Below are 57044 nucleotides of genomic sequence, written 5' to 3'. Positions count from 1 at the left end.
CGCTGTCTGTTTCAGGAGGTCCTGAATGTCCGGTTGATTATGGCTGTCTTTCTTCACATGAATATCCCGCAGATCAGCCAGAGAAGACCTGTCCACCTGCCGGATGTCCACATCTCTCATTTCCTCTAAGCTCATATCAACACCCCGATTTTTTCTTTATTCATAATTACTGTTAATTCCTTCAGAATATGCATGACAATCTCACGGTGCTTCCACATCTTCAGAAATATAAATCCCCAAGCTGATCTTAAGAGCCTCATCCACGCCCTTCATTTCTTCCTTTGACACCTTCCCGAGATAGCTTATAATCCTCGACTTATCAATGGTCTTGATCTGCTCCAACAGTGCAACCGAATCTTCCGGAAGTCCGCGGACTCCTGAAAGCAGATAATGTGTCGGCTGATCCTTTTTCTTATTGACCTGCGTAGTCAGCGGCGCAACAATCAGTGTCGGACAAAACAAATTGCCTGTATTATTCTGAAGCACAAGCACCGGGCGGGTGCCTCCCTGCTCTGAACCCTTAAATGGATTCAGATTTGCCATATAAATATCCCCTCTGCGGTAAACCCAGTTTTCTTTCATCATCTATCTTCCTCCTTATGTGTGCGGGATGTAATGAAAAGCCGCTGAAAATGAAATCTCCGGCGACTTTTCCACAAAAGTTATGATCTTTCTCACATTTGTCCACGACACCCCTGAGAATACGGAGGATAACTCCAGTGGGAAATCATCAGGCGGCGGCTTGCGAACCGCTCCATAGGAATCTAACCTCCCCGCCTTCCTTACGGCCGGGCTGCGAGTTACAGAAGTATCATTATCCCCTGCCCGGATCATCGCCCTTCCGGATGCAAAACCGGAATCCACAGCTCGTAAAAACCGCTCCCTCCTGACAGAGATCATGGCGCACGGCTGCATGGCTTTCGCAGAAGCGACGGGCAGGAACGTACCTGATGAATGTATATGAAGTTTTCAATGTACAATGAGAAAACTCCATCTCCATCCATCCCTTCGGATTTCCCCGAGAAGTTGTCCTCTCAGGGGATAGGCAGCGGGAAGCCTCAATCCGCAACCTGATTCTGAAAATTTTTCAAAATATTTTTTAACCGCCGGATTTTCTTACTGATATTCTGATGAGTACTGCCTTCCATCTTTGCGATATCCGTCACCGTATAGCCCTCGATCACGTAAAGCGTCAACAGCTCTTTGTCTTTTTCCGGCATCTTTTGTAAAATTTCACTCAGAACAGGATTTTCGATTTCATCAATCCATCCATATCTTCGGTCCGAATCATATTCTTCAGCCTGTATGCTAAATCTGGAGGAAAATTTCTTCATAAAAGAAGAACGGTCATCTGCGACCTCTTCCCCGTCCGGCATCACAGTTGAAAAATAAGTATTATGGATACCATAAGTACGATTCTTCCGGAATACTTCGCAGTCGAACTCATACATAGCGGCGATTGCAGATTCCTCCATCCCTGCTTCGCGATATTCCACACGCAGCTTTGTCCACATTGCATCAAACTTCCTCTTTTCACTTGCATAGTTAAAACTCATTCGGCTTCCTTTCCGAGCCACGAAAACGGAAGCCTGTTTTCAGCAAGCCAAAAAAGAGCCTGACAAAATGAACACAATCATTTCAAAAACGATTGCTTCCGTTTTGTCAGGCTCTTAATGATTATTTCGTCAAGTTCAGTCCATTCACAAACTCTTGATCTCCGGCGCTGCCTCTGAGGATTCTGCTGTCCAATCTGGCAGTTCCTCCGGAGATCTCACCCTATTCAGTTTTTGTATCAATTCAGCCCTGTTCCAGACACTGCTTATAACTCTTTACACGCCGTGCCATTCCCTCTATTGATCCACCACAACGATCTGCTGTCTCCGTAACGGTAATGCGGCTGCCTTCAACTTCTATCGTCAGATCACTATGACATTTATGGCACTGTATCTCCGCATTACTCGCTGTACAGCGAAATAAAATCTTCCCGCACACCGGGCACGTAACAATATACTTTTTTGAGCTTTCCATCCCTGTAGTCCTCCCTTCAATGGCAACACTCCACTTAAAAATCCTTTCTAAGCATCCCCGTCCGTCAAAGGGAAAGTAAACCGGACGGTTCCGCAATATCATAACGCCGGCAAGTTCCGACGCGGAAAAGTTCCGCTGCCTGCGATATAACTAAACTGATGATTTGGCTTCTACAAACCACTTAAAATTGTCTTCATAATACAGATGATGTCTTTTCCCGCCTATCATCACCGTATAGCGCAGACCGACGCCGCCCGCTTTCCTGCTCGCCGCCCGTTCAACCTGAACCACACGGTCGATATCGAAACGCCGCCCGTCCTTCCATATAATCCACAGCGGACGCAAAAAACCATCTGCGGAAAATTCCGCCGCCGTGCTGACGTATACTTTGCATGAACTTTCATCTCCCATGCTGCTCTGCCTCCATCACTTCATCACCGCACTCCGGTTAAATTTCCTCTCTGCATATAACCGCAGGGATGAACGATATTATCCTCTTTCGCATTCAGTGCAGAAAGTTTTCTGTCCTGATACATGATTCCTCTCTGAATCGAATAAAACCCGAAGCGCTTTCGTATTATATCAACTGTCTGATCCATTCTGTGATACCGCTCGCGCCGTTCCTGATCGCTGAATAGTGAAAGCTGCACAGGTGCAGTATCTATCTGCAGATCTGAAACACGAACGCCAACACTGCGGATCGGCTTCTGCCAATTATAATTTGCCCGGAACAGCTCCATTGCATATGTGGCTATTTCACTGGTAATATTAGTGGAAAGCGACACTTTCTTCTGCCGGGTAAAGCTGAACAGATCCTTGTCCCGGACAGATATCTCTACTACATTTCCAACAAAATGATGTTCACGCAGTCTGGCGGAAACACTCTCTGCCAACAGCCAGACAATAATAGACACATCTGTTTCTGTTGTCAAATCCCGGGGCGTTGTCGTGCTGTTCCCGATGCTTTTAATCGGCGCATTTTCATCCTGATAACAAACCGGCGTATTATCGTTTCCATTTGCAAAATAGGAAAGGATCATCCCTACTTTTCCTAGATGGATTTTTAATATATCCGAATCAGTTTCCGCAAGAGCGCCGATCGTATAGATGCCGAGTTTGTTCAATTTCTTCTTAGTTGCACGCCCCACAAAAAGCAGATCTTCAACCGGCAGCGGCCAGACGATATTTTTATAATTTTCCTGATTAATCACTGTGATCGCGTCCGGCTTCTTATAATCAGACCCGAGCTTTGCAAAAATCTTATTCCAACTCACTCCTATACTGACCGTAATTCCCAGTTCTTTCTTGATCCGGCGGCTGATTTCCTCCGCTATCTTTTCCCCCGAACCTTTCAGAGAACAGCTCTCTGTTACATCAAGCCATGATTCGTCAATACCGAATGCCTCCTGACGGTCCGTATAATCACTGTATATTTCATGTGCCAGACGAGAAAACCTTAAATACAAATCCATCCGCGGCGGTACAAACACTATATCGGGACAGACCTGCTTCGCCTGCCACAGAGCCATCCCGGTTTTCACGCCCGCCTTCTTCGCAAGCTGATCTTTGGCAAGTACAATACCATGCCGCGCCTCCGGATCACCTCCCACTGCTAATGGTTTGCCCCGCAGTTCCGGACGATGCAGCAGCTCAATACTTGCGTAACAGTTATTCATATCTGAATGAAGAATAGTCCTTTTCATACTCACACCTCCGCTTGACAAATAGGCAATTAAATGATATTTTATAGGCAAGTAATTTCCTCTTGTTGGCTTTGATTATAGGCAATCCGATTGCCGATGTCAAGAGGCAATTCGCGAGATAAAGGAAATATATTTCCTATTTGGAGGTGTAAAAGATGAAATTCGGTGAGAAAATCAAAGAACTGCGCACACAGAAAAAAATGTCTCAGACAGAGTTAGGGAAAGCAGTCGGAGTATCTCTCCGCACAGTCCGCGGATGGGAAGTAGAAGGACGTTACCCCAGACATAAAGATCTGTATTATAAACTGGCTGAAATTTTAGGCTGTGATATTTCTTATCTGATGAGTGAAGAAGAAAACTTTATTACAGAAGCTTCTGAACAGTACGGAAGCCGTGGTGCAAAACAGGCTCAGATGATATTAGAACAGACCGCTGCAATGTTTGCAGGAGGGGATTTAAGCGATGAAGATCAGATCGAATTCCTGAACGAAATCCAGACCCTCTACCTTGACTCGAAAAAACGTGCCAAGAAATTTACTCCAAAAAAATACCGCTCTGCTGACAGCGAATAAACTGACTGTCCGTTTTTTTGGACATCCTATATGTTAAGGTTTATCTATCCTGAAATTATTCGCCGTTGGAGGTGATACTTTACGAGCAACTATATTTATGATCGGGTACAGAAATTAATCAAAAAGCATCATACCCGTGATCCATTTAAGATTTTAGAAAATATGAATGTGATTGTCATAGAATCGGATCGGTTTAAATCCCTAAAAGGATTCTGCTTTATAAGCTGCCAGACAACCTATGTTGTCGTCAATACGTTTCTTGCAGATGCAGTGAAACAGATCGTTGCAGCGCACGAACTGGCACATATTATTCTGCACCGAAACCAGTTGAAAATAGCTCCTATGAAAGATACGGTTCTTTACGATATGGCGTCTCAGACAGAGTATGAAGCAAATCTTTTTGCCGCGGATCTGCTGCTTGATGATGAAGAAATACATAAATTGTCGCAGGATGAAGACATGGACTATTTCAATATGTGCAAGGCACTCTATGTCACGCCGGATTTTATGAGCTTCAAGTTATTCAGCCTGATCCGGCGCGGTCATGCCTATAATCTGCCGCAGGGAATAAACAGCAGATTTCTGGCAAAATAATGAATATTGCCACCATCCAGGACACAGGAAGGGACATGGAAAAACTTACATACTTCCATGTTCCTTCAAAATACTATTTTCTCAGTAAACTTACCGCATCCAGAAATCCCTGCTGATAAGCCACCCTTCCATATTCTGCACTTCTCGCATTTACTGCAGACAAGGCAGTATCAATAATCTCCCATTCTTCTTTGGTAAGCTCTATCTGGTCTATATCTTTAATCTTCTGCTTTGTTTCCTCGTTTACTCTACAGTACTTTTCGTCTTTTTCCAGTACCTCTTTCAGCGCCCGCTCTACGCGCACCTTATACATTCCCTCTAAAATCGTTGTATTCGTGTTAAATGCAGATGATTCCAGGGTGATTCTCTCAAGGGTATCCTGTGTATCTTCGCTGACATTTTTTATTACATCCTTCATCAGCACCATTGCGATCTGCAGACCGATTTCAGTATATACACTTGCCGTCTCGCTTGTAAGTTCATTCGATAAATCCAGTAATTTAGAACTGGGACTCGGATCATGTTTTGCTACCTCTTTTTCAAATCGTGCATAAGGTTCTTCCAACCGTTCCTCATAACTTCTGTGATCCGCATTCGGTCCGATACCAAACAGAAGATAATCTACGATTCCTCTAATTGTGGCTCTCTCAAAGATCTGATCTATACTTTGCATTTTCTTACTCCTATATGTGAATTTCCTTGTATTCACGATTAAATATCTCTTATGGGAACATAAACAATATCAATCTGTATTCTTCGCCCTTCCTCAGTTTCCGGCTCAATATCATATCTGATTCTATAATCCCGAATGAAATACCCACGGTACGGATCTGAGAGTGTATATAACTGTTTTTCCTCAAAATCTACCAGACAATATCCGGTGGAGCTTATATTCTCTTCGTCGCCGCTGTTTACCTCGTCTTCATAGAATCCACAGACTTCATCCAGACAATCCTGACACAGTACATCTGACAGTTGATCCAGATCTGCCTCGTCATCCTCACCGGCATATACAGAAACTGAACTGAAGCCCCTTTCCGGCGTTCCGCGAATAGTAATACTACCGCCACTGTCTCCAAATGAATTATGTCGCGTACTTGATCCGTCAGTGTCAAATAATTCGTTTCCATCATCATTGTACAGCCTGACTTCCGTATCAAAGACCGATTGATTATTCCAGTGAATAATTCCTATGGAGTCACGCCCCGAATAATATGACATCAAACTTCTGGTCATATCTCCACAAACAAAACATTGATCTGGAGAAATTGTAGATTCTTTCTGTATACTCCCCTCTTCTATGCTGATATCATCTTCAGATATTCCCACATTAGCGCAGCCTCCTATCAAAAGGCATACCGAAATCACTGCAAGAGAAATTGTCTTTTGTTTCATTATTTCCTCCAAAAACAAGGGCAGCCCTGTAACCTATCAATTACAGACTGCCCTTATTTACTGATTATGCCCTCTATATACGCACTGACTAATTCTTTCTGATGCCGGTCCATTTTGTTCCATTTCACCAACAACTCTTTCTGCTCCTCCGTCAGATTTGGAAATTCATCATCTTCAGAAAAGAACTGCGCCAGTGAAATGTCAAATCCCTCACAAATTTTTTCCAACGTCTGAAAAGTAGGTACACTCTTTCTGTTAAGTAACGTTGATAAAGACGATTGAGCAATTCCTGACCGCTGTGCAAGTCGGTATCTGCTTATATGCTTTTGCTCACAAAGCTGCTCGATCCGCTCAATAATATAGTTCTCAGTAAGCAAGTATTATACACCTCATTTCTGAACCTGATATGTATATTTTACTTTGAAAAATATTTCATTATCAGATTCTATATAACGATATATAATACTTAATTATTGCGTCATACTTGGACAAAAAAATAAGAGCTACTGCTTAGTATATCACACCAGTCCAGATTCAATCATAAATACTTTCTAGCTCTGGGATGATATTTACAGTTTAACATAACGGTATTTTCAGTACAAGCATTTTGTATATTATCACTCAATCAAACGGTAAAATAATTACAAAAAGGTGGGTGATATCATGGATGTACACAAAAGACTTCGGCAATTACTGAATGAACGCGGATGGACAGAATACCGGCTCTCTAAAAAATGCGGTCTGTCTGAGTCCACATTGGCTAACATTTTCCGCCGGAATACAATGCCATCCATCACAACACTGGAAGCAATCTGCAATGGTTTCGGTATTACTTTGTCTCAGTTTTTCGCTGAAGACGAAATGGTTGAGCTTACACCTGAGTTAAAAAACTTATTTGACAAATGGATATCATTAACACCGGAACAGAAAGACGCTGTTTACCGCATGGTAGATGCTTTCGACAATTCATAATTGTCTCTTAGTATTTTCTTGACCGCTTTTGCCACTTCATATATAATCCGTTTTTCATAGCTACTGCAGTCTGCTAAGAGCAAGTCCATGTCTGTCTGATATTCTGTCGGATTATACATTTGATTCCCGTTCAGCAGCTCGTCCACTGTTACTCCTAAGATATTTGTAATACGGATCAGTGCATCCAGACTTACTCTTCGTCTTCCATTTTCAATCATATTGACATAGGATACGGACAGCCCTGCCTTTTCCGCTAAATCCATCTGTGAGAGTTCGCTATCTTGACGGATCTCGTGAATCCTCCTTCCGATCAATCGAAAATTTACTTCCATTACATTTCCACCTCCTTCCCCCGCTAATCATAGCAGGTGGAAATGTCTTTTGCTTTATATGGGAAATTTGCAATTTATCTCCACTGTTTTTCACAGAGTGTGAAGTCTTTCACTTACAGTTTCTTTTTATATTTTCCGGGAATTATATAATAGTTATATCCGAACGCAAATACAAAGGAGCAGGTTATGAAAGAAAGCGAAGAAAGGATTCACGATGCGCATCTCCAAAAAGCAAAAATACGGGAGCGCTATAAAGGCATTAATCCTGATGAACTAGATGTGATTCCCGCGAAACCACAGGAAAGCCTCTATGACGATACCCGTGAAAAGAGAGTCGGTGCCTATGTCCGTGTATCCACAGACGATCCCCGGCAGACCACATCCTATGAACTGCAAAAAAATCATTATGAAGATCTTGTCACACACCGCCCCGGGTGGAAATTAGTTGAAATCTATGCTGATGAAGGTATATCAGGCACCTCTTTAAAACACAGGGACGCCTTTATCCGCATGATCGCAGACTGCAAACGGGGGAAACTTGATCTAATCGTAACAAAGAGCGTCTCGCGCTTTGCACGGAATGTCGTTGATTGCATTAAATATGTCCGGGAACTGAAAGCACTTCCTTCTCCTGTAGGCGTATTTTTTGAAGCAGAAAGTATCTACACACTGGACCGCAACAGCGAAATGAGCCTTTCATTTATTTCTACATTTGCGCAAGAGGAAAGCCACAATAAAAGTGAGATTATGAATGCATCTATCGAAATGCGTTTTAAACGTGGGATCTTTCTTACCCCACCACTTCTCGGATACGATCAGGACGAAGATGGGAATCTGGTGATTAACGAAGAAGAAGCAAAAACTGTCCGTCTCGCATTTTTTATGTATTTGTACGGATACAGTTCACAGCAGATCGCGGATACGTTCACGAAGCTTAAGCGCAGGACCAAAAAAGGGAATACCGTCTGGTCGTCAAATTCGATTATTCAAATTCTGCAAAATGAGCGGCATTGCGGTGATGTTCTTGCGCATAAGACATGGACTCCCAGTTACCTCGACCATAAATCAAAGAAAAACCGCTTCAACCGGACACAGTACCGTCAAAAGGATCATCACGAGGCAATCATCTCCCGGGATGATTTTATCGCTGTACAACGGATGATCAGTAATGCAAAATATGGGAACAAAGGCTTTCTTCCTGAATTACAGGTAATCTCAAGCGGAATTCTGAAAGGATATGTCTCTATCAACCCACGATGGGCAGGATTTACGGCTGACGACTATCGTGCTGCCTCGGCAAGTGTCTGTGGTGAGAAAGACGTCTCGGCAGAATCCCAAAAAATCGAAGTAACGGACGGCACTTTTGATCTGAGAGGGTTTGAGGTCGCTCGGGCTGAATTTTTCAGCGTACCTGATAAACCAGCAGTCACATTTGCAGGCAACTATATCCGATTCAGTTCGTATTCATTGAAAAAATTTCCAAAGCAGAAATACGTTGAGTTGCTTGTCCATCCGGGAAAACTTCTGCTCGCTGTCCGTCCCTGCACAAAAGATACTCGGAATGCAGTTCAGTGGACAACAGCAAATGATCAGCCTGCAAATATTTGGTGTATGGCATATATCTCAACACTTTTTTCCCTTTTTAACTGGAAAAAAGAGCTGAGATACCGCATAATCGGGCAACTTTTTCAAAAAGAAAATGAGTCGTTTCTTTTATTTGATCTGCACGACACACAGGTAAACATCTCTTCTGGAGATAAACAGGAGAAAACAAATAAAACTCCTGTTCCAGAAAATGTGTCAGATAAAACGCATAAAAACATTATTGGATATCCTGTCAGTTGGAGTAATAATTTCGGCAAAAACTATTATTCTAAACAACTTGAGAATGATCAAATACGTCTTTCAGAGGGTGACTGGAACAGTAGCCTTCCCAGTGTGCCATATAAAGAATCTGATCTGAAGGTAACTCATCCGGATGAGGTGAAAAAGGCGATTTCATCCATTATACATGATATGAAACAGGAGATCACAAATGACACCAGACAACTATATCCAGACATTTACTCCACCTGAACATAACTCTATGGAGATTGTTGAGGATAATTCATTCAGCTATGACGGCTATCAAGTAGTTCGCGGAGAATTTTTTGCCCATATCCATGAGCCATCCTTTACTTTTAACAACAACAAGGTATATCTGAACATGGCTTGTATACGGAAGCTGCCCCAAACAGAATATGTACAGATCTTAGTTCACCCAGAAGAAAAAAGACTTGCCGTCCGCCCCTGCAAAGAGGAAGAAAAAGATTCATTCCGTTGGTGTACTAAAAACGCTAAAAAACGCGGGCCGAAACAGATCACCTGCCGCGTATTCTATGCAAAAATCTTCTCACTCATGGGATGGAATCCGCAATACCGGTATAAACTGCTCGGTAAATTGATCCAGAGCAACGGAGAACTGCTTTTTATCTTTGACCTGAAGACACCTGAAATCTATCCCCGCACGGTAAAAACCGGAGATGCAAAGAGCTCTCAGCTACCAAACTACCCCGAGAGTTGGAAAAATCAGTTTGGCATCTCTATGGAAGAACATCAAAAGACTTTGCAGGTAAATATATTCGATGGATACGCCATTTTTGATATTCAGAGCACAGCCGCCGAATCTGCGCCTACGCACCCAAAATATGCTGATTCACAGGAGAAAACAAACAATGTCACATAAACCTGAAAGCAGACCGACCATTTTTATTGATATGAAAAAAAGCCGGATCAGGATTCACAGGCGCACCTTACAAATGCTTGGAAATCCAACCCATATTCAGCTTCTTGTAAACCCAGATTCGCGGACAATTGCTGTAAAGCGCACATCCGAATATGATCATCTTTCCCACCGGATACCAGAAAATGAATTACTACACCATAAATGTTGCGAATTATACAGCCGTGATTTTCTAAAAGCGCTCCGCGCCACAAGTTCCGGATGGACAGACAAGGCGACATATCTCATATATGGAACGCTGATAGAATCCTGCAATCTCGTCCAGTTTTCTATGAAGGATTCCATTCCTGTAAACAATACGCAGAAGGGAGGGCAGGACAAATGATTAAAATTGCCTTACGTGACCTGAATATTGATTTTGAATTTGGCAATCTTTCCCCAGATATGCCGCAGGAACAATATGACAGTCTGGAAGAAAACCTTGTTGACCACGGCTGCAGAGATCCTCTTCTGATATGGAACGATTATATTATTGACGGGCATTACAGATACAATCTTTGCCATAAATGGGATATCCCGTTTCCTGTTGAAAAAATCAATTTCCCATCCCGGGAAGACGCTATTATATGGATCTGCAGGCGACATCTTAAAAAGCAGTACCTTACAGCAACCAATCAGCGATATCTGATCGGCAAATATTTCAATGCCGGGAGAGCCGTCATTTCCCGGGAACACGGAGAAATTAATATAAATGGAAAATTTCTTAGCGCTCGATATCTGGCAGCGGCAAAAATTGCAGAAGGGTACAGTTTTTCTCACCATGCCGTGTATAAATATGGAACGATGGCGGATGCCATAGATGTAATCTTTACCAAAGAGCCGGAACTGGCGCACAGGATTCTTTCTGAACAGATCAAAGGGTCTTATGCAAATATCAGAGCGGTTTCCAAACTTCCAAAAGACAAGCTGCGAAGCCTCAACCGCTATCTTTCTGACAACCGACAGGATCATATCCTGTATTCACACATTGAGCATGAATTACAGACTCGGAGCTCCGGAAGCCAACATCCAGAAGCTAGGATTCCTCAAAAACAGTCAGAGACAATCCGGGCTGAAATCAAAGAAATGCCACGCTATGATCCTGATGCTGAAATCGCCAGTCTTGCTCTGACTATTCCCTCATGGATCAGCTCTATCGAACGTGCACAATCTATGACAAACTTGCAGCTAATCTCAGCCGGTGCCCGTGAGCGAATTAAAGTACAGTTGTATCAGCTTAGTAGCACGACCGCTACGCTTCTAAATGCAGTGAAGGAGAATGAATAAATGGATGATTTATCACAGTTTGTTCCAAAAGTACATTTTGAACAAATCCCGATCAAAAATCTTGTTTCCAATCAGGAATATCAGCGTAACATTTCCATCAAACACGTGCAGAGGGCTGCCGCTCATTTTGATCCATATCAGATCAATCCCGTAAAAGTCAGTCGCCGGGATGGTGTGAACTATGTATTCAACGGACAGCATACCATCGAGATTGTAGCCCTCGTATCAAACTCCCGGGAGACACCGGTATGGTGCATGATTTATGATGATCTGGAATACGAACACGAAGCAGATATCTTTGCCAATCAGCAAAAATATGTAAAGCCTCTTCTTCCCTATGAAATATTCATGGCAAATATTGAAGCCGGAAGTGATAAACAGCTAATTATACGTGATCTGGTAGAATCCTATGGATTGAAGATTTCTTCTAAATCCGCTCCCGGTCACATCTGTGCTGTCGCCACTTTGGAATCCATCTATGACCGGTATGGGTATCACGTCCTCGACCGGGTTCTCCGCCTTATGGTCGGTACATGGGAAGGAGTTACTCAGTCACTCAGCGCAAATATGCTGAATGGGCTCGCCCGTCTGGTCTATGCTTATGGCGATAGTCTGAAAGAAGATATGTTCAAAGAAAAACTGAGCAGAGTCTCTATCAAAGAACTTGTCCGGGCCGCAAATGAACGCAGAGCCGGATCACTAGGATTTGCAGAAGCGATGCTGATCTTTTACAACAAAAAAACTCATGCAACTGCGTTGGAGTGGAATGTTCTTTATACTACTAAGGTGGGAAAAGGACGGATTGATCAGGAGGGGATACAAGCAGACCGTGATGAAATGGTGGAAGAGCCGGAGATGGATGCAGGCGAGCAGATGAATATGTTTACCGAAGAGGATATCTAACCTTGGATTTCTCATAACCTTTATATAATACTCCATAAGAAGAGCAGTGAAAATATTTTATTTTGTCTATTTCCACTGCTCTTTAATATAAATTTTACTTTAAAAACCAAAGTTCCGACTATTTTTTACCCTTTAATCATACTTCAGCTTTCCAAATAAAGTTCTATGGAAATGTGATAATTCTTTTTTTGAATCTTCATATCCCAATTCAGCTGCCTTAGAAAAATGTTGATATGCATTTTCCAAATTATCCTTTGAATTTGTCTGCGCCAAAAAAATTCCTCCCATATTGTGTAGACAGTTTGCATACATTTCATTATCTAACCATTTATCATACTCCAATGCTTTTGCCGTATACTGAGCAAACCCGAATGTATCATCTTTAAATAAAGACACTACCGCCATTCCATGTAGAGCATCTGAACATAGATAATTTTTACATACATCTTCAAAATAACTGTACGCTTTCGATAAATTAGCGGCATCCTTTAAATCAGAATAACAAATAACCCAACCCATTTCCCACTCATTCTGATAATAAATCTCGTTAATTTCATCAATATTACATTCTCCAGAATCTTTTAATTGCAACAGCATTTCATTTGATTTTTGTAAGTCGCTAAGAACATCGCTGTCATAAATTCGATTCTTTCTCCGTACTTTTGCCCATCTGGATAAACATTCGGCATAGTATAAATCACCTTTTGACGTATGTAGACTTAAGCATCTATTTGTCCAGAATTTCATTTTTTCAAAATTATAGAAATCCGGTCCAAATGATGAATCCCCCATATAAATTACTGCCAAGCACATACAAGATTTTTCATTTCCTCTTATTGCATCTTTTACCAGATCAGGGATCTCATTCTCAATTATGTCGATATCTTCTCCTGTAAATAGCTCCAACATCTGCTTAGCATTATCATTGCCGCCATCTGCTGCTCGCCTCAAACATTCAACAGCTTGATCATCATTTTGTTCTAAGTATATCAATCCTTTTATATACCATGCAGTCGGTTCTTGTGATACATCAACTTGAGATAAACATTTCATTGCCTTGTTCAAGTCTTTTTCTACATAATCAGGTACACCCCTTCTATACAAATCTCCTAAAAATAAATTTGCTCTCTCATCATTTTGGTCCGATGCCTCCTTTAATAATTGGAATGCTTTAGCTTCGTTTTCCTCAGTTCCTTTCCCTAGATAATACATTGTTCCCAAGAAAAAAGCACTATTTGGATCAGGATCTTCATCAGAGTGCGCTAAGCTGTATAGCTCAAAAGCTTTTTCTGCATTTTCTTCAACACCGATTCCTTGTTCATAAAATGTGCCTAATGGTAATGCCGCCTGCAAAGCACCTGCATTAATGGCTTTTTCATAACTCTCTATTGCCTGTGCCCACATCCCTTTATGTCTATAAATTTCTCCAATATTATAATAAACATCTGAACGTCCATGTTCTACAGAAAATTCGTACAGTTTAAGTGCTTTTTCATAATCCTGTTCGATTAAGTCACCAAACTCATACATAATTCCTAACTGAACCGCCGCATCTGCATCGCCCAATTCTACTGCTGCTTCATAATACCCTATACCTTCTTCACGCTGATCTTCTCCGAATTCTTCATCTAAATATGCATATGCCAGCCTATACATTGCACAAGTATTTCGTTGGTATTGAAGAATTTTTTTATATAACTCCATAGCTTTACTCGTATTTTTTTCTGCTCCTGACTCTCCGAATTGATACCTTCTAGCCAGTTCATACATTGCCGTAGGATTATTTTTGTTAACTTCGGCTATTACATCGTCTAAATTCGCTGTTTCGTATACTTTATCGTATTCTGTTACTATCGGTAAGTCATTATTTAATAAAATATCTTTATTCATCGTACATTCCCCTTAAAATAGTCAATTATATTACTTAATTCAAACCAAGATTTTATAATAAATATTCAATCTATGAATAACTTATTGCTATTTGCAGATACTAAATCTGCCTGATACATCATAAATAAATACCTACTACCTGCTTCATTCAGATTTCCATTTTCATAATCATGTATCACTTTCCGAATTTCATTATATATCCATGTACATATTTCTTCCCTTTTATCAGATCCTTTTATTTGCTGCACTATACGAGGGGCTTCATTATAATAGAATTTGATAATCTTTTCACCCAAAACCGTTTTTTTCAATATCTCATCTCTATACTTTCGCATCATTGTCAACTCATAACAATCGTCTGGAAGGCCTTTTTCTTCACAACAAACTGTTGTGAGAAAACATCCCCCACTACCACTGCCACGTTGTTTATAATATCTACATTCTTTTACTTCATCTGGATCTTCATATGTTTTTCGATAGGTACAATACCACTTATATCCATATTTCTCAGTCGGATCAATATATTCACAATCCTTACATTTACAATAATAATCCGTCGACATTTTCATTTCCTCCTTCACAATATTACTTTGTGGCACTCATCATTTCCCGTTCTCTAGGCGCATTATTCTTACTTACTTTTTTGCTAATTTTTTCAATTTCTAGCGCACATAATACAACCATATGGTAGCATATCCACTTTTGAAAAGCAACTATATGATAGCATTTCGAAGAGGTGATATAATGCAATTTCATCGTTTAGAAGACTTAAGAATTGATAATGATCAAACTCAAGCCGAGATTGCTGAATATCTAGGTTGTCAGCGTGAAGTATATAGAAGATATGAAAAAGGAACACGACAAATTCCTGTCGATATGTTAATACAACTTTCGCTGTTATATAATGTCAGTATAGATTATATAGTTGGACTTACAAACGAAAAGAAACCCTATCCGAGAAAGATATGAAAGTACTATTCCTTAGATACCCAAATTCTTGATGTTCAGATTTTCACAACTTAGCAAGCAGGGCAGAGTGGTACCACTCTGCTCATTCCGTTCACCGCCCTCCGGCGTCTTTCCGTCATTCTGCTTGTTGGTGAAGTCTCCCCAAGCCCCTCATATTCATCATCTCCGATGATGGCTGCGCGTTCGTTCCGAACGCTTTTCCGCCGCAGGCACAAAGAAAAAGACCGGAGCAGACGTCATACATTTCCATGACATCTGCTCCGGTTCATCTTACCTGCCGGTATCCCTTTTCGTATCTTTTTCTTTTTCCTGCTCCTGCCTTTTCCGAACTTTGGCTTCGAGGTCGATCTCCAGTATTGTCGCTGCAGTCTTTCTTGCGATCACATAATCCTGCATTTCCTTTCTCACAGAGCGATACTCTGTATATGCGGCTTTCTTCTGCTCCATCACTTCTGCATACTCCATATTCAGCTCTTTCACCCGAGGAATCTTTTTCACATTCAGTTGATTGAATGCCTCTTTCGCAGCTTTATGAAGCATGATCTCTTCCCGGTGCGCCTCATAAAACTTTCTGCTGTACCCTGCTTTCCGATATGCTACATAAACATTTCTCGTCTTAGAATAATTTATGATATGTGTCCTTAACACAGCAATCTCTGCAAGACGTTTTTCTGATATTTTAATCATCTCCGAAAGCTGATTGAAACGTGCCGTCATTTCATCTGTCTTCTTTGACAGTTCTTCATAGCTCGTCAGTCCGTTCTCCTGCAGAAAGCACATGACCTGCGCCATCTGTTTCAGATTAAAGACTTTTGCCCACCTCTCATATCCTGCACCTTTCCCCTGCTTCAACTTCTCCTGAATATCAATCAAAAGATTCAGCCCCGGCTTAATTCGGCATTGCGGCTTTTTCTCTTTTCTTCTTGATTCGGCTTTTCCGGAAATAACTGCCCGAAGCTCTTCTTCGCTGTATCCATCCCCCAATGACCGCAGACGCAGAAAACGCTTTTGTCCTGTTCCGCGGAATGCTGGATGTTTCCCATCTTTAAATTCATAACCGTCTGCTTCAAGAAGTTTTATCAGTTCATCAAAGTCTTTCGGCTTCTTTTCCAGTGCAGCATCTATGGCAGCGCGAAGACCGTCTCTGAGCGATGGCCGCTTCGGACGATCGATCTGTTTCTTAGTTTTTCTGCGCTTCGGTTCTACGATGGATAATCCATGCTCCAGACAAATACGGTCGCTGATCCGGCTGAGCGCTTTCCATGAAAAACGGAAATCCCGGAACTTTCTCTTACAGTCCAGAGATGTAGAATTGAAATAAATATGATTGTGGATATGCGCCCGGTCCGTATGGGTTGCTACGATAAATGCATGACGCTCTTTTGTAAAACGCTTTGCCAGTTCATAGCCGATCTCATTCGCTTTCTCGGGCGAGATTTCTCCCGGCTTGAAAGACTGTCTGATCTGATAGGCGATCACATCCTTCTCCTGCTTTCTCCCGGTAATATGAAGATACTGTCGTTTTGCAAGAAGGAATTCTTCATCTGCAGTCCGAGGATCGCACTCATAGGAGCTGATATATTTTCCGTCTTCTGTTTTTCTACCGTTCTTTCCATACTCCAATCGGTCTGTAAGACACTGCGCTATCGTCTTTCCTTTGTTAATATGCAGTGGAATCAAACGTGTCACTGCCATTCTTGTTTACGTCTCCCTTCTCCAACAAATGCTACTCCGGCAAGCATGACTGCCGGTTGCCGTTACAAGAAAAAAGAGCCGCCGGTTGGCAGCTCATGCATCTATTCTTTATATTTGTTTTTTAGTAACGAATAAAATCCCCGATTGCGGTGCAGATCCGTTCCATCGTCATCTCAATGATTGTGGCGCAAAACATCGCAGCCAGAACCAAAACTCCGACCAAGACTGACAGGAAGAGGTTCGTCCACTGCATTTTATAAATATAGAAAATGATTCCTCCTGCCACGATCAATATCACCAGACCGCCCGCCAGATTCCCGAGATAGGACAGCAGTTTTATTACAATCAGAAACAGCCATGCTGTCAGAAATACCGGAATCGCCAAAAGCCGAAACGGAAATTTTATCAGCCACATCATCTCTATGCACCTCCTGTCCTCTATGTTTTGATTCTACTATACCCAAACTGTTTCCACAAGGATGTCAAGCCCAGTATTTAACATTCTTTCACTATTGTATATAACATTTTTCTGCTGTGAATCTGTTATGTAGCAGACACAGCATCGCACTGCATCTGCTCCCTCTTACGAAATCCCTGCAAGCCGTTCAAGGATTTCTTTCACACCATCCCATATTTCATCCAGACGCACTCTCAGATCTTTGATATCAGCCTCATAAATGCTCCCGTTTTCATTTGCCTTTTTTGCATACTGATTCAAATTGTTGCTGCATCGCCGGAGCAGGCTGACCAGTTCTTTCACGTCCTGCAGATCGAGTTTTACGCAGTACCCGTCCAGAGCCATTTTTCTCAGATATGCGCAGAGACTTTTGATACCGAGTTCTTTCATTTTCGCTTCCACACGTTCCATCTCGCTTGCAGTCAGACGGAAATGCATCTGCCGGTTTCTCTTCTCCATTACAATACTTCCTCCCGTTCTATCCTGCGGCTCTGAGGCTGTACCGTCTCCGCTTTTTCTTTCAGCTGTGCCAACACGGAAGTCCTTTTCCCGCATCTTTCGGTATCCACGCTTTCACATTTCTGTTCGCCTGCGCGTTCTTCCATGTTCAGCAGAGAATCCAGTTCTGCCAGACGTACGCTTTTCTCTGTGAGCTCCTTTTCCTGCGGGAACGGCTTCCCAAGTTCAGCTTTTGCCGATTCCTGCTGTGATACTAAATCCGTCAGCTTCTCTTCCGCCCGTTCCATTCGGGCAGAAATATTAGACAGAACGTTATCCATTCTCGTAATATTTCCTCTCGCATCTGTTCCCAACACAGCCTTATGGCTCACCGCGCCTTTCAGCACAGCAGAAAAATCTTTACTAAAACTGTCAAACGTAAGCTCTACAGAAAATCCACGGTACGAACCGATCTGCAGAGAGTCTGTGCTTTTCATCCCTTTACAGGCAGCAAGAATTGCTTCTCCTGCCGCTTCTTTTTCCGCATAACTTTTTCCCATTATCTCTATCCCGCAGAATCCGTCTTTCACCTGCGGATGGGATGCTGCTGTACGCATATCTGCTTCCATCCCCCGGATCAGGCTCTCCTGACTTTTGATCTCGGCGGGAAAATATTTGAGAAGCTGATCTTCCAGACGGTACTGCTGACTCATATGGTCAGCTCTCAGAACTTTCAGTCTTGCCACGTCTACGTCCAGATCCATTTTTTCTTTAATCAACGGGTTCCCCGCACAGAGCGCTTTGATCTCAGCATAGGAAAGAGCCTGTTCATCCACATCCTCACAGGAACGAACCGGACTTTTACTTGTCATAATCTGGCTGATGAACCGCTGTTTATTCTCCAGTGTCTGAAACAAATAAGCATCAAATGTTCCCTCTGTCACGTAATTATAGACCTGTACTTCTTTGTTCCGGTTTCCCTGCCGGATGATACGACCGTTCCTCTGTGTCATATCGGACGGACGCCACCCCACATCAAGATGATGAACTGCAACTAATCGGTCCTGTACGTTCGTCCCCGCACCCATTTTCTGTGTGCTTCCCATAAGCACCCGCACCTGTCCTATCCGGACTTTCGCGAACAGTTCTTTCTTCTTTGTCTCCGTATTCGCATCATGGACATAAGCGATCTCTTCCGTGGGCACTCCTGCTTTTTCCAGTTTGTCCCGGATATCATCATAGACATTGAAGCTGCCGTCATTCTTCGGCGTAGACAGATCACAGAAAAGAAGCTGCGTCAGACGGTCGGCTTTTCTTTCCTCCCATATTCGCAGTACATTTTCTACACAGGCATTCAGCTTGCTTCCCGGATCATCCGGAAGAAGCGGATTCATCAGTCTCTGGTCAAGCCCGATCTTGCGTCCGTCAGAAGTGATACGCAGCATATTGTCGATGCTCGGATCAACCGAACCGCTGTGAACATCCGCCGCTCTCTGTGACAGCTCTGCCACCATTTCCTTCTGAATCTCTGACGGCTGCACCACAATTGTCTCAAACTTTGCCTCCGGCACAGGAAGGTTGAGCTGATCTGCCGTCTTAATATCCGCAACCTCTTTGAACAGATTCATCAGCTCCGGAAGATTGAAGAACTTTGCAAACCTCGTCCTCGCCCTGTATCCGGTTCCCTCCGGTGCAAGCTCGATGGCTGTCGTCGTCTCCCCAAAAGTAGACGCCCAACAGTCAAAATGTGTCAGTCCCATTTTCTGGAGTGTACCGTATTGAAGATAACGCATCACCGTATAAAGCTCTGACATGGAATTGCTCACCGGCGTTCCCGTGGCAAAAACGATCCCCCGCCCTCCGGTGATCTCATCCATATATCTGCACTTCATAAACATATCGGAAGACTTCTGTGCTTCTGAGGTGGAAAGCCCTGCTACGTTTCTCATTTTTGTATAAAGGAACAAATTTTTGAACGCATGGCTCTCATCCACAAAGAGCCTGTCTACGCCTAACTGCTCGAATGTCACCACATCGTCTTTCTTCTCTTCTGCCATCAGTTTATCCAACCGGGTCTGCAGCGTTTTTCTCGTCTTTTCCATCTGTTTAATGGTAAATGTCTCGCCCTTACTGTATTTTAATTCAGCGATCGCGTCCTCAATATCGTCGATCTGCTCCTGTAAGAGCCGCTCCTGACGTTCTGCGGAAATCGGGATTTTCTCAAACTGTGAGTGCCCGATAATGACTGCATCATAATCCCCTGTGGCGATCCGGGCGCAGAACTTTTTCCTTCTGGCAGTCTCGAAATCCTTTTTCGTCGCGACAAGCAGCTTTGCACCCGGATACAGCCGCAGAAATTCATTTGCCCACTGGAGCGTCAGATGATTCGGCACGACAAACATACTCTTCTGGCACAGCCCCAACCGCTTCGATTCCATTGCGGAAGCCGCCATCTCAAATGTCTTCCCTGCACCCACTTCATGGGCAAGCAGCGTATTTCCGCCGTAAAGCACATGGGCAATAGCATTTAACTGATGAAGGCGGAGCTTAATGTCCGGATTCATCCCTCCGAAGCGGATATGGCTGCCGTCATATTCTCTCGGACGGGTGGAGTTGAAAAGCTCGTTGTAGCGCGTTACAAGTTCTTCCCTTCTCTGCGGATCGCGCCAGATCCAGTTGGCAAAGGCGTCTTTGATTGCCTGCTGTTTCTGCTGTGCAAGGGTCGTCTCCTTTTTGTTCAGGACTCTTTTCTTTTTCCCATCGGCGTCTTCATACGTGTCATAAATACGGATATCTTTCAGATTGAGTGTTTCCTCCAGAATCTTATACGCATTCGCCCGGTTTGTGCCGTAAGTGACATATGCGTTGACGTCATGGGTACTGGGTGCGCTTTTTCCGGTAATCCGCCACTCTGCTGTAGCAGAAGAGAAATTGACTTGAATATTCCTCTGCAGGTAAAAAGGCGTATCGAATGTCTCTTCCATAAACTGCTGAATATAGTCCCGGTCAATCCATGTGGCGCCGAGCTGCACATCTATTTCCGATGCATCCAGATCTTTCGGCTGCGCCTTTCTGAGCGCTTCCACATTCACAGAAAAATCCGGATTTTTCTCTGCCGCCATCTGTGCGATCCTCAGCTTGCTCCGCACATCGCCGGAAAGGTATTCATCCGTCGTCTGCCATCCTGTCTCCGGCTCTTCTGGTGCAAGGGGATCTTTAAAGATTACGCCACTCAGTTCCCCTGTGATCCGGTCATACTCGCCAGGTGTCCCTAGAAGCTCCGACATATACGACAGATCCACTTTTCCATGCTCTCCGATAGAAATGGCAAGGGCTTCTTCCGGCGTATCTACGGAAGTTACTTTCCGTTCCGGCCGGATCGTCCGTTTCGTAAACATATCCGCCTTGCTTTCCATCTTGCCGTCTTCATCAATGTTTTCCAAAGAGCAGAGCAGATAGTAAGAGGAATCATCTGAAAACGCCTGTGCATTTCCCCGAGAGTTGATAATCCCGTATTTCCCGGTAAATTCATCATAAGCCCGGTTCAGTTCTTCCTGCTTTTCCCGGATCATTTCATCCGGATAGTCCTCCAACTGATACTCCATCAGTTCCCCGACAATCTCACGGAGCTGTACCATCCCTTTGACACGCTCTTTTGCCGTATCATTCAGCTCCATCCGGCGCATTGCCGAATTCTCTCTGTAATACACCTCGCCGTCAACTACCGTATAGGAATAGTTTTTTACATCCGGGTCCGCGGGTATTACATCCTGCAAAATTTCATCTGCTTCACTGTTCGCAAGCTCTGGCTCCAGATATCTTCCATACAGACGCCCGACCGCCTCCCGAAGCTGCTCTGAAAGTTCCCTTCCCGGAATCGGGACAACCGTACATTCCTCTTTTCCGTACTGCGTGCTTTCCGATGTCAGTTCTCCCAACATCATCTCCGGATGCTCTGTAAAATAACTGTTGATGGGAAATCCATCCGGCGTCATGCCAAGATGCACCCAGTCCGGCTCGATGTCCACTGGATGATTTCTTTTCTGTAAAAAGAGAATATCTGACACAACATCAGTTCCCGCATTTGCCCGGAATGCATTGTTCGGAAGCCGGATTGCGCCTAACAGCTCCGCTCTCTGCGCCAGATACTTTCTTGCAGACGGATCTTTTGCGTCCATCGTATAACGGCTTGTCACAAAGGCAATGATTCCGCCGGGACGTACCTGATCCAGAGTCTTTGCAAAAAAGTAATTGTGAATAGAAAAATTCAGCCTGTCGTAGCCTTTATCTCTCACTTTATAATTGCCGAACGGCACATTTCCCACTGCCAGATCAAAGAAATCCCTGCGGTCTGTTGTCTCGAATCCCGCCACGGTAATATCAGCCAGAGGATAAAGCTGCTTCGCAATCCGTCCGGTAATAGAATCCAGCTCTACTCCGTAAAGCCTGCTCTCATGCATCGACTCCGGAAGCATTCCGAAGAAATTTCCGATCCCCATAGACGGCTCTAAAATATTTCCGTGGTTAAATCCCATCCGCTCCACGGCTTCATAGATCGCCCCTATGACCGCAGGACTCGTATAGTGCGCATTGAGTGTCGATGCTCTGGCAGAAGCGTATTCCTCTTCAGACAGTAGGTTTCTTAACTCTTGATATTCTGACGCCCAATTGTCCTTTCTGCTGTCAAACGCATCCGCAAGCCCGCCCCATCCCACGTACCGGGAAAGGATCTGTTGCTCTCCCGGTGTTGCATACCTGTCACTTGCTTCAATCTGTTGCAGAACGCGGATTGCTTCCACATTTCTACGGTACTTTGTCTTTGCTCCACCCTCACCGAGATGTTCATCCGTAATGTGAAAGTTTTCAGGTATCGTGCTGTCTCCTGAAAATACAGGTTCCTTTGATTCTTCCTTCCGTGGTTCTTCCTGTTGATCACCCGATCTATCCTCCGGTTCGGAATCAGAAGACTGTACTTTACCCACAGAAAAAGCAGCGGGCTCTTCACTCGCTGCTTCCTCTGTTCTCACTGTAATATTCTCAGTTTCCGGCGATAGGGTCAGATCAAGGCTTAACTGTTGATAAGGTCGTTCAGGATCACTTCCTCCGCCTGCGCTTTCAGGGCGTTCATATGCTGCACCCATTCCATCTGATGCGTCTTCTTGTCGGGAGCCGGATTCTTCTCTAACAGTTCTTTCATCATCTGCTCCATTCTCCGGTTCGCTGTCTCTTCTATCTCCCGCAGATGGTCGAACAGCTTCCCTTTCAGGATCAGGTCGTTGTAAATAATCGGCTTGTTCTCCTGCAGGAAGCTCCTGCGCATCATCCCGTATTTGCCCAGAGGCTGCTCTCTCGTTTCTCCCAATGTCAGATTCGGAAGATAATACTCTCCCTGTTTCGTGTATGTCAGTTCTTTCATCATGGCGGCTGCTCCTTTCTTCCTGCCTGCTCTTTTCATAGTTTCGGACGGCGATCTCAATCTCCCGGAATACTTCTGCGGAAATCTCGCTGACAGCCGTTCCCAGTGCATTTACTGTACCTGCAGTATTAAAATCGAAAATCTCTCGGAAATCTTCCTTGTCAATATAATCGTCGGGATGATCCATACAACGACTGTATAGTGCATAAGATGCACTGACTGATGCCGTCATTCGGAATTCATTTTCGATCTTTCTCTCATCATACCCTTCAAGATAACTGTCTGCAATGATGTCGAGCACCTGTTTTCCGCAGTTTGACCAGTAATCCAACGCAAGCCTGTCCGTGATCATGCTGATCTGTTGTGCAAGTCCAAGCTCTGCATCTGTTCCGAACCGGTACTCCAGTGCCGCCTCTATCGGCTTCCTGTGCGCTTCCTCCATCTTCCACAACTGCACAGGTCTGGAATCCGCGCGTTCTCCTGTATCTGCCACGTCGAATACATAATGAAGCCGCGGTTTCATTCCCGACACATCTATGAGGCCGATTCCATGAGAACCACGTTTCACATAACGGTTCATCCGATTCCGCCAGAAGTCATATTCTGCACAGGCTGTCGCCTGCGGCCGCTGTGCATGGATCAAAAGCTGATCGTAATAGGGGTACTTATAAAGCCGGGCAACAGTGGTAAGAAAGGCAGTCCACTGTTCCCGGCTTTTTGTGAGCTGCTCTGCCGAATGTTCCGCCAGAGCTGAAAAATACAGAAGTTTTGACATTTATGCCTCCATTTGGTTTACTCTTCTACATCAGGGTACAAATCAATCCGGTCAAACTCTTCATCCGTTATTTTCCGGAGCTTACCGATCACGGTATCTGTCAAACGCAGAAGCCGTCTCTCTTCGGGGCGAAGCTGCCCCTTCATTGTTTCCAGTTCTACCACTAATTTCTCCCGACTTCCGGGATTATAAATCATCATCAGCATACGTTCCTCCTGTGTGAAATCCATTATTCCAGTTCCCTTTCCTCTGTTCTTCCAAAATGAACCGGCAGACCATGCTCTGTATCGGAAGCTGCTTTCAGCTTTTCCAGTACAGACGGGCGCTCTCTTTCTGCCCCTGCCTTACCATTGTTGATAATGCCGTCGATCATTCCGTAATCATCTTCCAGTGTCATTTCTGCATTTTTCAGATGGTTTCCTTCTCGTAAGAAATCCTTCAGCTCCGTAAATCCCACGGAATCCACATAATGACAGGATACCACGCCGCCCGTCTTCAATGCCACGATGTCGCTGACAGACAGGCTGTGCCCGGTAAAATCCGCCGGATGATCAATGTTAAACTTTGTATAAAGAGACTCAAGCATAGTATCCCTGTCTGTAAATGTCGGAAGATCAGCCGTATACATGATCTCATAATGGTCAATGTGAGGTTCTTTCCCCTGCCTGTGCAGATAATCCAACGAAGCGAAACGTTCCTGTCTGGTTTCATCAATATCACGGAGCTGAAGGATCGCATAACTGTCTGTTCTGCTTTCCAGAAAAGCTTCCATCATACCCTGTTCCTGCTCTGCACCTGTAATCTCATTCCATTTCTCAATCCTGTTCATTTCTTTCCTCCCTCAAAATCCAGACGAAACCGTGCTTTTCCATATGCATCTGTCTCCAGAATCAATACCGCGTCAAAGGTTTTCCCTGTCTTTGCAGATTTACAGCCTTTCATCCGCACCTTTCCATTTGCCAGAAGTTTTTCCGCCATAGAAGCAGTGAGTTTTTTGCCGATGCTTTCAAAATAGCGGTTCTGTTTCCATAAGGCGAACGGGCAGGATCGGTTTGCGCAGAACCAGCCTTTCGCTCCCTCAATAACATCATTCCCACACACAGGGCATTTCCCGATTTTCTGACTTTTCTGTTTTGGCATAAGGATTTCTGCATCTGGCACAATCTGATAGTTCTTCACCAGATCGGATATCATAGCCTCGATCTCTCCCATAAATGCGTCGCCACTGTACTCACCACGCTCAATCTCTAACAGCTTTTCTTCCCACTCTGCAGTCATAGATGCAGACTGAATCTGCTCCGGGAGAATTGTAACCAACGCCGTGCCTTTCTGAGTAGGAATCAGATACTTTGTCTTCTTGCTCCCCGTCCTCTCAAGAAATTCGGTCCGCACCAGTTTTTCAATAATCCCCGCGCGGGTCGCCGGAGTGCCAAGTCCTTTTCTTTCCGCATCTTCCGGCATTTCTTCTGCACCGGCATTCTCCATCGCCTGCAGGAGCGTGGCTTCGGTATAGTGTTTCGGCGGTACAGTCTTTCCTTCTTTGCAGACAGCTTCTCTCACCGTTAGCTCCATTCCATTCTGAATATCAGGGATAGACGAAGCATCCTCTTCCTTATCTTCATTTCCGCTCTCTACACCGGAAATAAAGGCTTTCCATCCCGGCTCGGTAACTATGCTGCCTTTCGCCTTGAATACTGCATCTGCACAGCTCAGCTCCACCGCCGTCTCATCAGATTCACAAGGGATTCCGACAGCGCACACAAGCCTGCGCGCGATCAGCTCAAGCACAGCCCGCTCTCCGGCCGGAAGTGCAGTCAAATCTGTTTCAGCAGCCGTTTTCGTAGGAATAATGGCATGATGATCTGTTACTTTCTTATTATTGATAACCTGCCCTGTCCGGACTGGTACAGTTTCGTCACTGACAAAGAACTTTTTCACCGTCTTCTGCACCAGATCCGGAATCAGGGCAGCCATATCTTCCGTCAGATACCGGCTGTCTGTCCGGGGATACGTCACCATCTTTTTCTCATAAAGACTCTGAGTATAATCCAAGGTCTGCTGTGCCGTGTATCCCATGATCTTGTTTGCTTCTCTCTGAAGCGTCGTCAGATCATAGAGCAGCGGAGGCTTTTCCTTACGATTCTTCCGTTCCACTTTTGTCACAACAGCAGACGCTTCTTTACAGTCAGCCGCCAGTTTTTCTGCTTCTTCCTTTGATTTGATCCGCTCACTGGACGCTGTGAATCCATCCATCTGAATCTTCACCGTATAAAACGGTTCGGAGATGAACGCTGCAATCGCCGCTTCCCGCATAACAGTCAGCGCAAGTGTCGGGGACATGACACGTCCTATGTTCAGTGTATTTCCGTACAGGACAGAAAAAAGCCGGGTAGCGTTGATTCCCACAATCCAGTCGGAACGCTCCCGGCATAAAGCTGCTTCATATAAAGCATCATATTCAATTCCCGGTTTCAGATGCCGGAATCCCTCCCGGATCGCACTGTCTTCCAGCGAAGAAATCCACAGACGTTCAAAAGGCTTCCTGCATCTGCACTGATGATACACAAGCCGGAAGATCAGTTCCCCCTCCCGTCCGGCGTCAGTAGCACAGATCAGACTGTCCACATCGTCTCGGTTCATCAGCTCTTTTAAAATGTTGAACTGCTTTTTCGTGCCGGGGGATACGGTATACTTCCAGTTGGCAGGAAGGATCGGAAGATCTTCCTTTTTCCATTTTCCATAGCGTTCGTCATAATAATCTGGTGGAGCAAGCTCTACCAGATGTCCGATGCACCAACTGACGAGATAGCCGTTTCCTTCGAGATAGCCGTTACAACGTTTTGTTGCGGATAAGACTTTTGCAATAGATTGTGCCACTGAGGGCTTCTCGGTAATTACAAGTTTAGGCACGGTTGGTCACTCCTTTCGTATTTTTGAGCATAATAAAACAGCCTTATACCTCCTGCAAGGTATAAAACTGTTTATTATGTAAATTACAATTATTTTTTAGCTCTGTATCCTTTTCCCAATATTTTTACACTTTTATATAAAAGATTGCTCTTCCCTCCGATGCTTATAACCCGCTGGTATCATTCAAATTTGCAGTTATCCTAGAGAAATATACTAAACATATCATTCTTAAATCACATCAGCCTCTGACAAAAACAGACTATCCGGTATGGGGATTTCCAAGTCTGTAATCTTTCTCAGATCATTCAGTATAAGATTGACATCCCGAACCAAGGTAGTTCCGTATTCATTCATTAAAAAGCTCAGCATTTTATGCCAGAGTCCGGGAACCTTATCCTCTAAAATCTTGCTGTTTTTCTCCAGGAATTTTACCAGTCGATGTTCTTTATTACAATGTGTCTTAATTTTTATACAATTTTTTACCATATCATAGTTTGGTCCATCCTCTGAAAATTCAAAGCAAAACGACGGTGGAAACACTGCAGCATCACTTTCATCCCCGACTTGTTTCTTTACAACTGTAAATCTTTCCAGATAGAAAACGGAATGTTCAGCTTTTTCACAATTTAAATACAGAGTATAGTTGTTTTTTAAATATGCAAAGCATAATTCTGAATAGAGATTTCTTTGCGAACGTATACACAGAAAATTTAAAACACAAATTCCTTTTTCATCAATAACACGCTCTAATTCTTCTGCTGTTATTTTTCCTGCTTCAGAGTTAAATATAAGCACCCTTTCCCATTCCGGATAATCTGCTAGCATCTGCAGATAGTTCTTCATAGGTAAATAACTGCAATTTTTATTTATCATCTGATATATGTCGTCTTCGAGTACACCATATGATACTATTTTATCAAAAATCCTAAGTGCACATGCAGTCTCAAGATTCAGTTGCTCTATATTATTCCGCGAGAGATTTATCATAGGCCGATACTTATCTTTCAACATAATAATACTTAAAAATCTACTGCCGATTTCCGGATCATCCAGATAAGACGATTTATAAATGCCCCTTATATTTTTATAACAAATGATCCCATTATGGGAAAGGATAAATACTTCTCTATTGAACCCCTCAATTATATTTCCAGGTAAAATGGCTACGGAATCTTCCAGTCTTTGCTGTACGTATTGTAAATCCACATTCCTGAAACACAGAGGTTCCTTTAATTGCCTGTATCTGGCTAATGTAAGCCTGTCACTTAAATCTGTCACTTTCATTATTCTAAGGTCGTATTCGTGATCTCCTTTCCACCGTTCAAAAGTTATTCCAGGAAAATTACTTTCTACAATTGCTTTTATCTGTTCCTCTATTTCCTCGGAAAAACATAAAGAGATTTTGCAACAAAGTGTAGCTGGAGTACCAGGGACATTCATGATTCCTGGTACAACCTTTACTTTTGTATGAATCGCACCTAGCGTCACCTTAAGCGGCTCGAACTCTCCAATCGCTTCTGCATACAGAGTAGCCCCTGTCAAATATGGGGACTGCATATAATCATCTAATGCTACACAGCGAATAATGACTCCCGGTCTTTTCCTGCAGGTCAATCCCGGTACTCTTTCAGACAAAGTCTTCATATCCTCATCGGAAAGTAAAAATTCGAATCCACCGTTCTCGTCTGTTCCTTCCGCTTTCTTCAGTCTATGGATTCTATCCATAAACTCTTTCTCTGTAAGATAGTCATAACTGCCTTCTTCCACACTTTCAAAATGGATCGGCACTTCCGGACACAGGACATACTGATCGATGATCTCCCGAAATCCTCTGTACTTTCCAGTCTGATAGAGATTTGTTCGGACGGCAATAATCGTGCCCGGTTCAGTGTGATAGGGCGTCTTTTCTTCCTCCGTTACCCCCGGCATAGGTTCCGCCCTATGTCCTTTCTCCTGATCTGTCATATAATAATAACCGTTGATGCCATGCATACTCAGCCTCAGTGCTGGATAGTAAATTCCGTTTTCACTGAAATGCTTGGTGCTCACTTCCACTTGATTTGTCTTTTTATCTCCCATAAAACAAGAGAGAATTCCGATCCCGAACCTGCTCACAGGAGTGTAATCTGGATCTGCTTTACACCGGTGTTTTTCCTGCCGGAATTCATCTGAATTATAGTAGGAGCGTCCTACTTTCAGAAAATAATTCCTGATAATCTCCTCCGTCATCCCAATCCCGTTGTCCTCAATACGGAACCAATGATATCCTCGCTCGCTCCATGTCCTTATGTTGATCTGTCCCGTCCAATCAGACGGCAAAGAACGATCCAACTGCTTTCTCGTCCTGACGGCATCAATCGCATTCTGGATCAGTTCCCTTACAAATACTGCAGGATCACTGTACAGATTCTCACCGACGAATAATTCCATCACCTGGTCCTGGTCAAGCGTAATACGGTACTGTCCAGATAAATACCCATCTGACTGAATATGGCGTTCCACCTTTGCTGGAAGTACAAAATCGTTCCATCTTCCTGCAAATCTGCGGATCACTTTGCTACAGTCATCTAGCTCCCGGTCAACCCAGTCCAGATAGCATTTTACTTTCTGCTCAATCTGAATTGAACGGCATTCTGCCGTGTAGTCCAACGGGTAAGGATAAGAGCGATCCGCCACGCTTTCAAAACGAAATCCGGAGGAGGAAAGATGTTTTTCCCATTCTTCCTCACTGTACTGTTCGCTGTAAGAGGTTCTTTCGTCAAATTCATTATATTCATAGATTGCCTGAGGCGCCCTGCTGTCATTAAAATCAAGGATATCCGCAAGACGGAGCAGGATTGCGCAGAATCTCCTGTCCAGAGAATGGACCGGATCCAAGGCAGTAAGCTCGCTGACCTCTTCGCCGTGACTTCTACATACCCGAATCAGATCCTCTTTGTCAATTCTTCCTCTCAGCGCTCTCGGCCATTCTTTTTTCTGCAGCAGTTCTCTGATTCTTTCGTGGTGGATATTGCGGAAGAAATTCATCTTTATTTCATCCGACAGATCCGGCTCTTCCCTGCCTGCGGCATATGCTTTCATGTATTCCGAAGGATTCTTATCCAGATAACGCCTCACAGGATCTTTATTATTCAGCAGTTCTTTCTTTTCGCCCTCAGTGTAGCTCATACCAATATCATGGCAGCACGCAGCCATCACCAGCAGCGCCGCCTCATCCCGGGTCAGAAAGCTGAGCCCGTCGCCCAGCAGTTCCGCCATCAGGCGCATGACATTACAGATATGGACTTCGTCATGGAGAGTATAAAAGGGAAATGTATCCCGGATCGTTTTTGCGCGGTCCACGCCATACTGGCAAATGTCTGCAACCGCTTTCAGGTAATTATCCTTATTCTCCCGTTCTCCGCAGCGTTCTTCTTCCTCCTCTGCTTTTGTCTTCAGTATTGTCCACAGCTTTTCATCTCTAAATCCCATATTCTCACGCCTCCGTATATGTCAAATTATATCAGAACGTCTGACTGTAAACAACATAGGTCTCTATGTATTAGGGCAGACTTTGCTGCCCTCCACAAAATTACAAAGCTGTAGCCATGTTACATCTAATCTTCATCGCCTTGCTTATCCGCAAAATCATCCAGAATCAGATATTCCTCATCGTCCTCATCCTGATACTCATCATCGGGATCAGGCTTTTCCTTTTCCTGCTCCTTTTTCCCTTTCAGCTTCATAAACGCAAACACTCCGCCGCCGATTACCACCGCAGCGAGTAAAATTATCGCCGGAAGCATATTGCCGGATTTCTTTTCTTCCTGCTTCTCTGCTGTCGATTCTTCCACAGACTCTTCCTCTGCAGGCTCTGTTTCTTCCATTGTCTCCTGATCTGGCGTCACAGTCTCCGTTTCAGTTTCCGTATTCGCCGTCTCTTCACCCTGCGTCAATCCTGCTGTCTGTTCTTCATCCATAAGCGCCATCAGATCTGCTTCATCCACCTGATTCAGGAAATGCACCGTCTGCTCTCCCGCATCATCCCGATCAATGATCAAATAAAAATAGTTCCCTGACTTTGTAACCATCGTGATAAACTGTTTCCCGGCTTCTGTTTCAGATCCTACATCATCTACAAGAGTCATATTGCCATCCGGTGTAAGAACATCTCCTGTCTCCGCAGATTCTTCTGCGTCCTCCGTCTGCTCTTCTTTCACCGTCTTCTCTGTTTCATCCACAGTCTCTTCTGCATTTGCGAAAGCTGTCATTGAAAATGTCCCTGTTATCATTACTGCCGTCATCAGACTAAGCATCACTTTTTTAATCTTCATTCTGTTCATCCTCCTTCACTGTTTCCATGAGCATCTGCGGATTCGGTGCAGCCTTCGCTGCCATACGGAGCAGCTCTGCCAACTGATCCGGCGTCAGATTTGCTGCATGAACCATATCGTGGATCTCCGTATTCTCTTCTTCCTGATACTTCTGTTCCAGATTTTTGATCTTTACATCCAGTGCCGCCCGTTTTGCTCTGGCTTTTTCAAGCTCTGCACCGATCTTTTCTAACTTCGCTCCCATCGTATCTCCCTCCTAACGAATCCTTCCGTAACAATAAAAATGAGACTGCCAGTAGCTCGTCTCCACCGAGGCGTATGAGATCGGATTTCCGCAATGGATCATCATACCGCTGCCGACATAGATTCCCACATGGCTTGCGCCTGCCGTCGCATACGTCCCCTGAAAGAATATCAGATCGCCCGGCTGCGCTTCCTCTGCGGGAATGATATCGCAGTATGCCATCAGACCGTCTGCTGTAGTACGCCCTACCGACCATCCGTTTCCGCAGTTGTTAATCACCCAACATACAAATCCCGAACAGTCGAAGCTGGTGCTCGGATTGCTTCCGCCCCACACATAGGGATAGCCCAGATACTTTTCCGCTTCCCGGATCATATTTGCAAACCGCTCATTAGAGAGCGCCTCGCCCGGAATATCATAATCCGTATATTCCCCACCGGAATTTGCATAGATATCATCTTCAAACAGATAAGGACGGTTTCCTTTCGTCTCCAGAAGAAGCTGATACCGCTCTTTCTGATCATCTGTCAGCCCGGAAGACAGGATCGCACTCCCCATTCCTTTGTTTGTGAGCGTAACATGAAGGATATAATACTCATATTCTTCGGTCTGCATCTCCGTTGTTTCTTCCCCGGTTTCCGGATCTGTTACCGTCACCTCTACCTCTCTGGTGCGGATCTCCACTTCCTCCCGGGTGCTCAGTTCATACTGCCGGTCGAAAAGACTGCTGAGTGTACTCTGGACTTCTTCTCGCGTGTAATCTTCAAACAATACCGTCAGATAGGCAGTCAGTTCATAGGGATTATGATTGATCTCATCCACATGGTAGCGGTACTCGTCATATCCCGGATATTCTTCCTCTATGCCATTGATCCGGTTTCTCAGAGCCGTTTCCAGAGCTTTATAATCATCATTCGCTCCTATGATGTCTTCATCTTCTGCCGTGAATGATGAACCGATCACAGCACCGCCGCCTCCCTGAAATAAAGCAGAGCAGGAGGACAATCCTCCTGCCACTATCATAATCAGGACTGCAAATATCAGAATGAAGATGATTCCTTTTGGATGGCTCTTCACGAAGTCCATCGTCTTTTCTACGATATTTCCTGACTTTTTCGCTGTCTTGCCCGCTCCCTGTGCTCCTTTGCTCCCGGCAGCCGCACTTCCTGTCCCGGCTTTCCCTGCCTTTGCAGCTGCATACTGTTTTTTGATTTCCTGCTTCTGCCTCCAACGGGAAAGGGGATTCGTAGAAGTCTGCGGATACTCTGCTTTCTGTTTCTGCCAGAGCGCATCTATATTCGCCTTATCCGACTTCTTTTCAAGTTTATCAGCTTTCTTATACGCCCTCATTTTCCCAGAATACTTTACATATGATGCAGTACGCGCTCCCGTTTCAACTGCTTCTTCCCCTTTGTGGGCAGCTTCTACTCCCACATTTTCATCTTCATGCTTTGATACTTCGTGATGAATCTTGCCGGATGCAGCCGTCATCGGGGCATGGGTGACAATCCTCTTTGCTCTGGACGGTTTTCCGTTCTCTGTTTTCTCACCTCGGAACTTTTTCTTTCTGCTGACAGCTCCCTGCGACTCCGCTCTCAGTTTCCGTTTCTTCGGAAGCTTCTCTATGGCTCGGTCTGCTTTGTCCGCCGCTTTCTCTGCTTTTTTTGCTGCCCTGCGCACCTTACTGTCTTTCAGATCATCTTCTGTAAAATGCAGGCGTGTCGCTTTCTTCGCCATATCAGACACCACCTCCGGACAATGCCGTCACCTCCGACAATTTGGTCGTTAAATAACGGTACAGCTCCAGATCTTTCGGAAAATGATCAACGAAAGGCAGGATTACATTTCCATAGAACAGAAGCCCTTCGCCTTCTCCTGAATGCGTCACATAGGAGAGCTGATGCGGGGAGATATTAAGCTGCTTTGACAGAATCGCCCGGTCACCGGACGCCTGATTCAGCATATAGATGAAGTCGCTGTTCTCGAAAATGTTCTCTACCTCACGGGAAGAAAGCAGATCTTTTACATTCTGCGTGATTCCGGTGGGAATGCCGCCCCACTTCCTGAACCGCTTCCAGATCTCCACAGAATAGGCTGCGGTCTGTTCTTCTTTCAGAAGCAGATGGAACTCGTCCATATAATAGCGAGTTGCTTTTCCGGCATTCCGGTTCGCCGTCACACGTCCCCACACCTGATCCTGAACCGCAAGCATTCCGATTTTCTTCATCTGCTTGCCGAGCCCTTTGATGTTATAGCTCACCAGACGGTTTGTAATGTCTACATTTGTCCGCCGGTTGAACTGGCTCAGCGAACCCTTAACGTAAATTTCCAGAGCCGTAGCCACACGGCGCGCTTCTTTTTCTTCCTGCGCTAAAAGTGCATCATACAGATCTTCCAGAATCGGCATATTTTCCGGTTGCGGATCTTTGAAATATTCCTGATAGATCTGTCTGACACAGCGGTCAATCACGGTTTTCTCAATCGGCTGCAGTCCCTCTTTTCCCCCTGCAATCAGCTCACATAAGGAAATGATGAAGTCTGCTTTCAGCGCAATCGGATTATCCTCTTCCGAATAGTTGGCGTTGATGTCCATCGGATTGATAAACTGATTACTCGACGGTCCGAGCTCAATCACCTGTCCGTTGAACTTCTGCACCAGAGCCGTATACTCTGCCTCCGGATCGCAAATGATCACATCATCGTCCGTCACCAGAAATGCATTTGCAATCTCCCGTTTCGCTGAGAAGGATTTTCCCGAACCGGGCGTTCCGAGAATCAGACCGTTCGGATTCTTCAGCTTCTTCCGGTCAACCATGATCAGGTTATTGGAGAGGGCATTCAGACCATAATAGAGCGCTTCCTTTCCATCCTGAAACAGCTCCTGCGTGGTAAAAGGTACAAAGATCGCCGTGGAACTGGTCGTCAGCCCGCGCTGAATCTCGATCTGGTTCTGTGCAAGCGGGAGGCTGCTCATAAGTCCCTGCTCCTGCTGAAAATCCAACCTCCGCAGATTACAGTTGTGTTTCTGCGCAATACTGGATGCCTGAAACACATTATTCTCCAGTTCCTGCTCCGTACTGCCTGTATTCATAATCAGGAACGTAATAAGAAACATCCTCTCATTCTGGCTCTGCAGTTCTTTCAGAAGTGCTTTCGCATCCTTCCCATAAGTGGCGAGATCAGATGGAATGATATCCATATCATATCCGGAACGGACCGCCTTTTTCTGTTCCTCGATCTTGGAACGGTCCAGTTCCGTAATCGTCCGTTTCACTGTTTTGATTGCTTTTGTCTGGTCTACGGACTGCACATGGATCGTCACGATCTGACTTGAATCCATATCCAGAAAATCCGCCAGAACCCGGTCGCTCAGATCGGAAGCTGTGATAGAAAGGTAGGACATTGCCCCATACATTTTCCCCATCTGGAATGTTCGGCTGCCATTGAACGCAAAGGAAGTCGGCGCAATGAAATCTTTTACGGACAGGCCGGAGGACACAAGCCATTTCCAGTCAAAATGAAACTTATCATCATCCCCCATGTGGAACATATCATGCATCAGATGCAGCCTGTCTCTGCCGTTCAGCACTCTGGCTGACACTCCCAGTCTTTTAAAGTTGTTGAGCAGATCCGTCTCCACGTGTTCCAACTTCGGCTTTGCCTGACGCATAGTCTCCGCCTCAATCCCGAATGTCAGGTATTTTGTCTTTGTCAGTCCGTTATTTCCCTGCGCCAACTGTTTTTTCAGCATGGAACTGTACTCGCTTCGTACTGAATCAAAACCGTCCTGCTGAAACGGAATCCTCACTGTCTTTTCAAAAGCATCCGAAGCTGTACACATATTCACAAAAGACAGTTCAAAACGGACAGAGCTGTCGAAAAAGTTCAGGAAGCTGCACCATTCTTCAAAGATCGCTGCCCGGTCTTCCTGCTGTGCCAGCTGATAATTGATATCCTGAAACTGAATTGTCTTCGTGTAATAGCCGTCTCTCACTCTGCAGATACCGTCCTGAAACATCCGGTCAAAAGGAATCGACTGCTGTGCCGTCCGCGGAATCCCGTTATCTTTCCGCGCTTTTTCGACCACCTGTCTGATCTGCTTCTTTTCCCACCTGTCTAAATTTGCAGGTATTTTTACGCTTTCCGTCTGATTTTTCTTCTGCTTTCCGAACAATCTCTGCTACCTCCCTGTATACTTCATGCTGCCGCAGGACAGCGGCATAATAGTTGTCTGTCTGATACGGTCTGACTTTCGGGCGGAGAAACTTCGCCTGAATGAAATGCTTTGCCACAACTTCCAAAGGCTGCCCGTCCTTTTCATACATCGCCAGAAAAAACAGAGGCAGCATGACCAGAATCATTCCAAGTGCCGCAAGACTCACATTTCCGGCAGCTTTCAGAAGAAAGAAAAAAGGCACTCCGATGAATGCCGCCGCTCCGAAGCAGATCAACTGCCTCTTCGTCAAATTAAACAGAACTTTTGATTTTACCCTCGTAAGATCACGGGGAATTGAAATATATGCGCTTATTCAAATCACCTCTCTTGTAAATCGCTAATGACAGTTAAACACTCCTTTCGCCAGAGTTCCTGTCTTAAACAGCGTGAAACAAAGCAGCACCGTGTATCCCATTACACCCCAGATGGAACCGATCACATCATCTGTAAAAGCGATCCCCTGCACCATAACTGCATAAATTCCCACACAGATCAGTATCAGGAATCCCTGAAAACCAAGGGCAAGCAGAGAACGCAGATAGTTCTGTCCGATCTGGCTCTGTTCCCGGCTGCCGAATGTGGAAAACGGAATCGGCGCAAGACTGACCATCAGATAAATTTCTATCATACGACCGTACACAATCACGAAGATAAGAATCGAAAGCGCTGACATCGTAATCTGCACGATAATACTCTGCAGCCACAGTCCGAGCAAAGGGCCAAGATCCATGTCCATCAGTGTTTCTTCCAGATTTTCCAGAGCCGAAGCATCTACCGCTGTAGACCCTGAGATAATTCCGGCCGCTGACGTCACGACGTGCTGCGATACGTCGAATACTGCCATCGTAATATTAAATGTGTTTGTGATGAGCATAACCGCGACAAACGTTTTAAAGATCCATTTGAAGAAAATCCAAGTCTCAAAGTTTGCCAGATTGTTATGCTCGATAATTAGCTGAATCAGCTCATAACAGGCTATGAATGTCAGGATCAGTCCTGCAATCGGAATGATCACTGATTCGGAGATGTTGCGGATCAGGCTGAACACCTCCGGCGAAAAGCTCGCCGGAGATGCCCCTACATTGCCCGCGATCTCGCCAACCTGATCATTGACGGAATCGAACAGCCCCGAAAGATTATCCATAATGCCGCCCACAAGCATTTCTTTCAGCCAATCCGTTATTTTGTCGAACAAGCTGTTCATGGGCAACTACCTCCCGTATCCTAGCTGAACAGCCCGGACAGCAACGGTACAAGCACCATACCGATCAGAGCGACACCGCCGCCCGCCATCAACTGTTTCATACCCAAATAGGTGTAGGAAACCGGCTCGATGGCGGGCGGCGGCGTGTCAAGAAATATCTATGGAGTTTTTTAAGAACCGCCCCGGCGGGGCAGGTCAGGCTGTGACCTGCTCCACTTCCGGGATGGGTTTGAGATTGAAATGAATTTCGATAGAAATGTGTCTTGTCTTATCGCTGTCTATGCTCTCATGAACAACGATTTCTTTAATCAGGCGGTTTAGGGTGGCTGCGTCCAGTTCCGTGATGTCGGCGTATTCCTGAATGGCTTCTACCCACTGGCGGGCGTCATACGCAAGCCGGATTTCATCGGCCAGCTTCTTCCGGCCTTCCTCAACCCTTGCTTTCAACTCGGCCTGTTCCTTCTGCGTCTTTTCCATCAGCAGATTGAAGTTCGCTTCGCTGATACGTCCGGCAACCATGTCCTCATACAGCCGCAGAACCATCTTTTCCAGAACGTCAATGCGTTCCTCGTCTTTGGCAAGGGAGCGTTCCAACGCTTCCCGCTGGCCTTTCTGCTCGGCTTCGCAGGTGTCGGACAGCTTCCCGGCAACGGCTTCCCCGTCCATCAGGGCGGCTCTGGCGCACTCCCGGATTTTGTTCAGTACAAGCCGGTACAGGGTGTCGTACTCAACCCGGTGCTGGGAACAGTGCTGTTTCCCGTAGGCATTGTAGGTCTTACAGGAATAAATCTGCTTCGGGTGCTTCTCATTGGTATAGCGGATAGTCAGCGACTTCCCGCACTCGCCGCATTTGATAAGCCCCGCAAACAGGCTGATTTCCCCGGTCTGGCGGGGGCGCTGCCGGGATTTCAGCTTGCGCTGCACGATGTCAAAGGTCTTGCGGTCAACAAGCGGCTCATGCTGGTTCTCCACGACAATCCATTCCTCCGGCTTCTTCTCCCCGATGGTGCCGATTTTGAAGCGGTATTCCTTCTTCTGGGAAGCGATAGCGCCGGTATAGACGGGGTTCATCAGGATGTCCTTAATCACGGTAAAGTCCCAGATATACCGCCCGTTTACCGGGTCTTTCTTTTCCCACTTGGTTGACACGTTCCGAAAGCCCCGAACCCGGTTCCAGTAGGTCGGGCAGGGGATTTTTTCTTCTTCCAGCCTGCGCCGGATGTAGTTGGGGCCGTGTCCTTCCAGCGCCCACGCAAACAGACGCCGGACAATGGGAGCCGTTTCCTCGTCAATCAGCAGGTGGTTTTTATCCTCCGGGTCTTTCTGGTAGCCGAAGGGGGCAAGGCAGCCGGTAAACTGGCCTTTCTGCGCTTTCAGCAGATAAGAGGAATGAACCTTCTTGGAAATGTCCTTGCTGTACATCTCGTTGAGGATGTTCTTGAACGGCGCAATGTCGTTGTTGTCCCGCATGGTGTCGATACCGTCATTCATGGCGATATACCGGACGCCGTGGCGGGGGAAGAAATCTTCAATCAGGAAGCCGGTCTGCAAGTAATTCCTACCCAGTCTGGATAAATCTTTCGTTATCACAAGGTTGGCCTGCCTGCGCTCGATGGCTTTCAACATCCGTTTCAGGTCGGGACGCTCCATGTTCAGCCCCGTGTAGCCATCGTCCTGATAAACTGCAACAACCTCCCATCCCTGCTTCTCGCAGTAGGTTTCCAGCATATCCCGCTGGTTTGCAATGCTGGCGCTCTCCCCGTCAAGGTCATCGTCCTTGGAAAGCCTGCAATAGATAGCCGCCCGGAAGCTGCCCGCCAGTATTGCGTCCATGCCTGTATATTCCATTCCGTTCATCATAACCGTTTACCCGCACAATCCAGACGGAACACGGTCACTCTGAACCTTGTCTTTATTATACTCTAAATCTTGCTTTTTCGCAAGATATTCTTTATCGTTTCTCCGGCTGTATTTCTGTACAATCAGGCTCACGAAAACGTCCGTAGCGTCCAGTTCGCCGTCAAATACCGTTGTGACATGGATTTCAGTTTTGTTTTTTGCCATAGGCAGTTACCTCCATAAATGAAATAAGCCAGACAGGAGAGGGGCGGCAACGAAGTCCGGCAACGGGCTTCAAAAAACCTCGAAAACAATCTCTGTCTGGCGGTTGGGTTATTTATTACTTTTTCTTTTATTTTTCTGTTGCTTTGGTTGTCAGAGGGTAGAAAAGCCCGCAGTTATGGGCTTTTTCCCGGCAACCGGCTCGGCAACGGGATAGCAACGGGGTCGGCAACCGGCTGTGGTTTCCCCGGATTTTTCAAAAGGGAAGTTCCATCTGCTCGGTCACTTCCACAAATCCGTCCGGCGTTTTTTCACGCCCGTTGTCAGCGCCCGTTGCCGGGGCTTCCCGTTCCCAGCCCTTTTGCCTGCCGTATCCTTCAAATATCCGGGGATTGGAGAAATACTTCCATCCCGTGATACAGTGGTTCATGATGTCGTTGACCTCCCGGATTTCCCATTGTTTCGGCTCGTCAAAGGGGTGGTTCAGGGCTTCCTTGAAAAGCTGCTTGGAACAGACGGCGCTGCCAGTGTAGCGGTCAAGGTACGCCTGTATCATCCCGGCCTTGGTGTCCTCCGGCATAAAATCCCGCTGGTGTTCTTTGAGGTACTGTATCATTTCGGGTGTAAAAGACAGCTTAAAATCGCCGCTTTTGTAGGTTGTCATGGCTTCCGCCCATACCTGTTCCAGATAGGCTCTGGAAGCGGCTTCATCGTCCAAAATGTGTACCTCGGCCTGTCCGGGGTAGACCATGACCGGCAGGAAACGCCGGTTCCCGGAACGGTCAAGGGGCAGGAAGTCCAGCGCATTGGAAGTCCCGCCAAACACGCATTGCCGCAGCCTGTCCTCCGGGTGGGTTTCGTAGGGGATTTTATAGACCTCCTTCTGACGGCTGAGGAAAGACTTGATTTCCTCTATGCTCTTGGCGTTGGCGGTGGCAATCATCTCCGACATTTCAATTATCCAGTGGCCTTGTAACTTCCGGTACACGTTATCATCGTCCAGCTTCCGCAAATCATCGGAAAACCACTCGTCTTTTACAGCCAGCAGCCGGAAGAAGGTGGATTTCCCGGCTCCCTGGCCGCCTACCAGACAGAGCATGACCTCAAACTTACAGCCGGGGCAGAAAGCCCGGTGGATGGCTCCCAGAAGGAACAGCCGCAGGGAATGGTAAGTGAAGTTGTCCGTGTCGGCTCCCAGAAAGTGCCGCAGGCAGTAGCGGATACGCTCTTTCCCGTCCCAGACAAGGCCGTTCAGGTAGTCCCGGATGGGATGGTAGCTGTTGGCGTCTGCGGCCAGATCGGCGGCGTCTGCTATCTTTTTCTCGCTTGTCAGGCCGTAGGTATCTTCCAGATACAGCCGGATATATTTCATATCCGTGTCGGTCATGGCCTTGCTGCCGGTTCTGCGTTTCCTGCCGATGGGCTTTAGAAGGTCAATGCGCTCGGTCAGGAGATTTTTCGCAACCGCCCCGGAAAGGACGGGGTCATACTGGAACACGGTCAGGCAGTTGTGGATACTGTTCCGCACGCCGCCTTTCTCGGTGCTTTCCAGCATGGCCCTCACTTCCTCAACGCTCCGGGGCGGGGGTGCGGCTTCTATGGTGTCCGTCACGGCCTGCCGCAGTTCTGGCGGCAAGGTCTGCCATTCTCCGTTCAAGGTTCCTCACTTCCTTTCCGTAGCTGGCAATCAGGGCAGCCCGTTCCCCTATGTCGGAGAACAGCAGCACATCCAGCAGATATTCCACATGGGATTGTTTCTGCAAGGCTTCCACGAAAAGCGGGTGCCATTCCTCCTCCGGCGTCTTGGGGGCATAGTCCCGCTTCCAGCGGCGCAACAGATTGTGATAATCGGACAGTACCCGGAAACAGTGGCGCTCCATGCGCTTAAATTGCTGCTCCGGGCTTTCCTGCCGGGGCTGGGGGCGGCGGCTCCTGCTTGGCGGCTCCTTATCCTCATAGAGGATGGAGAAGTCCTGCGCCAGCATGAGGGCGGCTTCCTTGGGGCTGACGTTTTCCAGACGGGAAACAAAGTCAATCACATCCCCGTCTACCTGACAGCCGAAACAGTGGAAGCGCCGGTCAACCTTCATGCTGGGGGTTTTATCGTCATGGAAGGGGCAGCGGCACATCCCGTTTCTTCCTACCCGGATACCGTAATGCTCGGCGGCCTGCCGGGTGGTAACAGACTGCTTCACGGCTTCAAATACGTTCAATAGGCAAATCCTCCTGAAAATAAGAAAAGCGCCTGTCATTCTCACGGGGAAAATGGCAAACGCCTGATTGGTTAAAGTTCCATATCCTGTTTTTGCTGGCGGCGGGGCGTCTGGCGTTTCTCTGCCTGTTCCTCCCGGATACGCTGCTCCCGGCCTTTGACCGCCTGCTGGATGGACGGTTTCTTTCCCGGCTCTGCGGTCTGGCGGTACTGCTCGGATGGCAAAACCTGATTGAGCCAGTGGCGCACATCCCGCAAAATCTTTACATCCTCCTGTACGGCAGTCAGTGCTTCCATCTTGGAAGCGATATTCTCTGAAAGCTGTGCCTGTTCCCCGGCCAGCTTCTTCGTGCTGTACTTCGTCCCATCAAGGTGAACCTTGAAATACCGCAGGGCAGCGTTGTAGGCGTCCAGTTCCTCCTTATGGTCGGCGGCATATTTCTCCTTGGGTTTCTTCCAGCGGATAGCGGCATATTTCGCATGAACCGGCTTGTTTGCTTCAAAGTTCCCGATATGGAAAAGCAGCCGGTCAATCTCTTTCACACGTTTCTCCATCGGCCTGATTTCCTCACGGATGGAAACGGCCTGTGCGCTGGCTTCATCCAGATAGGCGTCAAGGCTCTCCACGGTGGAAATCTCTTTCTGCCGCAGGAAGTCCAGGGCTTCCATGACCTTGTTGAAATCGCCAACGGTTCCTTTTAGCTTCCCCTTGGAAGTCCAGCCGGTACGTTCCTCGCTCCGCTTATCCAGATACTGGGAAAGCAGTTCGGGGATGGTCGGCTCCTTGGCCTGTTCCAGCGCTTCCAGCAGCGCCGCCTTTTTCTCTTTCAGGCCGGATAGCCAGCCTTTTAAGCTGCGTACCATCTGCCGGATAGACTGCATGAGGGAATTGGCGGCTTTGATGTCCCGGTTCAGGTTGCCGATGTTGGTCTGTATGCCTTTCTTCTCCAACTGGCTGACCGCTGGCCCCATGTGGACGGTGGGGATTTTATCAATCCCCTGTCGGGCATAGGAGCGAAGGTCAAGGCGCTCCGGGCTGCCGATGGCTTCCAGATAGCGGTTTGCCGTGTCAGCCCAACCCTGCCGCCATATCTCGGCGTACTTCTGGTCGTTCCAGTCCACGGTGTCCTCCTTGTGGCTTTTCCATCTGCCGGACGCAAGCCGGATACGCTCGCCGTTCTCGTCAAGGTCGTAGACCTTCCGGCTCTTGGAGAGCCATTTCCCGGTTTCGTCCATCGCCCGCATGGTAAGAAGGATGTGGGCGTGGGGATTTCCGTCCCCCTTGTCATGGATGGCAAAGTCGGCAATCATGCCCTTGGAAACGAAAAACTCCCGGCAGTAGTCCCGGATAAGGTCGGCGTACTGTTCCGGGGGAAGTTCCCTCGGTATGGCAAGCACGAACCTCCGGGCAAGCTGGGAGTTCCATTGTTTTTCAATGGCTTCGGCGGCGTTCCACAAGGTATTCCGGTCTGCGTACTCCGGCGGGGCATGGGGCGGCAGCATGATTTCGGTGTGGACGATTTCGCTTTTATGGGAATAGTATTTCTGCTTCTGGTCGTATTCAGAAAACAGCCGTTCCCCGCTCTGGTAGGCGGCAGACGCAACGGCTGACTGGCGCTTGCTGCGCTGGATGATTTTCACATCAAAGTGCGGGCATGGCAAGCAGTGTCCTCCTTTCTCCCGGCGTCCGGGCATAAAAAGAGCAGGGAACCTGTTTCAAGATTTCCTGCTCGGTGGTGCCGCCGGTGGGCGGCTGGTATTCAGTTTTGAAAGTTCGGGTCAGGTTGGCCCGATGATGGATAGCACGATAAATTTTTATTTTCCCCTTTAAGGCATTATACATTTTTGCTATTTCTCTTGATGATTATTTTTTTCATAATCAATCAATGTACCTATAACAATTCCAATCAACATTCCGATACCTGCACAAATAGGAATAGCAAAAAGATTTTTCAAAAACGCCCATGCCAATACACCTATGCAACCACCGACAATAAATCCTGTTAATAAGCCAATAGTTAAGTATCTATTGCTTTTCATATTGCTATATCCCCCTAAAAGTATATTTGTCGTTGGCTCTATTATACTATGACCGGCTGCCTTTGGGAATAGATGAATTGTAAACTTGCTGGACGGGAACAGCTTGTAGCGCAAGGTGTTTCCGGGCGGCAAGTCCACAAAGGGGTAGCTGGCGACAGCCAGCGCAGGGGAAGTGTAGCTTCCCCTGTGATGATTGACAGGAGCCGGAACGCTGCGGGCAATCATCCGCTTTCCGCAGGAAGCCCCCGGCAGGGCGCAACACACTACCTTCAGGTGGTGTATAGTTGCGCCCTCTTTCAGAGGGGCAGTCCACGGGTTGCGGCTCTGAAAGCGATTATGACCGTTCCCGGTCTGGCTCTTTTCTCTTGGGATGTGGCTTTTTCGTCCTCGCCTGTGCCTTGGCTTCGGCAAGCCTGCGCCGGATGGAATTGTCCCGATTCTGGATAAACCGCTGCTTCGTATCAGCGATAAAGCGGCGGCACTCCGGCTCCGGGATGGCGTCCAGCTTTCGGATGGTATTCTCCACAATATCCCTTGTCTGCCGGTCACGGATAACCGGCACGATTTCTTTCAGCCCCGCAAGGGTGTCCTCTTTTGTACCGGCGGCGTACTGATAGACCATAGCCAACTCGTCTTTAGAAAAATTCATCTTCATTCTGCGCCCTCCTTCTCTGTGCCGTTTCCGGCAAACACTTTTTCCATAAGCTGACGGGTGCTGTCTTTGTGGAACAGCAGCTTCAAGAATAGACTGACCTGTTCATCCGTGATGGCTTCTGGGTGGGGAAGGTAGCTTTCCAGCATGGCGGCTCTGGTGCAAAGCCGATGCGTCCGTTCCTTCCGGGTCAGCGCCTTGGCCTGATGGGTCAGACGCTTTTCCTCCTGTTGCGCCCAGCGCAGCTTCTTTTCCGTTTTCTCTATCTCCTGATTGAGTGCTTCCAGCTTTTCATTCATAAGCGGCTGTCCTCCTTCTTGGGAATGAGTACATATATCTTGTTGGGTTCCCCGAAGCCCTGACGCACCCGCAGTATCAGTCCGGCGTCCTCCAATTCATTCAGGGAACGCTTCACGGTCATGGTGCTGCGGGCAAGTGCCGCCGCCAGTTCCACGATGGGGAAATGGATAAATAAAATCCCGTTGGTGTCCTCTATGCCGGACAGGAAAACAATATCCAACATCCGGGCGTACATGACCTTGGCGGTGCTGCTGATCGGGAGCCGCAGCATGGCTCTCGGCAGCGGCATACAGGGCGGCAGGGTGGTGTCTGCGGTCATAAATTCAACTTCCATTCAATCGGTGTCCTCCTTTACTTTTCGTTTTGAGCGTTTGGAAAGATAATGGGGGCAGTCCACAATGACCGCCCGGAAACTCTGCTTGCAAGTACGCTGACATTTCCGGCAAAGGTCGTTGTACGTTACCCGCCCCCGTTCATTGAGGAAGAAGGACAGTTCCAGCTTCCTCTTTTTCGGCATTCTCGGCATGGTGCCTCCTTAAACAAAAATCCGCCCATTTCAGCCGTAACAGCCGCAATAGACGGATAGCAGATTTTAGTGTCGTGTTTCGGGGCGATTTTCAGGGAAAAAGCGGCCATAGAACCGCCCGGAAATCCCCCGTAGTATTACGGATAGGGTAGACTACGCCCTATCGGATGGTAGTGTTTCGGTATCAATTCGGTGTTCATTTTCGCCGGTTCTCCCTGATGTCGTTCCTGCCCCTGGCTCTCACAACGGCGTTTCGCTCCCTTTGGTACGCTCGTTGCGGTCAGGGTTCCTCCATTTCCCTGCCGCAAGTCGTTGCGCTACATCGCCGGGGAGCATATCCCATACAGGCCGGTCATTCGATTGGAATAATCCATCGATGAACTACCTGTATCATAGAACATTTTTGTTCCCTGTGCCGTATATCCACAAAGTAGGATTTCGGGGCGAAAAACGGAAATTTCCACGATTATGGAAAGTATGGTATAATCCAGTTAGCGGCAGGAAAACAGCCGCCGGAAAGGAGTGAGCGCCCTATGCTGAAAGCGACTACCATACAGGAACGCCTTTGGGAGTTACGCAAGGATAAAGGCTTAAATCTGGAAGAACTGGCGCAGCAAACCGGCATTTCAAAGTCAGCCCTCGCCAGTTATGAAGCCAACGACAATAAGGAAATCAACCACGGCAACCTTGTCACGCTGGCGGATTTTTATGAGGTATCTCTTGATTATCTGTTCTGCCGGACAGAAAACCGGGAGCAGATAAACACGCCCCTGATGGAACTGCACCTGAATGATGAAATGGTGGCGCTGCTAAAGAGTGGCCGTATCAACAACCGGCTCCTGTGTGAGATTGCTACCAACGATAAATTTGAGCAGCTTATGACCGACACGGAGATATACATAGACGGTCATGCAACCTCCACCTTTCGCACCCTGTATGAGACTTTGGAAGAACAGCGGCAGACCATCATCCAGAAATACAAGCAGGCGGAAAATGATTTCTATTCAAAGACCATCCTTGCCGCAGAGGTAAAGGAAGAAGATTTCTTCTGTCATGTGACGCACAAAACATGGGACGCCATTCTCCACGACATACGGAAAGCCCATGAGCATGACATTGACAGCACACCGGATTATTCCGTTGCAAAGAAGATGGCTCTGGAAATCCGAAAGGCTATTCAATCTTCCGGGGATTATCTCGGAAAGGTGTGGGCGGTCATTTTCAATATGCTCGGTATTGACTTTTACAAGCTGCCGCCGGATGAACAGAAGATACTGAAAAGGATACTTTCAAAATCCCCGAACATCAAAAACAGCCCCTTCAACTTCCGGCGCAAGAGAAAATGAAAACTGCCGTTGTGGGAATGAGTGTTCCTGCAACGGCAGCTTTGGCTTTCCTTATTCAGTTATGAAGCGAAACTTGAGTACCGCCGCAAGTAGTATCTGCGTGATATAGTCCTCTGCATCTTTGTCTACTTGTCCATCCACAAGAGCCGAAAAGCGTATGTAGCGCCCATAGTGCTGTAAAACAGCGTTGACCGCTTCCGGCTCGCCGGTGGTAGCCTGTACGATGGTTTCATAGGGGAGAAGTCTGCTATTCCTCATGCGTCATTCCCTCCATTTCTTTGTGAAGCTGCCGGATAGCCTTGCGGATATGGTAGCCCGCTGCGCTGCGGCTCCGCCCGTATCGCCTGCCGATCTCCCTCTGTGGGATACGTCGGAAATAGGAAAGATAAACCATTTCCTGTTTCCAAACCGGCAACCGGGAGAGGGCTTCCACAAGTAAACCGTTGTTCAATATGAGCGTATCGCCACAAATCTGGATGATGTATTCCTCGTCCGGCTCCGGCGCTCGGAAATCTTTTCCTGCTGTACCTAAAGGGTAGTGTTTTTCATCTGTGAGGTATTCAAGGGATATTTCTCTTTTGTACTTCCTGCTCCTTGTCCTCGCCGCAGTAATTGCTGCGTTGCGTATGACAACTTTACAAAAGGCTTGGAATGTGTATTCGATATGCTCTTTGTATTCTTCTGTACAGGTCATGGAAATTCCCCCTTTCCTCCATAAAAGGTTTGTATAGTTGACGGGCTGCATTTATACTCACATGGGGCGGCAGCACTCCTTGCTGTCGCCCCATGATTGTCAACTCTCTTTGAAATTACTGATTTTCTGTGTCAATAGGCGTAACAATGGGCTTCCCGTCTTTATCAACAAGGACGGCTATACCGCAGCCGCTTGTCATGTTGGAAGAAATCAGCAGGTAATTCACGCCGGTTTCCGTATCAACGATGATTTTCCGTACATTGGTCACTCCTTGTGAGTAGGTTTCTACAAATCGCTCTTTAGCCATTTTGTGCGCTCCTTTCCTTGGACAATAATTGTGAGTGGCTTTTCATGTCCATAGCAGAAGCATATCATATTTCTTTCTAAATGTCAAGTATTTCATACTTCATGTTAAAAATATCATTCTATTCGCTTGAGGATTTGTATCGACACTATTTCAATGATTGCCATTGTGTTATATAACCATTGAATTGTATTAGCATAAAATAAATATGTTATTTCATACGCAGATGAACCGACAATTTTTGCAATTACATTTGCCATAACCATAAAATAGGCAAATGTAATCACACTTGCTTTCCCAATAATTTTCCAACCGCGTTCATCTCTATTCTTTTTCCTTGCGAAACAAACAATTAAAATAAGTGTCAGCGGAAGTCCTGCCACTGCGCCGATAACTAAAATCATCCGTTGATTAAATACGTTCCAAATTATTTCTTGCAAGAAATTCACGCTTACACCTCCCTAAAATCAAATAAATCTTCAATCGTTACATCAAACACCTTTGCGATATTGTATGCTAAAAGCATAGATGGGTTATAACGGTTTCTTTCAAGCTGCATAATGGTTTGGCGGGACACGCCGACTAAATCGGCAAGTTCCTGCTGCGTCATTCGCTTGGTTGCTCGGTACACATGAATTTTGCTCTCAAAAGTGTATTTGCTTTTTCCCGCCATCTACTCACCGCCTTCCTCGAAAATCTGCTTTTCAGTATAACATATTTCTTGCTAATAGCAATATATTTTTATCTTTGCCAACTAACTTATTTCCCGTTGCTATCAGTTTCATCCTGCTCCAGCTCAATCACATCCAAAATGCCACAATTCAGGGCTTCGCAGATACGAACCAGCGTTTCCATGCTGATATTTTTTCCCTTACCCATGTTGGCAATCATATTTGTGGTAAGACCGGCGGCAATCCGCAAGTCCTCTTTCCTCATGTTGCGCTCAACCAGCGTGTGCCAGAGGGGTTTATAGCTTATGTGCATTTATCCTCCTGCCTTTCTCCCGGTTCCGGGGTTTCTGTTCCCATTATATCAAAGTTCTTGCTATTCCACAAATATTTCTTGATACAGCCGCCGGTTCCGTCTGGATTGTGCTTTTCCTTTCTTCTCTTGATTACATCTACTTAGCCATAAGCTGTTTCATCCCCTGTGACTTCGCACCCGGATTATCATTTCCATATCCTTCAAGCAGATTGATCGCTCCCCAGATACCAAGACCTGCTCCAAGAGCTACTACAAGTGTCTGTAATACAGTTACTGCACTGTTGAAAAATTCCATATTGTCTTTCCTCCCATTTCTTCAAACTTTTTTTCTTTGCATTTCCGACATAAAAAATCCTTCCGGTATTCAATCGGAAGGAGCATCACTACGGCGGTATGCCGGAACAGTATATTTCATATTCAATTACCATCTACACCTCATCTTCATCCACATTCACTACATCGTATACATCATCCGCCTTAAGTTTCAGCCTGTGATTCAGGAACTTCTCGATATCAAATGCGTTCTTCGGATCATAGTCAGACGTCAGCTTATAGTTCGGATGCTGCGTCAGGTCGTACTTATCCGAAAGGAATGGCCGCACACCTCTCAGCTGCAAAATACATTTGCTTCCATCCAACACAGCCAGTTCATCAATTGTAGCAAGATCTTTTCCGAGTTTCTGATAATTCAAGGAATGAGACGTCTCCCGTCCTCGGCTTTCTCCTGTGTTATACGTGTCGATCGTCTCTTTTCCGAGCGACTGGTTCAATTCTTTCAGCGTCGTCGGCTCAGATCCTCCCAAGAAAATCCGCGAATCCATATTGCCAATGATCGTATCTGCGTTATCCTTATAAATCGCTTTCAACTGGCTCTGCGCCTGCAGTACCAGACAGGCGGAAATCTCGCGGCTACGAATTGTTGCCACCAGCTTTTCCAGATTCGGGATCTGTCCGATATTGGCGCACTCATCGATCAGGCATCTTACATGGACCGGAAGCCTGCCGCCGTACACATCATCTGCTTTTTCACACAGCAGATTGAAAAGCTGTGTATAGATCATGGATATCAGGAAATTAAAGGTGCTGTCTGTATCTGACATAATCAGAAACAGAGCTGTTTTCTGATCTCCCAGTGTATCCAGTTCCAACTCATCATAAGCTGTGATCTCCCGCAGTTCCTGAATATCAAAGGGCGCAAGCCTTGCCCCGCAGCTCACCAGAATCGATTTCGCAGTTTTGCCCGCGGCTAAGCGGTATTTCTTATATTGCCGTACTGCGAAATGGTTCGGATTCTTCTTTTCCAATTCCTCCATCATCAGATCCACCGGGTTCTGGAAATCCTCGTCGTCTTCCCGGACTTCCATCGCATTGATAAACTCAATCAGTGTTGCAAAATTCTGTTCTTCCTCCGGAGCTTCATAATGCAGATAACCGATCAGCGCACAATACAGCAGTGTCTCCGCTTTAGTCCAGAATTCATCCCCGGCTTTCCCTTCGCCCTTTGTATTGGCGATCAGCGTAGTCACCAGTTTCAGGATATCTTTTTCCGAATGAATATAGGCGAACGGATTGTAATGCATCGACTTTTTAAAATTGATCGTATTCACAATCTTGATCCGATACCCATTCTTCAAAAGCGCATTCCCACATTCCACAGCGATACTTCCTTTCGGATCAGTAACCACATAGGAACTGTGCATCTGAAGGAGATTCGGTTTCAGCCAGAACCTTGTTTTTCCCGAACCGGAGCCTCCCACAATCAGTACATTCTTATTTCTGGCATACTTCGGATTCTTCGGTCGGTTGCTCATCATCAGACGCTCTGTCTTCGTAAGGATCACATTATCCTCAAATTTTGGTGCCATAAACGGCTCGATATCTTTCGCTGTTCCCCACCGTGCAGAACCGTACTCCACATTATGGCGGTACTTTTTTGCGTTCTTACCGCGAAGATATACCGCAGTTCGCAGTACGGCTCCGCATATCAGTCCCACGCACAGGTCTACCGGATGCATACTCGGAAGAGGATTTCCGAATGCCGCCGGAATTGTTCCGAACAGTGCAAGGATTTTTTCCGAAATGTCTGTCCCCGCCGCCATTCTCCATGCTTCCCCGAAATTTGTAGCCAGAAGTCCGAGAATCACGTAGGGAATATTCAGAATCACAAGGCGTTTTATCTCTTTTGTATTCATCATCTTCCACGCTCCTGTATCTTTTCCCGTACTTTTCTCGGAACTCCTACAGCCAGAGCTTTGAACTTCTGAAGCTGCGCAAGTACACTCGGTCTGCTCCGTTTCTTCATAATCTTCGCACTGTATGCTTTGTGAACCGATGTCAGTGCATCTGCATCCTTTGCCTTAAAGAAAACGGTATATCTGGGCGGCTGTACGGACTTATCCTTTGTCACGGCAAAATCAACACCGTACCGTTTGGCAATCCGCTCAAAATCCCTGATCCCGGATTTTGCGATATCCACACTGCTCACTCCCTGATTCTGCCGGATTAGCTGCTTCACCGTTTGCTTTCCGTGGATCGGCGCAGCTTTTTTTGCCGCTTTATCTGCTGCTTTTCTCGCTTTTACTTTTCCGCAGTGCTGCAGGTATTTCCTGATCCCGCTGCAAATTGCCCGTGCCGTCAGTTTTGTCGTAGTGATTGCAAGATTGACCGACCTGTTTTCAACTTCTTCCTGCAAGCGTTATCCCCCTTCCTGTTTCATTTGAAATTCAGCGGTCCATTGATTTCTGATCATAATAAAGATGTCCGGCAAAAACTTTTGCATGGCTGCGGATACGGATCATCCCTTCTTTCTGCAAATGTTCTGCTTTTCCATACCCTGTATCATTCAGATAGAGACGCATCCTATCGCACTTGCTTCCCCACGGGGAATCATCTGATACAACATCAAATATGATCATATGCTTTGTATCATCTGCAAAACGGTTCAGATCCATATAGTCATGCCCTTTGTAGTTCTTTGCCCCTGCCTGTATTCTCATTTCTTCAATCCGTTCTCCGATGGTCTTTCCCATTATCAAACACCTGCTTTCTTGCCCATCTGTCTAAATCCGGATGGCAGGGAAATCCTCGCTTCCTGTACTGAGCACAACGGTTCTTTCCTCAATATCATTCAGGAGATCTTCTACCATATCCGGGTCAATATAAACCTCATGCTTCTCCGAATCATACCCATAGAGGGCAGCGTCGCCGACCAGATATTTTTCTTCTCCCAAAGTCAGCACTTTTCTGTGATTGTACTCGAGCATGACCGTGAGATATGATGCGCACAGTATCTGCACGCGTTCATCATAATCGGTATGGTTCTTATAAAATTCGTCCTCAGCCATCAGCCGCGGCTCTTTCCCCGGAACAACCGCCATAACAACTCCATTCATGGTTTCTTTTTCGGCGCTCCCACTATAATTCTTTTTATCATCTTCCGCGGTCAGATCATCCAGATAATCGCTTACAAAAGAAAGCGCCGCTTTTACCTCTTCACTTTCATCATCCTCATAGCATCTTTTCAGGCTGTCCAACACCCTGCTTACCTGCTTCGGATCATCCGATAATACGGGAACGAATACATTCGTACCGCCTGTTACATACATTGTAAAATTCTTATTGCTCATTCTTTCTCCTTTTTTTGCATAAATAAAAGCACCATTCTCTGGTGTCCTTTCTTTCTACCGTTCCTGATTTCTCTGTCTCTTTTTCTGCCACTGCTCCAACAGTCGGATAATCGTATCTTCCATTTGCTTCGGAGTATATGATTTCGGAAAATACTTTTTCAGTACATCATTCCTGATCGTAATCCGGTCAAGATCTCCCTTTTTCACTTCATCCATAATGTCGCACATGGCATCAAGCGTACACTCACCGGACTGGCTGAGCTTTTTCACTCTCTGCGCCTGCGAAAGCGACGGAGTCGCCTGTGCATATTCCATTGCTTCTAAAAACTGCTCCTGTTCTTCTTTTTTCAGATAAGACAGTTCCACTGCAGGATTGAATGCCAACTGCTTATAATCCACCATATCCAAAAGCTGAGGAATCAGTTCCGTAAGCCGGATATACCGCTGCACCTGCCTGCCGCTCTCACCGGATTTTTCTCCCACAATATCCGCTGCTTCCAACTTCCCGACAACTTGTCGGGAAGTTAAATCCGACCGTTCCCCCTGATGTTTTACCGCTTCCAATTTCATCTTATAAGCAAATGCCCTCTCACTGGGAAGAATGTTTTCCCGCTGAAGATTCGCATCAACCATCAGGATTATTGCTGAGTCATCGTCCATCTCCCGGACGATCACCGGCACGGTTTCCTGTCCTGCCAGTTCTGCGGCATGATGTCTCCTGTGCCCGGATATGATCTCATATCCGCCCTCTGGATCAGGGCGTGCGATCAGCGGCGTAACAACTCCAAGTGCCCGCACGCTCTCCACCGTCTTATCCATCTCTTCATTGTCCAGTACCTTGAACGGATGCCCCTCAAAGGGATGCAGCTCTTCCAACGGGATTTCCTGCACGTGCTCCTGACCTGCCTCCGTCCGGCTCTGTTCCGTAGAAAATATATCATCGTAACTGCTCAAGCTGACGTTTGCGCCTTTTCTCGGCATTCTGCAGCACCTCCTTTGTCAGCACACGGTATGCCTCCGCTACTTTACCTTTCGGGTCATGCCTGAAAATACTTTTTCCTTCCGCGCTGATTTCCTCCGCCCGGACAGAGCGGGGAATATCTGTCTGATATACTTTCAGCTTTCCCCCGTAATTCTCCCGGATCAACGCGCTGATATCCTTTGCATAGTTCGTCCTGCTGTCCACCATTGTCAGGAGGATTCCTTCTATTCGAAGTTTCGGATTGATCTGGCGCTTCACTTTGTTTACAGTCTGCAGCAACTGTTCCAGTCCCTTTGCCGGAAGATACTGAGCCTGAACCGGAATGATCACATTGTCAGCAGCCGTAAGCGCATTGATCGTCAGCATTCCCAGAGAAGGCATACAGTCCAGAAGAATGAAATCATACTCTTTTTTCACACTGTCCAGATACTGTTTCAAAACACTCTCCCTGCTCATTACGTTCACAAGAGAAACTTCCATTCCCGCCAGTTCAATATTTGCCGGTACAAGATCGACACCTTCCGGATGGTGGAGAATCCCTTCGCCTGATTCAATCGGCTGATCTGAGACAATCTTCTTCATCAGATCCGACAGAGTAGGGGAAATACGATCCGGCATAGGATAACCGAGACTGATTGTAAGGGATGCCTGCGGATCTGTATCAACAAGAAGCACCTTTTTTCCCTCCATTGCAAGACCGATTCCGAGATTCTCACACGTAGTCGTTTTTCCGGTTCCGCCTTTCTGGTTTACTACGGCTGTAACCGTTCCCTTCTTTGCCACAATATCACCTCTTTTCTGCATACATCTGATTCTTCATATCAGACCATTCGCCATGTCATGCTGAACCAACTGATTATAATAACTGCTGATTGTCGCCGGGGCATTGTAGAGAGCGGTCAGGAGATACTGCCTGATATCCCGGATTTTAGTCGTATTTTCATTCAGGCAGGAGATCAGATAGCGGATATGCTCTGCGTTCAGTTTCATCATCCTGCTTCTGACAATCTCTGCCGGAAGATTCTCCTTCCCGATACGGATAAAAGCCCTTGAGCTGCATACCGTATCTACGATCAGTTCAAACAGTTCCTCAATCATTTCTGCATTAGACGGATACTCTGTTTTTATTTCATCAATACCAAGCTCTTCACGAAAATATCTGCGGTAGTCTTCTCTCTTTCTGATCGCATCAGTTTCCCTATGATCTGATACATCGTTTGACGGATAAGATAGATTGGTTTTGCTATTATCAGTCTGACTATAATCAGTATGATTAGGGTTTGATTTTCCAACCTCTTGTAGTTTATTTTCCAAACCTCCAGAAGTTTGATTTCTAAACCTCTTGAGTCCAGATTCAGGACAGGAAAGAATATTTTTCACATATACGAAACTGGGCTTTCCCATCCCCTGCCGCTTACGTTCAATCAGTCCCATCTTCTCCAGTTCCTTCATCAGATGAATTGCTTTGTTCTTTCCACACCCGAGCGATTCCTGAATCTCCTGCACAGTAAAAAACAGATAGACCCGGTTCTGTTTATCAAGCCACCCGTTTTTCATGGACAGATCCATCCGGTCCAGAAGAATCCCATACAGTGTCTTTGCTTCAGCAGACAGGGAAGAGAATCTGGAATCAGTAAACAGCAGCTTCGGTATCCGGTAGAAGGAGAATGTCTGAGACTGGAGCCCATAGTAAAAGTCAAAATCCATTTTCACTCCACCGCCTTTTCCATATGCCTGCTTTTAGTTTCGAATCACTTACTACGGAGAATCTTTCTGGTACACCATCCGATGCAGAGCTGAGTGCGCCCGTAAGGACAGCCGTAACACTCACTGTTTACATTCTCCTGTTTCCGGCGATAATAACAGGAATCGAGCATACATCCCTTTTTCTTTCCACCCCAGAAGTAACAATAACGGCAGTCTTTCGGTTTATCCTCAGAATATTGTCCGTATGCCATAACTCTCTCCTCCCTCAGATCTCCATCACTGTCTTTTTCGTTGCACATCCCTGTTTCTTCTCAAATCCGGAGCACTCTTTCTGCTTATTCCCCAGTTCCGACAATACAGAGCGTCTTTCTTTGTTTTTAGCCAGCATTTTGTCATGTGATCTTTCTTCCATCCGGCGCTCATATTTCTCAGCCAGTTCAAAGATCCTTTCTTTTGCATCATAGTGATATACGTTGTCAGAAAGACGATCTTTCGGGTCTACCTCATTTGCATTGACATCCTGAACCAGTTCTTTTAAAAACTGATGCTCAGGCGCAAAACGATCCGGAAGCAGCAGAAATAGCGATAGGTAAGGTCTGAGCGGCATTCTCACACCACTTTCCACCTTTTCCCCCGCTCCGCACCGTACGTGAGACTTTCACCTCATACGGCGCTCCATCAAATTAAACCTATTTACTCTATAATGGTATTACCGACTAGAATTCGATAATTATTGGTCTTTTTCAGCGCATTTTCGTTCCACAATCCTTCACTTAACAGCTTTTCTATCAGCTCCTTTGCTCGTGCTATGTCCTTCGTATGAATCAGCTCATAGGCATCCCTCGAGACGATGTCTATGTTTCTGTAGCCATCTCCACCATTGGGATATATTTTATGCACTCGCATATCGTACACTGTAAGTTGCTTCTTGGTGATTGCACATTTACCTCTCTGTGCAGATACCCTGGAAATACGATTATCGTTCAGCTCGATAGACTCATGTTGTAGCGGATGCTCCGCTAGGTATCGAAAAATAACCTCTAGATGAGTCAGCCTTTTGTGAATCAACTGTCTTCCTTCCTCTGTATAGTTGCATATTTCCTGTTTAAATCCATAGGGAATCGTAAATGTAACCGCATATATTGGGTCAATAACAACTGTCCCTATAAGGTAACGTCTGCCGTGATAATTACCATACCTACGCTTTTGGAATTCTGACAGCGGTGGTCCTATTTTGCCATGTGACCGTGTTATGTGTTTTAGGGTTTTGAGTAGATGAAAATATATCTCCCAAAAATCTTTGCTTACTCTCGTTGCTACACAATAGTAATTGTGCATTCCTCGGATTTTCATGTTAAGGTTACGTGCTTTATCCTCATTTCCTCTGGCGTCCCAAAGTGCTTTTCGGAGTTTATCCGTGACCTTTTTCTTTGCTTTATCCGACATATGAGAAATAATTACATTCTGTTTTGGTCTTTCTTCTAACTTTATTTTAAGTCCTAAGAATTCAGAGTAATGCCTACACAGATTTGTTATTTTACTCTTTTCGGGACTTGTCTCAAGATGCAACCTTTCCATCAGCCACTTTTCAACAGCTATCTTGACTCGTTTGGCATCCTTCTTGTTTCTGCAGAAGATTTTAAAATCATCTGCATACCGCACAAGGTACATTTCTTTCAGTTTCGTTTTCTTCAACGCCGCACATCTATCTCCATCCCAACGGTATGGAAACTTGCTTGGGAATGTTTCCCACTGATTACTAATCCACCAATCAAGTTCATTTAGCACGATATTGGAAAGCAGCGGCGATAAAATACCGCCTTGTGGTGTTCCTTTGCTCGGAACTCCCTCTCCCTGTATGGGTGCTTTTAAGAGCTTGCTTATTACACATAGCAGATTTTTATCGTGGATACCCAACGACCATATCTGTTTCAGCAGTTTAGAGTGGTCTACATTATCGAAAAATCCTTTAATGTCGATATCCACTACATATTCAAGTTTTACTGTAAATGCCAGAAACCGAAATCTGCTGATTGCATGGTGCGTATTGCGGTTTGGACGGAAGCCATAGCTATGTTTGTGAAACTTAGCTTCGCATATCGGCTCCATCACTTGAAGAATACATTGCTGAATCAAGCGGTCTTCAATGGTTGGAATCCCTAGTGGTCTTTCTTTCCCATTGTCCTTGGGAATCATGACACGTCTAACCGGATGTGGCTTGTAGTTTGCCAGTCTTCGCTGAACATAATCTACCAAAATGTCATTTCCCCGTTCCGCTATCTGCTCGATTGTACCCATGTTTGTACCAGGAGTTCGACTTCCCTTATTTCGCTTAATTCGCCTGTACGCAAGTGCTATATTCTGCGGACTTGTTATAAGCGACATAAGGTCGGTAAATATTGCACCCTGTTTACTTTTTGCATATAAGCCATCAAACACATCTTGAATTGCGTAGTATTCATTACGCCTTAAAACCTTGTTTTCTCTCTTCTTTGCCGTTTGGTCAGTCATCTCCTCTGCGGAGATTTCTTCTCTT

The 57044-nt window shown here is 46.0% G+C and carries 61 protein-coding genes and 3 pseudogenes (1 of these 64 running past the window's edge); 9 read left to right on the top strand and 55 right to left on the bottom strand.

Annotated features, from left to right (window positions below; all coding sequences use genetic code 11):
• The 6 genes from FNY66_RS10960 to dinB form a co-directional block, all read right to left on the bottom strand.
• A protein-coding gene (locus FNY66_RS10960) for a DUF6870 family protein (protein ID WP_150311182.1) crosses the window boundary here: on the bottom strand, nucleotides 1-135 show its 5' portion. The gene continues 108 nt to the left of window position 1, outside the view; only the first 135 of its 243 coding nucleotides appear in the window; the start codon lies at nucleotides 133-135; its stop codon lies off the left edge, out of view.
• A 66-nt stretch (nucleotides 136-201) separates the two neighbouring features.
• Entirely contained in the window at nucleotides 202-582 is a 381-nt protein-coding gene (locus FNY66_RS10955) for a type II toxin-antitoxin system PemK/MazF family toxin (protein WP_150311197.1), read from the bottom strand.
• A 476-nt stretch (nucleotides 583-1058) separates the two neighbouring features.
• The gene (locus tag FNY66_RS10950) at nucleotides 1059-1556 is read right to left on the bottom strand and encodes a sigma factor-like helix-turn-helix DNA-binding protein (protein WP_150311181.1); all 498 of its coding nucleotides are present in this window, start codon (nucleotides 1554-1556) and stop codon (nucleotides 1059-1061) included.
• 241 nt (nucleotides 1557-1797) lie between these two features.
• Nucleotides 1798-2028 (bottom strand): hypothetical protein, encoded by a 231-nt coding sequence (locus FNY66_RS10945; protein WP_150311180.1) that lies wholly within the window; start codon nucleotides 2026-2028, stop codon nucleotides 1798-1800.
• 150 nt (nucleotides 2029-2178) lie between these two features.
• Nucleotides 2179-2439 carry a hypothetical protein gene (locus tag FNY66_RS10940; RefSeq protein WP_150311179.1) on the bottom strand — a complete coding sequence of 87 codons (261 nt, stop codon included), beginning with the start codon at nucleotides 2437-2439 and terminating at the stop codon, nucleotides 2179-2181.
• 23 nt (nucleotides 2440-2462) lie between these two features.
• The gene (gene dinB, locus FNY66_RS10935; RefSeq protein ID WP_150311178.1) at nucleotides 2463-3731 is read right to left on the bottom strand and encodes a DNA polymerase IV; all 1269 of its coding nucleotides are present in this window, start codon (nucleotides 3729-3731) and stop codon (nucleotides 2463-2465) included.
• 155 nt (nucleotides 3732-3886) lie between these two features.
• Between dinB and FNY66_RS10930 the strand changes: the two genes are divergently transcribed.
• Together FNY66_RS10930 and FNY66_RS10925 are read left to right on the top strand one after the other, a co-directional pair.
• Complete coding sequence (locus FNY66_RS10930; RefSeq protein ID WP_150311177.1) at nucleotides 3887-4303, top strand: helix-turn-helix transcriptional regulator; 417 nt, start codon at nucleotides 3887-3889, stop codon at nucleotides 4301-4303.
• Between the two features lie 162 nt (nucleotides 4304-4465).
• Entirely contained in the window at nucleotides 4466-4897 is a 432-nt protein-coding gene (locus FNY66_RS10925) for an ImmA/IrrE family metallo-endopeptidase (protein WP_150311176.1), read from the top strand.
• A 73-nt stretch (nucleotides 4898-4970) separates the two neighbouring features.
• On the opposite strand, the gene FNY66_RS10920 is transcribed toward FNY66_RS10925, so the two are convergent.
• From FNY66_RS10920 to FNY66_RS10910, 3 genes are read right to left on the bottom strand one after another with little or no spacing between them, the layout of a single operon-like run.
• Nucleotides 4971-5570: a hypothetical protein gene (locus FNY66_RS10920; RefSeq protein ID WP_150311175.1), complete on the bottom strand. Its 600-nt coding sequence runs from the start codon at nucleotides 5568-5570 to the stop codon at nucleotides 4971-4973.
• Nucleotides 5571-5608: 38 nt separating this feature from the next.
• A complete protein-coding gene (locus tag FNY66_RS10915; protein ID WP_150311174.1) occupies nucleotides 5609-6292 on the bottom strand; it encodes a hypothetical protein in 684 nt (227 codons plus the stop codon).
• A 53-nt stretch (nucleotides 6293-6345) separates the two neighbouring features.
• The gene (locus FNY66_RS10910; protein WP_150311173.1) at nucleotides 6346-6669 is read right to left on the bottom strand and encodes a helix-turn-helix domain-containing protein; all 324 of its coding nucleotides are present in this window, start codon (nucleotides 6667-6669) and stop codon (nucleotides 6346-6348) included.
• A 286-nt stretch (nucleotides 6670-6955) separates the two neighbouring features.
• Here FNY66_RS10910 and FNY66_RS10905 point away from each other — a divergent pair, with 286 nt between their 5' ends.
• Nucleotides 6956-7264 (top strand): helix-turn-helix domain-containing protein, encoded by a 309-nt coding sequence (locus FNY66_RS10905; RefSeq protein WP_190324833.1) that lies wholly within the window; start codon nucleotides 6956-6958, stop codon nucleotides 7262-7264.
• Here FNY66_RS10905 and FNY66_RS10900 read toward each other — a convergent pair.
• Nucleotides 7231-7596, bottom strand: coding sequence for a helix-turn-helix domain-containing protein (locus FNY66_RS10900; RefSeq protein ID WP_150311172.1), 366 nt, complete (start codon nucleotides 7594-7596; stop codon nucleotides 7231-7233). The two genes, FNY66_RS10905 and FNY66_RS10900, sit on opposite strands and share 34 nt — an antisense overlap.
• A 186-nt stretch (nucleotides 7597-7782) precedes the next feature.
• Here FNY66_RS10900 and FNY66_RS10895 point away from each other — a divergent pair, with 186 nt between their 5' ends.
• From FNY66_RS10895 to FNY66_RS10880, 4 genes are all read left to right on the top strand, one after another.
• Nucleotides 7783-9672: a recombinase family protein gene (locus FNY66_RS10895; RefSeq protein WP_150311171.1), complete on the top strand. Its 1890-nt coding sequence runs from the start codon at nucleotides 7783-7785 to the stop codon at nucleotides 9670-9672.
• Nucleotides 9632-10321, top strand: a complete 690-nt coding sequence (locus tag FNY66_RS10890) for an integrase (RefSeq protein WP_229409503.1) — start codon at nucleotides 9632-9634, stop codon at nucleotides 10319-10321. The genes FNY66_RS10895 and FNY66_RS10890 overlap by 41 nt, the downstream gene beginning before the upstream one ends.
• 258 nt (nucleotides 10322-10579) lie before the next feature.
• On the top strand, nucleotides 10580-11644 hold the full coding sequence (locus tag FNY66_RS10885; RefSeq protein WP_150311170.1) for a ParB N-terminal domain-containing protein: 1065 nt from the start codon (nucleotides 10580-10582) through the stop codon (nucleotides 11642-11644).
• Nucleotides 11645-12547 (top strand): DUF6551 family protein, encoded by a 903-nt coding sequence (locus tag FNY66_RS10880; RefSeq protein WP_150311169.1) that lies wholly within the window; start codon nucleotides 11645-11647, stop codon nucleotides 12545-12547.
• Between the two features lie 132 nt (nucleotides 12548-12679).
• Here the strand turns inward: FNY66_RS10880 and FNY66_RS10875 are convergent, their stop codons facing one another.
• A complete protein-coding gene (locus FNY66_RS10875; RefSeq protein WP_150311168.1) occupies nucleotides 12680-14437 on the bottom strand; it encodes a tetratricopeptide repeat protein in 1758 nt (585 codons plus the stop codon).
• 65 nt (nucleotides 14438-14502) lie between these two features.
• Nucleotides 14503-15000, bottom strand: a complete 498-nt coding sequence (locus FNY66_RS10870) for a CFI-box-CTERM domain-containing protein (protein WP_150311167.1) — start codon at nucleotides 14998-15000, stop codon at nucleotides 14503-14505.
• Between the two features lie 181 nt (nucleotides 15001-15181).
• Between FNY66_RS10870 and FNY66_RS10865 the strand changes: the two genes are divergently transcribed.
• Nucleotides 15182-15406 carry a helix-turn-helix domain-containing protein gene (locus FNY66_RS10865; RefSeq protein WP_150311166.1) on the top strand — a complete coding sequence of 75 codons (225 nt, stop codon included), beginning with the start codon at nucleotides 15182-15184 and terminating at the stop codon, nucleotides 15404-15406.
• A gap of 270 nt (nucleotides 15407-15676) precedes the next feature.
• Here the strand turns inward: FNY66_RS10865 and FNY66_RS10860 are convergent, their stop codons facing one another.
• From FNY66_RS10860 to FNY66_RS15525, 26 genes and pseudogenes are all read right to left on the bottom strand, one after another.
• Nucleotides 15677-17101, bottom strand: a complete 1425-nt coding sequence (locus tag FNY66_RS10860; RefSeq protein ID WP_150311165.1) for a relaxase/mobilization nuclease domain-containing protein — start codon at nucleotides 17099-17101, stop codon at nucleotides 15677-15679.
• Nucleotides 17102-17222: 121 nt separating this feature from the next.
• Nucleotides 17223-17519, bottom strand: coding sequence for a hypothetical protein (locus FNY66_RS10855; RefSeq protein ID WP_150311164.1), 297 nt, complete (start codon nucleotides 17517-17519; stop codon nucleotides 17223-17225).
• Between the two features lie 165 nt (nucleotides 17520-17684).
• Nucleotides 17685-18017, bottom strand: coding sequence for a plasmid mobilization protein (locus FNY66_RS10850; RefSeq protein WP_150311163.1), 333 nt, complete (start codon nucleotides 18015-18017; stop codon nucleotides 17685-17687).
• A pseudogene (locus tag FNY66_RS16165) lies at nucleotides 18017-23014 on the bottom strand (SNF2-related protein); the annotation flags it as partial. The pseudogene FNY66_RS16165 and the gene FNY66_RS10850, both read right to left, overlap by 1 nt.
• A 50-nt stretch (nucleotides 23015-23064) precedes the next feature.
• A complete protein-coding gene (locus FNY66_RS15790; protein WP_324613922.1) occupies nucleotides 23065-23412 on the bottom strand; it encodes a TnpV protein in 348 nt (115 codons plus the stop codon).
• A gap of 792 nt (nucleotides 23413-24204) precedes the next feature.
• Nucleotides 24205-24417: a transposon-transfer assisting family protein gene (locus FNY66_RS10840; RefSeq protein ID WP_324613919.1), complete on the bottom strand. Its 213-nt coding sequence runs from the start codon at nucleotides 24415-24417 to the stop codon at nucleotides 24205-24207.
• On the bottom strand, nucleotides 24417-25016 hold the full coding sequence (locus FNY66_RS10835; RefSeq protein ID WP_150311160.1) for a YodL domain-containing protein: 600 nt from the start codon (nucleotides 25014-25016) through the stop codon (nucleotides 24417-24419). The genes FNY66_RS10840 and FNY66_RS10835 overlap by 1 nt, the downstream gene beginning before the upstream one ends.
• Nucleotides 25013-27097 (bottom strand): type IA DNA topoisomerase, encoded by a 2085-nt coding sequence (locus FNY66_RS10830; protein ID WP_150311159.1) that lies wholly within the window; start codon nucleotides 27095-27097, stop codon nucleotides 25013-25015. Before FNY66_RS10830 ends, FNY66_RS10835 begins: the two co-directional genes overlap by 4 nt.
• Before the next feature lie 228 nt (nucleotides 27098-27325).
• Nucleotides 27326-30568, bottom strand: a complete 3243-nt coding sequence (locus FNY66_RS10825; RefSeq protein ID WP_150311158.1) for an HD domain-containing protein — start codon at nucleotides 30566-30568, stop codon at nucleotides 27326-27328.
• Nucleotides 30569-30693: 125 nt separating this feature from the next.
• Nucleotides 30694-31410, bottom strand: a complete 717-nt coding sequence (locus FNY66_RS10820) for a DUF4366 domain-containing protein (RefSeq protein WP_229409501.1) — start codon at nucleotides 31408-31410, stop codon at nucleotides 30694-30696.
• Nucleotides 31400-31654 (bottom strand): DUF4315 family protein, encoded by a 255-nt coding sequence (locus tag FNY66_RS10815; RefSeq protein WP_150311156.1) that lies wholly within the window; start codon nucleotides 31652-31654, stop codon nucleotides 31400-31402. The genes FNY66_RS10820 and FNY66_RS10815 overlap by 11 nt, the downstream gene beginning before the upstream one ends.
• Before the next feature lie 12 nt (nucleotides 31655-31666).
• Entirely contained in the window at nucleotides 31667-33391 is a 1725-nt protein-coding gene (locus FNY66_RS10810; protein WP_150311155.1) for a C40 family peptidase, read from the bottom strand.
• A 1-nt stretch (nucleotide 33392) separates the two neighbouring features.
• Nucleotides 33393-35786 (bottom strand): VirB4-like conjugal transfer ATPase, CD1110 family, encoded by a 2394-nt coding sequence (locus FNY66_RS10805; RefSeq protein WP_150311195.1) that lies wholly within the window; start codon nucleotides 35784-35786, stop codon nucleotides 33393-33395.
• Nucleotides 35716-36183 (bottom strand): PrgI family protein, encoded by a 468-nt coding sequence (locus tag FNY66_RS10800; RefSeq protein WP_150311154.1) that lies wholly within the window; start codon nucleotides 36181-36183, stop codon nucleotides 35716-35718. Before FNY66_RS10800 ends, FNY66_RS10805 begins: the two co-directional genes overlap by 71 nt.
• Nucleotides 36184-36207: 24 nt before the next feature.
• Nucleotides 36208-37074 (bottom strand): VirB6/TrbL-like conjugal transfer protein, CD1112 family, encoded by an 867-nt coding sequence (locus FNY66_RS10795; protein WP_150311153.1) that lies wholly within the window; start codon nucleotides 37072-37074, stop codon nucleotides 36208-36210.
• Between the two features lie 20 nt (nucleotides 37075-37094).
• A pseudogene (locus FNY66_RS10790) lies at nucleotides 37095-37178 on the bottom strand (Maff2 family mobile element protein); the annotation flags it as partial.
• 91 nt (nucleotides 37179-37269) lie between these two features.
• Nucleotides 37270-38934: a recombinase family protein gene (locus tag FNY66_RS10785; RefSeq protein WP_150311152.1), complete on the bottom strand. Its 1665-nt coding sequence runs from the start codon at nucleotides 38932-38934 to the stop codon at nucleotides 37270-37272.
• Nucleotides 38935-38940: 6 nt separating this feature from the next.
• Nucleotides 38941-39138, bottom strand: coding sequence for a hypothetical protein (locus tag FNY66_RS10780; RefSeq protein WP_150311151.1), 198 nt, complete (start codon nucleotides 39136-39138; stop codon nucleotides 38941-38943).
• A gap of 253 nt (nucleotides 39139-39391) precedes the next feature.
• Nucleotides 39392-40690, bottom strand: coding sequence for a virulence-associated E family protein (locus FNY66_RS10775; protein WP_150311193.1), 1299 nt, complete (start codon nucleotides 40688-40690; stop codon nucleotides 39392-39394).
• 13 nt (nucleotides 40691-40703) lie between these two features.
• Nucleotides 40704-41348, bottom strand: coding sequence for a CHC2 zinc finger domain-containing protein (locus tag FNY66_RS10770; RefSeq protein ID WP_330581324.1), 645 nt, complete (start codon nucleotides 41346-41348; stop codon nucleotides 40704-40706).
• Between the two features lie 71 nt (nucleotides 41349-41419).
• Nucleotides 41420-43009 carry a MobQ family relaxase gene (gene mobQ, locus FNY66_RS10765; protein ID WP_150311150.1) on the bottom strand — a complete coding sequence of 530 codons (1590 nt, stop codon included), beginning with the start codon at nucleotides 43007-43009 and terminating at the stop codon, nucleotides 41420-41422.
• A 186-nt stretch (nucleotides 43010-43195) separates the two neighbouring features.
• The gene (locus tag FNY66_RS15785; RefSeq protein ID WP_229409500.1) at nucleotides 43196-43612 is read right to left on the bottom strand and encodes a hypothetical protein; all 417 of its coding nucleotides are present in this window, start codon (nucleotides 43610-43612) and stop codon (nucleotides 43196-43198) included.
• Between the two features lie 160 nt (nucleotides 43613-43772).
• Nucleotides 43773-44036: pseudogene (locus FNY66_RS10745) on the bottom strand (transposon-transfer assisting family protein); the annotation flags it as partial.
• A 2-nt stretch (nucleotides 44037-44038) separates the two neighbouring features.
• On the bottom strand, nucleotides 44039-44338 hold the full coding sequence (locus tag FNY66_RS10740; RefSeq protein WP_087418070.1) for a DUF3847 domain-containing protein: 300 nt from the start codon (nucleotides 44336-44338) through the stop codon (nucleotides 44039-44041).
• Entirely contained in the window at nucleotides 44335-44673 is a 339-nt protein-coding gene (locus tag FNY66_RS10735) for a DeoR family transcriptional regulator (RefSeq protein WP_101692539.1), read from the bottom strand. Before FNY66_RS10735 ends, FNY66_RS10740 begins: the two co-directional genes overlap by 4 nt.
• Nucleotides 44674-44865: a hypothetical protein gene (locus FNY66_RS15525; RefSeq protein ID WP_172455309.1), complete on the bottom strand. Its 192-nt coding sequence runs from the start codon at nucleotides 44863-44865 to the stop codon at nucleotides 44674-44676.
• Nucleotides 44866-45398: 533 nt separating this feature from the next.
• On the opposite strand from FNY66_RS15525, the gene FNY66_RS10725 reads away from it, so the two are divergent.
• Entirely contained in the window at nucleotides 45399-46211 is an 813-nt protein-coding gene (locus FNY66_RS10725; RefSeq protein WP_150311146.1) for a helix-turn-helix domain-containing protein, read from the top strand.
• Nucleotides 46212-46262: 51 nt separating this feature from the next.
• Here the strand turns inward: FNY66_RS10725 and FNY66_RS10720 are convergent, their stop codons facing one another.
• The 17 genes from FNY66_RS10720 to ltrA all read right to left on the bottom strand — a co-directional run.
• Nucleotides 46263-46469 carry a helix-turn-helix domain-containing protein gene (locus tag FNY66_RS10720; protein ID WP_150311145.1) on the bottom strand — a complete coding sequence of 69 codons (207 nt, stop codon included), beginning with the start codon at nucleotides 46467-46469 and terminating at the stop codon, nucleotides 46263-46265.
• The gene (locus tag FNY66_RS10715) at nucleotides 46459-46905 is read right to left on the bottom strand and encodes a sigma-70 family RNA polymerase sigma factor (RefSeq protein WP_150311144.1); all 447 of its coding nucleotides are present in this window, start codon (nucleotides 46903-46905) and stop codon (nucleotides 46459-46461) included. The genes FNY66_RS10720 and FNY66_RS10715 overlap by 11 nt, the downstream gene beginning before the upstream one ends.
• A 115-nt stretch (nucleotides 46906-47020) precedes the next feature.
• Nucleotides 47021-47212, bottom strand: coding sequence for a DUF6440 family protein (locus FNY66_RS10710; RefSeq protein ID WP_150311143.1), 192 nt, complete (start codon nucleotides 47210-47212; stop codon nucleotides 47021-47023).
• 113 nt (nucleotides 47213-47325) lie between these two features.
• Nucleotides 47326-47658 carry a hypothetical protein gene (locus tag FNY66_RS10705; RefSeq protein WP_150311142.1) on the bottom strand — a complete coding sequence of 111 codons (333 nt, stop codon included), beginning with the start codon at nucleotides 47656-47658 and terminating at the stop codon, nucleotides 47326-47328.
• Between the two features lie 2 nt (nucleotides 47659-47660).
• A complete protein-coding gene (locus FNY66_RS10700) occupies nucleotides 47661-47882 on the bottom strand; it encodes a helix-turn-helix transcriptional regulator (RefSeq protein WP_150311141.1) in 222 nt (73 codons plus the stop codon).
• An 86-nt stretch (nucleotides 47883-47968) separates the two neighbouring features.
• Nucleotides 47969-48193: a helix-turn-helix domain-containing protein gene (locus FNY66_RS10695; RefSeq protein ID WP_150311140.1), complete on the bottom strand. Its 225-nt coding sequence runs from the start codon at nucleotides 48191-48193 to the stop codon at nucleotides 47969-47971.
• A gap of 136 nt (nucleotides 48194-48329) precedes the next feature.
• The gene (locus tag FNY66_RS10690) at nucleotides 48330-48488 is read right to left on the bottom strand and encodes a Maff2 family mobile element protein (RefSeq protein ID WP_150311139.1); all 159 of its coding nucleotides are present in this window, start codon (nucleotides 48486-48488) and stop codon (nucleotides 48330-48332) included.
• A gap of 133 nt (nucleotides 48489-48621) precedes the next feature.
• Nucleotides 48622-50385 carry a VirD4-like conjugal transfer protein, CD1115 family gene (locus tag FNY66_RS10685; RefSeq protein ID WP_150311192.1) on the bottom strand — a complete coding sequence of 588 codons (1764 nt, stop codon included), beginning with the start codon at nucleotides 50383-50385 and terminating at the stop codon, nucleotides 48622-48624.
• Nucleotides 50385-50885: a PcfB family protein gene (locus FNY66_RS10680; protein WP_150311138.1), complete on the bottom strand. Its 501-nt coding sequence runs from the start codon at nucleotides 50883-50885 to the stop codon at nucleotides 50385-50387. Before FNY66_RS10680 ends, FNY66_RS10685 begins: the two co-directional genes overlap by 1 nt.
• Before the next feature lie 31 nt (nucleotides 50886-50916).
• A complete protein-coding gene (locus tag FNY66_RS10675; protein WP_150311137.1) occupies nucleotides 50917-51222 on the bottom strand; it encodes a DUF5720 family protein in 306 nt (101 codons plus the stop codon).
• A gap of 30 nt (nucleotides 51223-51252) precedes the next feature.
• The gene (locus FNY66_RS10670; protein ID WP_150311136.1) at nucleotides 51253-51819 is read right to left on the bottom strand and encodes a hypothetical protein; all 567 of its coding nucleotides are present in this window, start codon (nucleotides 51817-51819) and stop codon (nucleotides 51253-51255) included.
• Between the two features lie 54 nt (nucleotides 51820-51873).
• Nucleotides 51874-52800, bottom strand: a complete 927-nt coding sequence (locus FNY66_RS10665) for a ParB/RepB/Spo0J family partition protein (protein ID WP_150311135.1) — start codon at nucleotides 52798-52800, stop codon at nucleotides 51874-51876.
• The gene (locus FNY66_RS10660) at nucleotides 52757-53605 is read right to left on the bottom strand and encodes a ParA family protein (RefSeq protein ID WP_150311134.1); all 849 of its coding nucleotides are present in this window, start codon (nucleotides 53603-53605) and stop codon (nucleotides 52757-52759) included. The genes FNY66_RS10665 and FNY66_RS10660 overlap by 44 nt, the downstream gene beginning before the upstream one ends.
• A gap of 12 nt (nucleotides 53606-53617) precedes the next feature.
• The gene (locus tag FNY66_RS10655) at nucleotides 53618-54508 is read right to left on the bottom strand and encodes a DUF6017 domain-containing protein (RefSeq protein ID WP_150311133.1); all 891 of its coding nucleotides are present in this window, start codon (nucleotides 54506-54508) and stop codon (nucleotides 53618-53620) included.
• 44 nt (nucleotides 54509-54552) lie between these two features.
• Nucleotides 54553-54759, bottom strand: a complete 207-nt coding sequence (locus FNY66_RS10650) for a hypothetical protein (protein ID WP_150311132.1) — start codon at nucleotides 54757-54759, stop codon at nucleotides 54553-54555.
• A gap of 14 nt (nucleotides 54760-54773) precedes the next feature.
• A complete protein-coding gene (locus FNY66_RS10645; RefSeq protein WP_150311131.1) occupies nucleotides 54774-55133 on the bottom strand; it encodes a DUF5688 family protein in 360 nt (119 codons plus the stop codon).
• 68 nt (nucleotides 55134-55201) lie between these two features.
• A partial coding sequence (ltrA, locus tag FNY66_RS10640; RefSeq protein WP_324613917.1) for a group II intron reverse transcriptase/maturase occupies nucleotides 55202-57044 on the bottom strand: 1843 nt, incomplete at its 5' end.

It is taken from the genome of Mediterraneibacter catenae (assembly GCF_008691045.1).
In the GTDB taxonomy this organism is placed as follows: Bacteria; Bacillota; Clostridia; order Lachnospirales; family Lachnospiraceae; genus Mediterraneibacter; species Mediterraneibacter ornithocaccae.
The sequence above is the reverse complement of the archived record's forward strand: the minus strand, read 5'-3'. Positions and strand labels throughout refer to the sequence as shown.

What these genes read in the sequence shown, in the direction of transcription:
- dinB (WP_150311178.1), bottom strand. Translation starts at nt 3,731, where the DNA reads ATGAAAAGGACTATTCTTCATTCAGATATGAATAACTGTTACGCAAGT.
- FNY66_RS10715 (WP_150311144.1), bottom strand. Translation starts at nt 46,905, where the DNA reads ATGACCTGTACAGAAGAATACAAAGAGCATATCGAATACACATTCCAA.
- FNY66_RS10825 (WP_150311158.1), bottom strand. Translation starts at nt 30,568, where the DNA reads ATGGGATTTAGAGATGAAAAGCTGTGGACAATACTGAAGACAAAAGCA.
- FNY66_RS10885 (WP_150311170.1), top strand. Translation starts at nt 10,580, where the DNA reads ATGGACAGACAAGGCGACATATCTCATATATGGAACGCTGATAGAATC.
- FNY66_RS10810 (WP_150311155.1), bottom strand. Translation starts at nt 33,391, where the DNA reads ATGGCGAAGAAAGCGACACGCCTGCATTTTACAGAAGATGATCTGAAA.
- FNY66_RS10795 (WP_150311153.1), bottom strand. Translation starts at nt 37,074, where the DNA reads ATGAACAGCTTGTTCGACAAAATAACGGATTGGCTGAAAGAAATGCTT.
- FNY66_RS10650 (WP_150311132.1), bottom strand. Translation starts at nt 54,759, where the DNA reads ATGGCATACGGACAATATTCTGAGGATAAACCGAAAGACTGCCGTTAT.
- FNY66_RS10880 (WP_150311169.1), top strand. Translation starts at nt 11,645, where the DNA reads ATGGATGATTTATCACAGTTTGTTCCAAAAGTACATTTTGAACAAATC.
- FNY66_RS10915 (WP_150311174.1), bottom strand. Translation starts at nt 6,292, where the DNA reads ATGAAACAAAAGACAATTTCTCTTGCAGTGATTTCGGTATGCCTTTTG.
- FNY66_RS10785 (WP_150311152.1), bottom strand. Translation starts at nt 38,934, where the DNA reads ATGATGAACGGAATGGAATATACAGGCATGGACGCAATACTGGCGGGC.
- FNY66_RS10850 (WP_150311163.1), bottom strand. Translation starts at nt 18,017, where the DNA reads ATGGAGAAGAGAAACCGGCAGATGCATTTCCGTCTGACTGCAAGCGAG.
- FNY66_RS10660 (WP_150311134.1), bottom strand. Translation starts at nt 53,605, where the DNA reads ATGCAGAAAAGAGGTGATATTGTGGCAAAGAAGGGAACGGTTACAGCC.
- FNY66_RS10865 (WP_150311166.1), top strand. Translation starts at nt 15,182, where the DNA reads ATGCAATTTCATCGTTTAGAAGACTTAAGAATTGATAATGATCAAACT.
- FNY66_RS10840 (WP_324613919.1), bottom strand. Translation starts at nt 24,417, where the DNA reads ATGGATTTCACACAGGAGGAACGTATGCTGATGATGATTTATAATCCC.
- FNY66_RS10955 (WP_150311197.1), bottom strand. Translation starts at nt 582, where the DNA reads ATGAAAGAAAACTGGGTTTACCGCAGAGGGGATATTTATATGGCAAAT.
- FNY66_RS10655 (WP_150311133.1), bottom strand. Translation starts at nt 54,508, where the DNA reads ATGGATTTTGACTTTTACTATGGGCTCCAGTCTCAGACATTCTCCTTC.
- FNY66_RS10720 (WP_150311145.1), bottom strand. Translation starts at nt 46,469, where the DNA reads ATGAGGAATAGCAGACTTCTCCCCTATGAAACCATCGTACAGGCTACC.
- FNY66_RS10860 (WP_150311165.1), bottom strand. Translation starts at nt 17,101, where the DNA reads ATGGCAGTGACACGTTTGATTCCACTGCATATTAACAAAGGAAAGACG.
- FNY66_RS10930 (WP_150311177.1), top strand. Translation starts at nt 3,887, where the DNA reads ATGAAATTCGGTGAGAAAATCAAAGAACTGCGCACACAGAAAAAAATG.
- FNY66_RS10675 (WP_150311137.1), bottom strand. Translation starts at nt 51,222, where the DNA reads ATGGGAAAGACCATCGGAGAACGGATTGAAGAAATGAGAATACAGGCA.
- FNY66_RS10695 (WP_150311140.1), bottom strand. Translation starts at nt 48,193, where the DNA reads ATGCACATAAGCTATAAACCCCTCTGGCACACGCTGGTTGAGCGCAAC.
- FNY66_RS15525 (WP_172455309.1), bottom strand. Translation starts at nt 44,865, where the DNA reads ATGCCGAGAATGCCGAAAAAGAGGAAGCTGGAACTGTCCTTCTTCCTC.
- FNY66_RS15785 (WP_229409500.1), bottom strand. Translation starts at nt 43,612, where the DNA reads ATGATTGCCCGCAGCGTTCCGGCTCCTGTCAATCATCACAGGGGAAGC.
- FNY66_RS10820 (WP_229409501.1), bottom strand. Translation starts at nt 31,410, where the DNA reads ATGAAGATTAAAAAAGTGATGCTTAGTCTGATGACGGCAGTAATGATA.
- FNY66_RS10710 (WP_150311143.1), bottom strand. Translation starts at nt 47,212, where the DNA reads ATGGCTAAAGAGCGATTTGTAGAAACCTACTCACAAGGAGTGACCAAT.
- FNY66_RS10685 (WP_150311192.1), bottom strand. Translation starts at nt 50,385, where the DNA reads ATGAATACAAAAGAGATAAAACGCCTTGTGATTCTGAATATTCCCTAC.
- FNY66_RS10735 (WP_101692539.1), bottom strand. Translation starts at nt 44,673, where the DNA reads ATGGAAGTTGAATTTATGACCGCAGACACCACCCTGCCGCCCTGTATG.
- FNY66_RS10950 (WP_150311181.1), bottom strand. Translation starts at nt 1,556, where the DNA reads ATGAGTTTTAACTATGCAAGTGAAAAGAGGAAGTTTGATGCAATGTGG.
- FNY66_RS10940 (WP_150311179.1), bottom strand. Translation starts at nt 2,439, where the DNA reads ATGGGAGATGAAAGTTCATGCAAAGTATACGTCAGCACGGCGGCGGAA.
- FNY66_RS10740 (WP_087418070.1), bottom strand. Translation starts at nt 44,338, where the DNA reads ATGAATGAAAAGCTGGAAGCACTCAATCAGGAGATAGAGAAAACGGAA.
- FNY66_RS10690 (WP_150311139.1), bottom strand. Translation starts at nt 48,488, where the DNA reads ATGGAATTTTTCAACAGTGCAGTAACTGTATTACAGACACTTGTAGTA.
- FNY66_RS10835 (WP_150311160.1), bottom strand. Translation starts at nt 25,016, where the DNA reads ATGAACAGGATTGAGAAATGGAATGAGATTACAGGTGCAGAGCAGGAA.
- FNY66_RS10900 (WP_150311172.1), bottom strand. Translation starts at nt 7,596, where the DNA reads ATGGAAGTAAATTTTCGATTGATCGGAAGGAGGATTCACGAGATCCGT.
- FNY66_RS10920 (WP_150311175.1), bottom strand. Translation starts at nt 5,570, where the DNA reads ATGCAAAGTATAGATCAGATCTTTGAGAGAGCCACAATTAGAGGAATC.
- FNY66_RS10725 (WP_150311146.1), top strand. Translation starts at nt 45,399, where the DNA reads ATGCTGAAAGCGACTACCATACAGGAACGCCTTTGGGAGTTACGCAAG.
- FNY66_RS10905 (WP_190324833.1), top strand. Translation starts at nt 6,956, where the DNA reads ATGGATGTACACAAAAGACTTCGGCAATTACTGAATGAACGCGGATGG.
- FNY66_RS15790 (WP_324613922.1), bottom strand. Translation starts at nt 23,412, where the DNA reads ATGAAAGAACTGACATACACGAAACAGGGAGAGTATTATCTTCCGAAT.
- FNY66_RS10855 (WP_150311164.1), bottom strand. Translation starts at nt 17,519, where the DNA reads ATGATGTGGCTGATAAAATTTCCGTTTCGGCTTTTGGCGATTCCGGTA.
- FNY66_RS10775 (WP_150311193.1), bottom strand. Translation starts at nt 40,690, where the DNA reads ATGCTGGAAAGCACCGAGAAAGGCGGCGTGCGGAACAGTATCCACAAC.
- FNY66_RS10780 (WP_150311151.1), bottom strand. Translation starts at nt 39,138, where the DNA reads ATGGCAAAAAACAAAACTGAAATCCATGTCACAACGGTATTTGACGGC.
- FNY66_RS10700 (WP_150311141.1), bottom strand. Translation starts at nt 47,882, where the DNA reads ATGGCGGGAAAAAGCAAATACACTTTTGAGAGCAAAATTCATGTGTAC.
- FNY66_RS10925 (WP_150311176.1), top strand. Translation starts at nt 4,466, where the DNA reads ATGAATGTGATTGTCATAGAATCGGATCGGTTTAAATCCCTAAAAGGA.
- FNY66_RS10875 (WP_150311168.1), bottom strand. Translation starts at nt 14,437, where the DNA reads ATGAATAAAGATATTTTATTAAATAATGACTTACCGATAGTAACAGAA.
- FNY66_RS10815 (WP_150311156.1), bottom strand. Translation starts at nt 31,654, where the DNA reads ATGGGAGCGAAGTTAGAAAAGATCGGTGCAGAGCTTGAAAAAGCCAGA.
- FNY66_RS10665 (WP_150311135.1), bottom strand. Translation starts at nt 52,800, where the DNA reads ATGCCGAGAAAAGGCGCAAACGTCAGCTTGAGCAGTTACGATGATATA.
- FNY66_RS10895 (WP_150311171.1), top strand. Translation starts at nt 7,783, where the DNA reads ATGAAAGAAAGCGAAGAAAGGATTCACGATGCGCATCTCCAAAAAGCA.
- FNY66_RS10890 (WP_229409503.1), top strand. Translation starts at nt 9,632, where the DNA reads ATGACACCAGACAACTATATCCAGACATTTACTCCACCTGAACATAAC.
- FNY66_RS10945 (WP_150311180.1), bottom strand. Translation starts at nt 2,028, where the DNA reads ATGGAAAGCTCAAAAAAGTATATTGTTACGTGCCCGGTGTGCGGGAAG.
- FNY66_RS10870 (WP_150311167.1), bottom strand. Translation starts at nt 15,000, where the DNA reads ATGTCGACGGATTATTATTGTAAATGTAAGGATTGTGAATATATTGAT.
- FNY66_RS10670 (WP_150311136.1), bottom strand. Translation starts at nt 51,819, where the DNA reads ATGAGCAATAAGAATTTTACAATGTATGTAACAGGCGGTACGAATGTA.